The sequence below is a fragment of the Pseudomonas sp. FP2335 genome (assembly GCF_030687535.1).
Lineage (GTDB): Bacteria > Pseudomonadota > Gammaproteobacteria > Pseudomonadales > Pseudomonadaceae > Aquipseudomonas.
This window is the reverse complement of record NZ_CP117437.1, coordinates 5975792-6032643: the sequence shown is the minus strand read 5'-3', so window position 1 is coordinate 6032643 and position 56852 is coordinate 5975792. Positions and strand designations below refer to the sequence as shown.

General features: G+C 62.2%; 51 protein-coding genes (2 of these 51 running past the window's edge). 21 read left to right on the top strand and 30 right to left on the bottom strand.

Going from position 1 to position 56852, the window contains the following annotated elements; all coding sequences use genetic code 11:
- The 7 genes from PSH81_RS27275 to PSH81_RS27240 all read right to left on the bottom strand — a co-directional run.
- Positions 1-1510, bottom strand: the 5' portion of a protein-coding gene (locus tag PSH81_RS27275) for an alpha-2-macroglobulin (protein ID WP_305391783.1). It extends 4295 nt beyond the left edge of the window; the window shows 1510 of its 5805 coding nt (coding positions 1-1510); its start codon is at positions 1508-1510; its stop codon lies off the left edge, out of view.
- A gap of 889 nt (positions 1511-2399) precedes the next feature.
- Positions 2400-3332 (bottom strand): phosphatidate cytidylyltransferase, encoded by a 933-nt coding sequence (locus PSH81_RS27265; RefSeq protein WP_192298116.1) that lies wholly within the window; start codon positions 3330-3332, stop codon positions 2400-2402.
- 1 nt (position 3333) lies between these two features.
- The gene (locus PSH81_RS27260) at positions 3334-3954 is read right to left on the bottom strand and encodes a 1-acyl-sn-glycerol-3-phosphate acyltransferase (protein ID WP_226454749.1); all 621 of its coding nucleotides are present in this window, start codon (positions 3952-3954) and stop codon (positions 3334-3336) included.
- Positions 3955-3963: 9 nt separating this feature from the next.
- On the bottom strand, positions 3964-4407 hold the full coding sequence (locus PSH81_RS27255) for a hypothetical protein (RefSeq protein ID WP_226454748.1): 444 nt from the start codon (positions 4405-4407) through the stop codon (positions 3964-3966).
- A complete protein-coding gene (locus PSH81_RS27250) occupies positions 4397-5695 on the bottom strand; it encodes a phosphatase PAP2/dual specificity phosphatase family protein (RefSeq protein WP_305391782.1) in 1299 nt (432 codons plus the stop codon). The genes PSH81_RS27255 and PSH81_RS27250 overlap by 11 nt, the downstream gene beginning before the upstream one ends.
- 2 nt (positions 5696-5697) lie before the next feature.
- Complete coding sequence (locus PSH81_RS27245; RefSeq protein ID WP_192298112.1) at positions 5698-7446, bottom strand: bifunctional alpha/beta hydrolase/class I SAM-dependent methyltransferase; 1749 nt, start codon at positions 7444-7446, stop codon at positions 5698-5700.
- A 10-nt stretch (positions 7447-7456) separates the two neighbouring features.
- Complete coding sequence (locus PSH81_RS27240; RefSeq protein ID WP_192298111.1) at positions 7457-8077, bottom strand: CDP-alcohol phosphatidyltransferase family protein; 621 nt, start codon at positions 8075-8077, stop codon at positions 7457-7459.
- 333 nt (positions 8078-8410) lie between these two features.
- Between PSH81_RS27240 and hflK (PSH81_RS27235) the strand changes: the two genes are divergently transcribed.
- From hflK (PSH81_RS27235) to cfaB, 8 genes are all read left to right on the top strand, one after another.
- Positions 8411-10315, top strand: coding sequence for a protease modulator HflK (gene hflK, locus PSH81_RS27235; RefSeq protein ID WP_305391781.1), 1905 nt, complete (start codon positions 8411-8413; stop codon positions 10313-10315).
- Between the two features lie 9 nt (positions 10316-10324).
- On the top strand, positions 10325-11320 hold the full coding sequence (gene hflC / locus PSH81_RS27230; RefSeq protein WP_305392808.1) for a protease modulator HflC: 996 nt from the start codon (positions 10325-10327) through the stop codon (positions 11318-11320).
- Complete coding sequence (hflK, locus tag PSH81_RS27225; RefSeq protein ID WP_226454744.1) at positions 11317-12351, top strand: protease modulator HflK; 1035 nt, start codon at positions 11317-11319, stop codon at positions 12349-12351. The genes hflC and hflK (PSH81_RS27225) overlap by 4 nt, the downstream gene beginning before the upstream one ends.
- Positions 12348-14234 (top strand): cation-translocating P-type ATPase, encoded by a 1887-nt coding sequence (locus PSH81_RS27220; protein WP_305391780.1) that lies wholly within the window; start codon positions 12348-12350, stop codon positions 14232-14234. The genes hflK (PSH81_RS27225) and PSH81_RS27220 overlap by 4 nt, the downstream gene beginning before the upstream one ends.
- A gap of 108 nt (positions 14235-14342) precedes the next feature.
- Positions 14343-14594: a hypothetical protein gene (locus PSH81_RS27215; protein ID WP_071490868.1), complete on the top strand. Its 252-nt coding sequence runs from the start codon at positions 14343-14345 to the stop codon at positions 14592-14594.
- A gap of 60 nt (positions 14595-14654) precedes the next feature.
- A complete protein-coding gene (locus PSH81_RS27210; RefSeq protein ID WP_226454741.1) occupies positions 14655-15500 on the top strand; it encodes a DUF692 domain-containing protein in 846 nt (281 codons plus the stop codon).
- Positions 15491-16279: a DNA-binding domain-containing protein gene (locus tag PSH81_RS27205; protein WP_226454740.1), complete on the top strand. Its 789-nt coding sequence runs from the start codon at positions 15491-15493 to the stop codon at positions 16277-16279. Before PSH81_RS27210 ends, PSH81_RS27205 begins: the two co-directional genes overlap by 10 nt.
- A gap of 86 nt (positions 16280-16365) precedes the next feature.
- Complete coding sequence (gene cfaB / locus PSH81_RS27200; RefSeq protein WP_192298104.1) at positions 16366-17553, top strand: C17 cyclopropane fatty acid synthase CfaB; 1188 nt, start codon at positions 16366-16368, stop codon at positions 17551-17553.
- Here the strand turns inward: cfaB and PSH81_RS27195 are convergent.
- Together PSH81_RS27195 and cls are read right to left on the bottom strand one after the other, a co-directional pair.
- Positions 17541-17969 carry a hypothetical protein gene (locus PSH81_RS27195; protein WP_226454739.1) on the bottom strand — a complete coding sequence of 143 codons (429 nt, stop codon included), beginning with the start codon at positions 17967-17969 and terminating at the stop codon, positions 17541-17543. The genes cfaB and PSH81_RS27195 overlap by 13 nt on opposite strands.
- A gap of 109 nt (positions 17970-18078) precedes the next feature.
- Positions 18079-19518: a cardiolipin synthase gene (gene cls / locus PSH81_RS27190; protein WP_305391779.1), complete on the bottom strand. Its 1440-nt coding sequence runs from the start codon at positions 19516-19518 to the stop codon at positions 18079-18081.
- A 130-nt stretch (positions 19519-19648) separates the two neighbouring features.
- On the opposite strand from cls, the gene PSH81_RS27185 reads away from it, so the two are divergent.
- Positions 19649-20170, top strand: coding sequence for a DUF3617 domain-containing protein (locus PSH81_RS27185; RefSeq protein WP_192298101.1), 522 nt, complete (start codon positions 19649-19651; stop codon positions 20168-20170).
- Here PSH81_RS27185 and PSH81_RS27180 read toward each other — a convergent pair.
- From PSH81_RS27180 to folE2, 7 genes are read right to left on the bottom strand one after another with little or no spacing between them, the layout of a single operon-like run.
- On the bottom strand, positions 20167-21504 hold the full coding sequence (locus tag PSH81_RS27180; RefSeq protein WP_305391778.1) for a dihydroorotase: 1338 nt from the start codon (positions 21502-21504) through the stop codon (positions 20167-20169). The genes PSH81_RS27185 and PSH81_RS27180 overlap by 4 nt on opposite strands.
- A 3-nt stretch (positions 21505-21507) precedes the next feature.
- Positions 21508-22068 carry a DapH/DapD/GlmU-related protein gene (locus PSH81_RS27175; RefSeq protein ID WP_192298099.1) on the bottom strand — a complete coding sequence of 187 codons (561 nt, stop codon included), beginning with the start codon at positions 22066-22068 and terminating at the stop codon, positions 21508-21510.
- Complete coding sequence (gene hisI / locus PSH81_RS27170) at positions 22065-22478, bottom strand: phosphoribosyl-AMP cyclohydrolase (protein ID WP_305391777.1); 414 nt, start codon at positions 22476-22478, stop codon at positions 22065-22067. Before hisI ends, PSH81_RS27175 begins: the two co-directional genes overlap by 4 nt.
- A complete protein-coding gene (locus PSH81_RS27165) occupies positions 22475-23353 on the bottom strand; it encodes a metal ABC transporter substrate-binding protein (protein ID WP_226454735.1) in 879 nt (292 codons plus the stop codon). Before PSH81_RS27165 ends, hisI begins: the two co-directional genes overlap by 4 nt.
- 11 nt (positions 23354-23364) lie before the next feature.
- The gene (locus PSH81_RS27160; RefSeq protein WP_192298096.1) at positions 23365-24231 is read right to left on the bottom strand and encodes a metal ABC transporter permease; all 867 of its coding nucleotides are present in this window, start codon (positions 24229-24231) and stop codon (positions 23365-23367) included.
- Positions 24231-24899, bottom strand: coding sequence for a metal ABC transporter ATP-binding protein (locus PSH81_RS27155; RefSeq protein WP_305391776.1), 669 nt, complete (start codon positions 24897-24899; stop codon positions 24231-24233). The genes PSH81_RS27160 and PSH81_RS27155 overlap by 1 nt, the downstream gene beginning before the upstream one ends.
- Positions 24896-25786, bottom strand: coding sequence for a GTP cyclohydrolase FolE2 (gene folE2, locus PSH81_RS27150; protein WP_305391775.1), 891 nt, complete (start codon positions 25784-25786; stop codon positions 24896-24898). Before folE2 ends, PSH81_RS27155 begins: the two co-directional genes overlap by 4 nt.
- A gap of 129 nt (positions 25787-25915) precedes the next feature.
- Here folE2 and PSH81_RS27145 point away from each other — a divergent pair, with 129 nt between their 5' ends.
- Positions 25916-27118, top strand: coding sequence for an N-acetylmuramoyl-L-alanine amidase (locus PSH81_RS27145; RefSeq protein ID WP_192298093.1), 1203 nt, complete (start codon positions 25916-25918; stop codon positions 27116-27118).
- On the opposite strand, the gene PSH81_RS27140 is transcribed toward PSH81_RS27145, so the two are convergent.
- Positions 27115-27483, bottom strand: coding sequence for a glutamine synthetase (locus PSH81_RS27140; protein WP_192298092.1), 369 nt, complete (start codon positions 27481-27483; stop codon positions 27115-27117). The two genes, PSH81_RS27145 and PSH81_RS27140, sit on opposite strands and share 4 nt — an antisense overlap.
- Before the next feature lie 125 nt (positions 27484-27608).
- On the opposite strand from PSH81_RS27140, the gene dksA reads away from it, so the two are divergent.
- From dksA to PSH81_RS27120, 4 genes are read left to right on the top strand one after another with little or no spacing between them, the layout of a single operon-like run.
- Positions 27609-28013, top strand: coding sequence for an RNA polymerase-binding protein DksA (gene dksA / locus PSH81_RS27135; protein ID WP_226454732.1), 405 nt, complete (start codon positions 27609-27611; stop codon positions 28011-28013).
- Between the two features lie 27 nt (positions 28014-28040).
- Entirely contained in the window at positions 28041-29246 is a 1206-nt protein-coding gene (zigA, locus tag PSH81_RS27130) for a zinc metallochaperone GTPase ZigA (RefSeq protein WP_192298090.1), read from the top strand.
- Entirely contained in the window at positions 29246-29890 is a 645-nt protein-coding gene (locus tag PSH81_RS27125; protein WP_226454731.1) for a DUF1826 domain-containing protein, read from the top strand. The genes zigA and PSH81_RS27125 overlap by 1 nt, the downstream gene beginning before the upstream one ends.
- Before the next feature lie 44 nt (positions 29891-29934).
- Positions 29935-30897, top strand: coding sequence for a GTP-binding protein (locus PSH81_RS27120; RefSeq protein ID WP_305391774.1), 963 nt, complete (start codon positions 29935-29937; stop codon positions 30895-30897).
- Here the strand turns inward: PSH81_RS27120 and PSH81_RS27115 are convergent.
- Entirely contained in the window at positions 30891-31286 is a 396-nt protein-coding gene (locus PSH81_RS27115; protein WP_226454729.1) for a DUF3301 domain-containing protein, read from the bottom strand. The two genes, PSH81_RS27120 and PSH81_RS27115, sit on opposite strands and share 7 nt — an antisense overlap.
- Positions 31287-31403: 117 nt before the next feature.
- Between PSH81_RS27115 and pdxY the strand changes: the two genes are divergently transcribed.
- Positions 31404-32276: a pyridoxal kinase PdxY gene (gene pdxY / locus PSH81_RS27110; RefSeq protein ID WP_305391773.1), complete on the top strand. Its 873-nt coding sequence runs from the start codon at positions 31404-31406 to the stop codon at positions 32274-32276.
- 140 nt (positions 32277-32416) lie between these two features.
- On the opposite strand, the gene PSH81_RS27105 is transcribed toward pdxY, so the two are convergent.
- Positions 32417-32893 (bottom strand): acyl-CoA thioesterase, encoded by a 477-nt coding sequence (locus PSH81_RS27105; RefSeq protein ID WP_017739034.1) that lies wholly within the window; start codon positions 32891-32893, stop codon positions 32417-32419.
- A gap of 291 nt (positions 32894-33184) precedes the next feature.
- Between PSH81_RS27105 and PSH81_RS27100 the strand changes: the two genes are divergently transcribed.
- Positions 33185-34948 carry a cation:proton antiporter gene (locus PSH81_RS27100; protein WP_305391772.1) on the top strand — a complete coding sequence of 588 codons (1764 nt, stop codon included), beginning with the start codon at positions 33185-33187 and terminating at the stop codon, positions 34946-34948.
- A 70-nt stretch (positions 34949-35018) separates the two neighbouring features.
- Here PSH81_RS27100 and PSH81_RS27095 read toward each other — a convergent pair whose 3' ends face one another.
- From PSH81_RS27095 to uvrD, 8 genes are all read right to left on the bottom strand, one after another.
- The gene (locus PSH81_RS27095; protein ID WP_017739032.1) at positions 35019-35426 is read right to left on the bottom strand and encodes an SMI1/KNR4 family protein; all 408 of its coding nucleotides are present in this window, start codon (positions 35424-35426) and stop codon (positions 35019-35021) included.
- Positions 35427-35545: 119 nt separating this feature from the next.
- Positions 35546-37045, bottom strand: coding sequence for a porin family protein (locus PSH81_RS27090; protein WP_305391770.1), 1500 nt, complete (start codon positions 37043-37045; stop codon positions 35546-35548).
- 92 nt (positions 37046-37137) lie between these two features.
- On the bottom strand, positions 37138-37899 hold the full coding sequence (locus tag PSH81_RS27085; protein WP_192298083.1) for a Slam-dependent surface lipoprotein: 762 nt from the start codon (positions 37897-37899) through the stop codon (positions 37138-37140).
- Between the two features lie 88 nt (positions 37900-37987).
- Positions 37988-41101, bottom strand: a complete 3114-nt coding sequence (locus PSH81_RS27080; protein ID WP_305391769.1) for a TonB-dependent receptor domain-containing protein — start codon at positions 41099-41101, stop codon at positions 37988-37990.
- 144 nt (positions 41102-41245) lie between these two features.
- On the bottom strand, positions 41246-42220 hold the full coding sequence (locus PSH81_RS27075; RefSeq protein WP_305391768.1) for a FecR domain-containing protein: 975 nt from the start codon (positions 42218-42220) through the stop codon (positions 41246-41248).
- A 43-nt stretch (positions 42221-42263) separates the two neighbouring features.
- Positions 42264-42761: an RNA polymerase sigma factor gene (locus PSH81_RS27070; protein ID WP_192298081.1), complete on the bottom strand. Its 498-nt coding sequence runs from the start codon at positions 42759-42761 to the stop codon at positions 42264-42266.
- A 174-nt stretch (positions 42762-42935) separates the two neighbouring features.
- Positions 42936-43808, bottom strand: coding sequence for a Tim44 domain-containing protein (locus tag PSH81_RS27065; protein WP_192298080.1), 873 nt, complete (start codon positions 43806-43808; stop codon positions 42936-42938).
- A gap of 190 nt (positions 43809-43998) precedes the next feature.
- On the bottom strand, positions 43999-46182 hold the full coding sequence (gene uvrD / locus PSH81_RS27060; RefSeq protein ID WP_192298079.1) for a DNA helicase II: 2184 nt from the start codon (positions 46180-46182) through the stop codon (positions 43999-44001).
- A 245-nt stretch (positions 46183-46427) separates the two neighbouring features.
- Between uvrD and PSH81_RS27055 the strand changes: the two genes are divergently transcribed.
- The 3 genes from PSH81_RS27055 to PSH81_RS27045 all read left to right on the top strand — a co-directional run bounded on the left by PSH81_RS27055 (position 46428) and on the right by PSH81_RS27045 (position 50763).
- Positions 46428-49301, top strand: coding sequence for an EAL domain-containing protein (locus PSH81_RS27055; protein WP_305391767.1), 2874 nt, complete (start codon positions 46428-46430; stop codon positions 49299-49301).
- Positions 49302-49463: 162 nt separating this feature from the next.
- Positions 49464-50330 carry a transcriptional regulator HexR gene (gene hexR / locus PSH81_RS27050; protein WP_017739023.1) on the top strand — a complete coding sequence of 289 codons (867 nt, stop codon included), beginning with the start codon at positions 49464-49466 and terminating at the stop codon, positions 50328-50330.
- A 235-nt stretch (positions 50331-50565) separates the two neighbouring features.
- Entirely contained in the window at positions 50566-50763 is a 198-nt protein-coding gene (locus tag PSH81_RS27045; RefSeq protein ID WP_192298077.1) for a PA3496 family putative envelope integrity protein, read from the top strand.
- On the opposite strand, the gene PSH81_RS27040 is transcribed toward PSH81_RS27045, so the two are convergent.
- On the bottom strand, positions 50693-51667 hold the full coding sequence (locus PSH81_RS27040; protein WP_226454722.1) for a LysR family transcriptional regulator: 975 nt from the start codon (positions 51665-51667) through the stop codon (positions 50693-50695). The genes PSH81_RS27045 and PSH81_RS27040 overlap by 71 nt on opposite strands.
- Positions 51668-51863: 196 nt before the next feature.
- On the opposite strand from PSH81_RS27040, the gene PSH81_RS27035 reads away from it, so the two are divergent.
- Together PSH81_RS27035 and oadA are read left to right on the top strand one after the other, a co-directional pair.
- The gene (locus PSH81_RS27035; RefSeq protein ID WP_010565910.1) at positions 51864-53279 is read left to right on the top strand and encodes an acetyl-CoA carboxylase biotin carboxylase subunit; all 1416 of its coding nucleotides are present in this window, start codon (positions 51864-51866) and stop codon (positions 53277-53279) included.
- Between the two features lie 11 nt (positions 53280-53290).
- On the top strand, positions 53291-55099 hold the full coding sequence (oadA, locus tag PSH81_RS27030) for a sodium-extruding oxaloacetate decarboxylase subunit alpha (RefSeq protein ID WP_192298075.1): 1809 nt from the start codon (positions 53291-53293) through the stop codon (positions 55097-55099).
- A 71-nt stretch (positions 55100-55170) separates the two neighbouring features.
- On the opposite strand, the gene PSH81_RS27025 is transcribed toward oadA, so the two are convergent.
- Positions 55171-56454: an autotransporter domain-containing protein gene (locus tag PSH81_RS27025; protein ID WP_305391766.1), complete on the bottom strand. Its 1284-nt coding sequence runs from the start codon at positions 56452-56454 to the stop codon at positions 55171-55173.
- Between the two features lie 231 nt (positions 56455-56685).
- A protein-coding gene (locus PSH81_RS27020; RefSeq protein WP_305391765.1) for an amino acid ABC transporter permease crosses the window boundary here: on the bottom strand, positions 56686-56852 show its 3' end. It continues 664 nt past the right edge of the window; only the last 167 of its 831 coding nucleotides appear in the window; its start codon lies off the right edge, out of view — the gene reads right to left on this strand; its stop codon occupies positions 56686-56688.

Here is a 56852-nt window from a genome sequence, read left to right as displayed (position 1 = left end):
GACGTTCCACCATGCGGTCGAAGTACTCGTTGCCGAAATTCGGCCGGGCAAAGCTACCGCTGCTCTGGTCCACCAGATGCTGCAATTGGTTGGGCAGCAGGCGGGCAATTTCCACATGGGCGCCGGGCACGCCACGGGCCATGAAGCCCAGGCGTTTTTCGCCGTTGAGGCTGAGCAGGGCGCCGTCAGACAGGAACTGCAACGTGCGCGGGTACGCCGGCATGCTGATCAGCGACGCCGTAGGATTCTTCGCCAGATAACCGCCGATGGCTTCCAGGTTGGCGGGCACGCGCACATAGATAGCCCGGCCGGCCGGGGCCTTGAACTTGAAGGCATGCAGGGTGTTCAACGGTTCGACGCTGGGCACGTGGGTCAGGTTGACCTTGATGCTGCGGACGAGCAGGGCATCGTCGATGTCGTTGCTGTTGTAGGGGCGCGTATCGTCCTCGGCTTTTTCCGGCAGCAGCCAGGCCTGCACTTTACCGGCGATGGTGTCATCGGCTACGGCGCTGGAGCTGCTGAACATCAGCACCGGCTCGGGTTCGCCGCGCTGGTTGTCGACAAAGCTGACTTCGGCGCCAGTGAATGTCAGGCGATAACGCCCGGGCACAGTGACTTGCGCCACCAGCGGCGCGGTGCTGGCGTTGCCGCCGTCGCGGGCCTTGAGGCCTTCGTCGAGCTTGGCGCTGACCGGGGTACTTTCCAGCGGTGTAGCCAGGGCGGCGGAGCGCACGTAGGCGTTGAGTTTTTTCTCGTCGAACGTCACTTCCGGCCGATTGGGCAACTGGGCGTCGCGGTAGGCCAGGCCTTTGCCAAGGGTCACTGTCACGCGTTTGCGTAGGCTGTCTTCATCCACTGGGTGGGAAAAGTGGAAGGTCGCTACTAGCTGTTTCAGCGTTGGATTGGACGGGTCCTGGTACAGCTCGTTTTGCGCCAGGGTGGCGCGGAACGGTTGGGTGGAGAACTGGGCACTGTATTGGTCGAGCAGTACGCCGTCGGCCAGCAGGTTTTTCTTCGCCAGGTCCAGGGTGTAACCGGCGTCGATCGGCCAGTCTTTCTCCGGCACGAACAGCAAGGTGCGGTCATCGGACCAGCGCCACGTACCCGCCACGCTCGGCTTGAGGGTGATGCCTTCGCTCACCGGCTTGCCAATCGCCGCCAGTGGGGCCACGGACTCGGCGAAACGCACCTGCAAGTTATCCACAACCGGCGTTGGCTGGGTGTAATCGGTGAGGTTGGGCTTGTGCAGCGAATACCCCACGGTGTGGGGCTTGGGCAGGTGGGAATACCACTGCCAGCCGTAGAACCCGGCGGCGCCCAGCAGCACCAGGCCCAGCACGCCGGCCCCGGCCTGGCGCGGATAAGCGCGGGCCTTCTGACCGAGCGCCAGCACGCCATCACCGATGGCGCGCAGCCAGAGCGGCGGGCTCCATTGGCCGAACAAGGCACCCACCACAGTCGTTAATGCACCGTACAAACGGCGACAGATCGTTTTGAACGAGTCGAGCATGGTGAGCATCCCTGGCTAAGTGCGGCGTATCTTACAGTGTCTTTGATACAAAAGATGACACCGATACGCCGCACTATTTGTGGCGAGGGAATGTTACGAAGGGGTCATACATTCCAGCGAGCGATCCACCATGACTTTGGCCATTTTCGCCAGATAGCTGGCGGCTTTGGGTGAGTCACCTAATGCTTCAGCGCACTGGAGCAGGTCTGAGGCGTAAGCCAGGGCGTCTTCGAAGCTGAGTTCGGGATGGGTGATGAAAAAGGGATGGGGTGGGTCGGGCCTTACTTTGCTCGTTGCGTTAACTCCAATGTAGAAAATTGGAGCTGACAGCCATCGCTGCTAAACAATGGGTGGCAGCTGTACGCAGGTTAGCAGGCCGGAACATTGGGAATCCGACGCACCCGAAGGTGCCCTGCGCACAGCCACCATAAAGCGTTGGCAGAAAAAAACGCCATGCTTGAGATGGCGCTTGTGCGCCCAATGTTGAACATTCGAGCTGCTAAACCCGGTCACTGAATGGGCAGTGACGAACGCAGACTAGCTACCGAAAAGGCAGGGCACAAGCGGATGGGATTCTCTCGGAAATGTCCTGCGAAAGAAAGGGACGCGAGTGGTAGGAGTGCTTGTTTCAGACTTTGCCGCAGAACAAATGCACGCAGGTTTGCTGACGGGGTTTGGCACGATTTGTAAGCCTATAGGCTTACAAATTACCGACCCTTGTAAGCCTGTAGGCATACAAGTTTTTAGGTGTCACCGCAAAGCCTATGTGGGAGCGGGCTTGCTCGCGAAGGCGGTGTGTCAGCCAACCTATCAAGTGGCTGACACACCGTCTTCGCGAGCAAGCCCGCTCCCACATTTTTGATTTTTGGATGGCTGGAGAATGGTGGACTCAGGTCCACCAGAACCGCACCAGGTGAAAGAAAATCGGCGCGGCAAAACACACCGAGTCCAAGCGATCCAGCATCCCGCCATGCCCCTCGATCATATGCCCCCAGTCCTTCACACCCCGGTCGCGCTTGATCGCCGACATCACGATGCCGCCGGCAAACCCCAGCAGGTTGATCAACAGCGCGATCAGGAACGACTGCCATGGGTTGAACGGCGTGGTCCACCACAGGGCTGCGCCGATCAGGGATGACAGCAAGATCCCGCCGACAAAGCCTTCCACGGTTTTGGAGGGCGACAGGTTGGGCGCGATCTTGTGTTTGCCGAACAACTTCCCACACACGTACTGGAGCACGTCCGACAGTTGCACCACGATCACCAGGTAGGCGATCAGCAGCAGGTTACGGCCCTCGTAGCCGGGAATGTCGAGGGTCAGCAGGGCCGGCACGAACGACACGCAGAACACGGCGATCATCAGGCCCCATTGCACCTTCGACGCCCGTTCCAAAAAGTGTGTGCTGTCGCCGCCGAGGGAGGCGAGGATCGGCAGCAGCAGGAACACGTACACCGGGATGAAGATCGAGAACAGCCCGTACCAGTCCGAGTAGATCAGCAGGTATTGCAGCGGCAGCGCCAGGTAGAACGCGGCCACCAGCGCCGGGTAGTCGCTGCGGCGGGTGGGGGTGAGGGTGAGGAATTCGCGCAGGGCGTAGAACGACACCGCGTAGAACAGCAGGATCACCGCCCCGGTGCCGAGCCAGAAGGCGATGCCGATGACCACCACCATCACCCACCAGGCGTTGATGCGTGCGTTGAGGTTGTCGATCACCGCGTTGGGCGTGCCTCGGGTGCGCAGCTTGAGGATCAGGCCGATCAGCGAGGCGAGCACCAGGATCGCGCCGATGCCGCCGAACAGCATTATGGTCTGGCTATGCATATCAGGAATGCTCCGGGGCTAGGGCGAGCAGGGCGTCACGGGTGCGGGCGAGGAACGCGGTCTTGTCTTCGCCTTCTTCCAAATGCAACGGCGTGCCGAAGCTGGTGGTGCACAGCAGGGGCAGCGGCAATACGCGACCCTTGGGCATGACCCGGTTGAGGTTGGCTATCCACACAGGTACCAGTTCGGCCTGTGGGTAACTTTTTGCCAAGTGATACAAGCCGCTTTTGAACGGCAGCAGGCCGTCTTCCAGATTGCGCGTGCCTTCGGGAAACAGGATCAGCGAGTCGCCGCCTTCCAATGCGGCCAACATGGGCTGCAACGGGTTATCCACAGGGTCCTTGCGCTCGCGGTCGATTAGCACGCCGTTGAACACACGGTTGATGATGTAGCGGCGCAAGGCGCTTTTGCTCCAGTAATCGCTACCGGCCACCGGGCGCGTGAATTTGCGCAGGTTTTGCGGCAATGAGGCCCACAGCAGCACGAAGTCGCCGTGGCTGCTGTGGTTGGCGAAGTAGATGCGTTGCACCGGCACAGGTGCGCAGCCCAGCCACAGGCTGCGGGCGCCGGTAACGGTGCGGGCCATGGAGGTAATCAGCGTGGCGACCACGGGTTCGAACATGGGAATTCCTTATCCGGCGAAAGGCAGCCAGGGGCTGGCGAGGATCGCGCCCAGGGTCAGCAGTGTTTGTGCACCCAGCAACCAGGCTTGTTTGCGCAGCAGTTTGAGAGCGCCGCGACGGCGTTCGGTCCAGGGCCGGCCGGCGCGTTTGGGCGCTTGCAGGCCAAGGGTTTGCAGGGCCAGGTCGAGGTCGGCGGTGCGTTCGGTGTCGCGGGCGAGCAGGGCGAACAGGTCGGCATCGAAGGCCACGCGCAGCGCCCAGTACTTTTGCAGCAGCCCAAGGATAATCATCCACAGGCTGAGCAGCAGGCAGATCGGCGTAATGCTGGCCATCAGCAGTTGGGCCAGGCCGAACAACACGCCGAGCAGGGTCAGGCCTGTGGATAACTGATCCAGCGAACGGCCGCGGCGCAGCAGGCTGGCGACGACCTGGAGTTCCATATCAGCGGGCATGGGGCAAACCCTCCAAAGCTTCACGGTGAGCGGGGTGCAGGACCACATCGGCCCGCGCTGTACGAATAATAGTCAGCGCATCCTCCACCGTCGTGGCCCGCCCGCTGTGCAGCAGCCACGCGGCAACCGCCGTTGCGCTGCGCGAATAGCCCAGGGCGCAACACACCAGCAGCGGGCCACTGGCGCGCAGGCGTTCGATGGCCTCGGCGGCGAGCAGGCATTCGGCGGGCGTCGGGGCGATCAGGTCCAGCACGGGGATGGCCTGATAGGCACGGCCCTGTGGATTAATCGGCAATTCGGCGCAGAGATCGACGATGGCCTTGAAGGGCTCCTGCTCGCGGGTCGTGGGAATGCGCCCGAGCCAGACGTTATCCACAATCCGGTCCGGTTGTGGATGTTTGCGTGTCCACAGGCGCGAGTTGATCCACGCCGCCGCCAGGTAAGGCGCATACAGCCAGCGCGCGGCCGGTGTCAGTCGACCATCGGCGCGCTTCTGGAAGCCTGCGGCGCCCAGCACGAGGTAGTTCGCCTTGATCAAGGCCAGGGACACCGCCGGCCACAGTAGCCACAGCCAGCCGCCGCCCAGGGCCAACGCAAGCACCGCCAGCAGCAACGCGCCCAGGCCGTAACGCACGCCCAGCCGCCAGCGCTTGGGGTCCCGCGTCAGCCGCGCATTCAGCAGCGGGCTCGGAGGTTCCACCGGCCATAGCCACACGCAGATCCAGCCGGCGAGGGCGCCTGTGGGTAAGTCGATAAAGTGATGTTGATAAGTGGTCAGCACCGAAATACCGATCAACGCGAACCAGCCGTGTACCAGCCAGCGCCAGACACCCTGGGTGTGGCGCTGGTACATGACCCACAGGATCACCAGCAGCGCGATGTGCAGCGACGGCGCCTGGTTGAACGGTTTGTCGAACCCGGCCAGCACGGCAAACAGCCAGCCGAACACGCCATCCAGTTCGGGTCGCTCGAAGGTGAAACGCAGCGGCCAAATCAGGAAGCAACTCACGGCAATCACCTGCGCACTCAACAGCCGCAACGCATGTTGCTTCAGTTCATGCCGGCTGTTGGGCAGCAACAGGGAGAACCCGTAAAGCAGGTCGATGGACCAGTAGGGCACGATGGTCCACGCCAGGAAGGGCATGTGGGTTTCCCAGTCGAACACCAGCGTGCCGACGTCGCTGCGCTGGCTGGTGACCCAGGTGGCGAAGCCGTAGGTGCTGAAGAACAGCGGCGCCAATAGCAGCAGCCAGAGGACGGCGGGCTTGAGCAGACCGGGTTCGCGCATGTTCAGATCTTCTGTGCCACGGACACGGTGAAAATGCCCCATTCGTCCACCCGCTGGGTGATCTTGCGAAAGCCCGCCGCCTCGACCAGTTGATCCATCTCCGCCTGGCTGCGCCGGCGCATTACCCAGGCCTGGCCCTGGCGGTGGCTGGTCAGCGCACGGGCGATCAGCTCCAGTTGCGGGTGCCATGGCTGGCCGGTGTAGACCAGATAACCGCCGGGCTCTACCGCTTCAGCCAGCCCGGCCAGCGAGCCGCCGACCATGGCGTTGTCGGCAAACAATTCGTACAGCCCGGACACCACCGCCAGCGTCGGCTTGGGCGCCAGCGCGGCCAGATCCGTACGGTCAAATGCATCGCCTTTGACGAATTGGGCAATGTCGCCCAGGCCCTTCTCGCGAATCAGCGCGCCACCGTCACGCACATTGATGTCGCTGTAGTCGCGCAGCAGGATCGACTCCGGCAGCGGCGAAACGCCCTGCAAGGCTTCCAGAATGTAGCGACCGTGGCCGGCGGCGATGTCGACGATGCGTACTTCGCGATCATCGGCACGCAACTTGGCCATGGCCAGGCGCAGCAGTTCCTCGACGTTCAGCTTGCGCTGGCGGATGCCGCGCCAGCCGATGGAGTTGAGGTAGTTGGTGTCGATCATCCGCCCCAGCCCGCCCTTGCCGGTGGGCTTGTTGCGGTACACGTAGTCCAGGGTGCTGCCGGAGTCGAAACCGGTGTCGAAGCCCAGCTTGACCCCGTCCGACAGGTTCTTGCCCAGGCCCATGCTGGCGCGGGTCAGGCGCCAGTACAGGTCGCGCAGGGAGTTGCGCGGTAACGGCGCGGCGAGGGCTTCGGATTCGGCGCAGGTGGCGCCGATCTTGTCGGCGTCGAGCAGCGAGGCGCGGTCCAGCGGGTGTTCGAAGTTCTGCAGGATAAAGCGCTTGGCGCTGCTCACGGCGGTGGCGCGGTCGCGCTCGCCGAGGGTGTCGTGGAAGAAACCGGGGAGGATGTGCAGCTCTTTTTTCAGGCTGCCGAGGCGGTCGAAAAATTGCTGCTGGGGTTTGCGGTGCACCACGAAGTCCGAGCCGGACACCAGTAATTGGGTCGGCACCTGGATCGCCTGGGCATCGGCCACAACCCGGTCGGCCGCTTCGTACAGGCCGAGCAGCACATTGACCGAGATCGCCTTGGTGATCAGCGGGTCGCTGTCGTAAGACGCCACGCGCTCGGGGTCATGGCTGAGGAACTTGGCCTTGACGTAGCTGTTGACGAAAAAGTTGCCGCGAAACTTGCGCATCAGCGCCAGGCCCGGCCGGGCGAACGGCACGTAGAGCTTGACCTTGAACGCCGGCGAGGCGAGCACCAGCGCGCGGATCTTTGGCGCGTAGTCATGCACCCAGGTGGCCGCGATCACCGCGCCGACGCTTTGGGCGATGACGGCGAAGTTCTCTTCCTCGATGCCATAGGTGGCGCCGATGTGGTCGCAGAAGGTTTGCACGTCGCGGGCGCTGGTGGCGAAGCTGGGGCTGTCGCCGCGTTCGCCGGGAGACTGGCCGTGGCCACGGGCATCCCAGGCGAAGAAGTCGAAGTGTGGCAGGTCCAGTTCATCGACCAGATGGGCGATGCGCCCCGAATGCTCATGGCCGCGATGGAACAACACGATGGCCTTGCGTGGCCCGTCGCCCGCGGTGGCCGGCCAGTGCCGGTAGAACAGCTCGACGCCATCGTGGGTACTGAAGGTGTGTGCTTGTTGTTCGCGCATCGCAAAATCCTTATGCAGAAGGGGAGTCTTGTTGTTCTTTGAGGCCCTGGCGCACCCGGTTGACCAGGGTGTAGGCAAGCAGGGCGGCGACCAGCCACATCACCCCATCCACCCAGCTGGCGCCGAGCCAACCCAGCGCTACACCAGTGGCCAGCACGCCGAGCACAAACGCCCGATCGCTCTTGCCCATCGGCCCGTCGTAGCGCCGCGATGCGCCCACCATCGGCCCGAGCACCCCGGCGTATTCGCTGAACACCGCCAGCAACGCCACCAGCAGCACCGGCGCCAGGCTCACGCCGGGGATCAATGCAAACGGCAGGATCAGCGCGCTGTCGGCAATCACGTCGCACAACTCATTGAGGTAGGCGCCCAGGCGCGACTGCTGGCCGAATTCCCGGGCGAGCATGCCGTCGATGGCGTTGAGGGCCATGCGCAGGATCATCCACAGCGGGATCAGCGCAAACAGCCACAGGTGTTGGGCGAAGCTGGCGATCAGCAGGCCGACCAGCAGGGAAACCACGCCGGCCAGCACGGTGATCTGGTTGGCGGTGGTGCCGTTGTCGTAGAGGCGCTGCACGAGGGGGCGCAGCAGGTTTTGAAAACGCGGTTTGAGCTGATAGATCGAAATCATGGGAGGTGACGCTTCCTTGTCCGTGGACCCGCGAAAAACTGGCTTGGAGTGTGCCGCTTAATCCTGGCCTGCACCAGTGATGGCGCGTGTTTATGGGGGTTTAGTCACGCTCCCGAGCACAACGAGGTATAGAAGTGGAAACGTTCAATGTGGGAGCTGGCTTGTCTGCGATTGAATTACCTCGGTTTTGCTGGAAGACCTTGTTGTCAGCATCGCAGGCAAGCCAGCTCCCACAGGGAATCGGTGGTTGGGTTTGAAAGCGACATTCCCCGGACAAAAATTTCACGCCCCGTGTTATATCGTAACCAATTGTGTGCAAGCGGACGTAAGTGGATGCAAGTGGATCTAGAGGCTGACGGCGCTTCGGTGGAAGGCCTGCCGCGTTTTCAGCAGGGGCTGTTCCATGCCCGTCGATTGCGCCAGGCCGGGATCAGCCTGACGGCTGTGGCACTGTGCGGGTGGGTAATGGCGCTGTTCGTCGCGCTGTTCGCGCCGCTGTCGATCTGGCCGGTGGTGTTGATCAACTGTGCGTCGGCGTTGCTGTTGCTGGTGGCCGGTTTGCAGTCGGCGTGGTGGGTGGCCGATTGGCGCGCCCAGGCGCTGGAAGAACCTGCGGCGCAAGTGCCGGTTGAGGACACCAGCCGCTACGCCCGCTTCACCGAGCGCTTCGCCCAGCAGATCGGTACGCCGGTGGTGTGGCTCGGCGGTTGGTCGCTGCTGGCGCTGGTCAGTGTCGTCGAGTTCTGGAACCTGGCCCTGCCCGCTGCAGCAGTCGGTCAATCCGCCAGCATCGGTGCCGCGTTGGCACTGGCCCTGGCGTTTGGCCTGCTGGTGTTCGAACGCCGCCTCGCCCAGGAAACCGCCGTGCAATGGCCGGAAGCCTCGCAGCTGGCGCAGTTGAGCCGGGTGGCGATTATCTGCCTGGTGCTCAGTGCCATTTGCCTGCTGTTCGCCAGCGCCGAAGCGGTCTGGCCATTGCGGCTCGCGGTGCTGGTCGGCGTGCTGCCCGCGTTGGTCGCCATCGAGTTTCTGCTCAGGGCTGCCCTTTCGCTGTTCAGCCCGCGCCAACCGCGTCTCGAACCGCGCCTGATGGCGCAAAGCTTTATCGCCGGGCTGCTGCGCTGGCCACCGCAACCCTTGCTCGCCTTGCAGCACGAATTGCACAACCGCTTTGGCATCGACTTGCGCCAGATCTGGGCGTTTACCTACATCCGCCGCGCATTTCTGCCGGTGTTGCTGGTGGTGCTGGCGGTAGGCTGGGCGCTTACTGGTGTGCACGAAGTGCCCCTGCAAGGTCGCGGGATTTATGAGCGCTTCGGCAAGCCGGTGGAGGTGTTCGGCCCTGGCCTGCATGCCGGTCTGCCCTGGCCGCTGGGCCGCGTGATCACTGTGGAAAACGGCGTGGTGCATGAACTCGCCACCAGCGTCAGTGAGGCCGCCGCCCCGGAGCTGGCCGCCGCTGAAGGCCCGGCGCCGCTGATCGCCAACCGCCTGTGGGACGCCAGCCACGTGAATGACAAATCCCAGGTCATCGCCAGCAGCAGCGGCGACAAGCAGGGCTTCCAGATCGTCAACATGGACGTGCGTTTCGTCTACCGCATCGGCCTCAACGACCACGCCGCGCTGGCCGCCACCTACAACAGCGCGGATGTGCCGACCCTGATCCGCAGCACCGCCAGCCGCATCCTGGTCCACGACTTTGCCTCGCGCACCCTTGACGAATTGCTCGGCGAGCAACGCACCAGCCTCGCCGACGAGATCGGCCGCGCCGTGCAGGCCGATCTGCATCACCTCGACAGCGGCGTGGAAATCCTCGCCACGGTGGTGGAAGCGATCCACCCACCGGCCGGCGCCGCTAATGCCTATCACGGCGTGCAAGCTGCGCAGATCGGCGCACAGGCGCTGATCTCCCGTGAACGCGGCGCCGCCAGCGAACAAACCAACCTGGCCCTGCTGCAAGCCAGCAGCGCCCGTGACCAGGCCACGGCCACCGCGCGCGAAGTGAATGCCGGTGCCCAAGCGGCCGACCTGCGTTTCGCCGCCGAACAAAAGGCCTACGCCAGCGCGGGCAAAGCCTTTGTGCTGGAACAGTACCTCGGCCAACTGAGCCAGGGCCTGGCCCACGCCAAGCTGTTGATTCTGGATCATCGCCTGGGCGCCGACAGTGCGCCGACGATCGATCTGCGTTCTTTTTCCTTGCCGGCCGATCCGTCGCTGCCGCGCAAAGCCGTTCAATAAGGAGTCGGTCTGTTGAGCGCTCATTCTCACGATCACGGTCATCATCATGGCCATCACCACCACCACCATCATCATGGCGACGAACCCGCCGCCGGCCCGTTCCCGTGGCGACGCATGGCCTGGGCGGTGCTGCTGGTGCTGTTTGCGGTCGCGGCCGCGAGCCTGGTGCAAGTGCGCTCCGGCGAAGCCACGGTGATTACCCGTTTCGGCAACCCGGCGCGGGTGCTGCTGGAGCCGGGCCTGGGCTGGCGCTGGCCGGCGCCGTTCGAAGCGGCGATCCCGGTGGACCTGCGCCTGCGCACCACCTCCAGCGGCTTGCAGGACGTGGGCACCCGCGATGGCCTGCGCATCATCGTGCAGGCGTACGTGGCGTGGCAGGTGCAGGGCGATGCCGACAACGTGCAGCGCTTTATGCGCGCCGTGCAGAACCAGCCGGATGAAGCGGCGCGGCAGATTCGTACCTTTGTCGGTTCGGCGCTGGAAACCACCGCAGCCAGCTTTGACCTGTCGAGCTTGATCAACACCGATGCCAGCCAAGTGCGCATTGCTGATTTTGAAGCGCAGTTGCGCCAGCAGATTGATCAACAATTGCTCACTACCTACGGCGTGCGCGTGGCCCAAGTCGGTATCGAACTGCTGACCTTGCCGTCGGTGACGCTCACCGCCACCGTCGACCGCATGCGCGCCGAGCGTGAAACCATCGCCACCGAGCGCACGGCCGTGGGCAAGCGTGAAGCGGCGCAGATCCGCTCCGCCGCCGAGCGTGACGCGCGCATCGTGCAGGCCGATGCCACGGTCAAAGCCGCCGACATCGAGGCGCAATCGCGGGTCGAAGCCGCGCAGATCTACGGCCGTGCCTACGCCGGTAATCCGCAGCTTTACAACCTGCTGCGCTCGCTGGACACCTTGGGCACCGTGGTTTCGCCAGGCACCAGGATCATCCTGCGCACCGACGCGGCGCCGTTCCGCGCCCTGGTGGACGGGCCGAAGGACGTCCAGCCATGACCGAGCGTGACAGCCCGGACAGCCCATGGGTCCAGGCCGGGCGCCTGACGTTCCTGGCGCTGTACGCGGTGACCGTATTGGCCGCGTTGGCCTGGGCGTTTTCCAATGTGCGCCAGATCGACCCGCAGAACCGTGCCGTGGTGTTGCACTTCGGCGCCCTCGACCGTATCCAGAATGCCGGGCTGTTGCTGGCCTGGCCGCAGCCGTTCGAGCAAGTGGTGCTGTTGCCCGCGGCCGACCGCGTGATCGAGCGCCGGGTCGAGAACCTGTTGCGCTCCGAGGCGGCGACCCAGGCTGACCGCGTGGCCAGTTTCGCCACGCCATTGAGTGATGCGCTGGCCGGCTCCGGTTACCTGCTGACCGGCGATGCCGGGGTGGTGCAGCTGGATGTGCGGGTGTTCTACAAAGTCACCGAGCCCTATGCCTTTGTGCTCCAGGGCGGGCATGTGCTGCCAGCGCTGGATCGACTGGTGACGCGCAGCGCCGTGGCCCTTACGGCGGCGCGGGACCTGGACACGATCCTGGTGGCGCGCCCCGAGCTGATCGGCTCCGACAACGGCGCCGCCGAACGTCGCGAACGGCTGCGTGGCGATCTGGTGCAAGGCATCAATAAACGCCTGGCGGAGTTGACCTCCAGTGGTTTGGGCCTGGGTATCGAAGTCACCCGGGTGGATGTGCAATCGAGCCTGCCGGGCCCGGCGGTGAATGCTTTCAACGCAGTGTTGACCGCCAGCCAGCAGGCCGACAAAGCCGTGGCCAACGCCCGCACCGACGCAGAAAAACTCACCCAGGCCGCCAACCAGCAGGCCGACCGGCTGGTGCAAGTCGCCCACGCCCAGGCCAGCGAACGCTTGGCCAATGCCCGGGCGCAAACCGCCACCGTCGCCAGCCTGGCCCAGGTCAAAGACCCGGGCTTGCTGCTGCGCCTGTACCGCGAACGCCTGCCGAAGATTCTCGGCCAGGCCGGTTCCGTGACCACAGTCGATCCGAAAGACGACTCCCGCTTGATCATTCAGGGAGCCGAACAATGAGCGCACCCATGCTGACCTCCGCCGAGCAGCGCAGTGCTGCGCGGCAATTGACCCTGGCCATGCTGGCCCTCGGTTTGCTGGTGCTGGGCCTGGTGTGGCGCTGGCTGGCGCCGGATCAAAGCGGGGTCAGCCAGTTGCTGCTGGGGGTTGCCTCGCTGTTGGTGGCCGTGCCGGTGATGCGTTCGGCGTGGTACAGCCTGCGCTTTCCGAGCCTGCATGGGATCACCGACCAACTGATCGCCCTGGCCATGCTTGGGGCCTGGGCCACTGGAGATCTGCTGACGGCCGCACTGTTGCCGATCATCATGATCTTCGGCCACGTGCTCGAAGAGCGCAGCGTGATCGGCTCCCAGGAGGCGATCCATGCCCTGGGCAAACTGACCCGCAGCCATGCGCGGCTGGTGCAGGCCGATGGCAGCATCGTCGAGGTGGATAACGGCACGCTGCACACCGGCGATATTGTCGAAGTGCGCGCCGGCGACCGTGTGCCCGCCGATGGCGTGGTGCTGTCGGGCCAGGCGAGCCTGGACACCGCACCGATTACCGGCGAGTCGGTGCCGCTGGAAGCGAGTGCCGGCGTGCAGGTGTTTGGCGGCGCGATCAACCTCGACGGCTTGCTGCGCCTGGAAGTGACGCGCACCGGGCATGAATCCACGTTGGGCAAAGTCATCGCGCTGATGCAGAACGCCGAGCGCTCCAAACCGCCGATCACGCGGCTGCTGGAGCGCTATGCCGGCAGCTATATGGTGTTGGTGCTGCTGCTGGCGGCGGTCACCTGGTTTGTCACCAACGACGCGCAGGCGATGCTGGCGGTGCTGGTGGCGGCGTGCCCGTGTGCGTTGGTGCTGTCGGCGCCGGCCACGGCGATTGCCGGGATCGCGGTCGCGGCGCGGCATGGGATTTTGATTCGCAGCTCGGCGTTTCTGGAGGAGCTGGCGGACCTGACCTCGTTGGTGGTCGACAAGACCGGCACCCTGACCTATGGCACCCTGCGCCTGCAATCCATCGAGACCACTGCGCCGGATCGGCAACGGTTGCTGAACCTGGCCGCCAGCCTCGGCTCGGCCAGCAGCCACCCGGTCAGCCGCGCGTTGGCGGGGTTGGCGACGCAGGAACAATTGCCGGGGCTGACCGATATTCGTGAACGCCAGGGCCTGGGCGTAGTGGCGCAGACCGCTCAGGGCGAAGCGGCGCTGGGGCGGCCGGAGCTGTTCGAGCAGTTGGGCATCGTCACCACACCGGTGCCGACTCACGACGGCCCGATTGCCGGGTTGGCGCTGGACGGCCAGTTCCTCGCCTGGCTGCTGCTGGCCGACCGCGTCAAACCGGAAGCGCGCCAGGCGCTGCAAGAGTTGCGCGACCTCGGCCTGGGCCGCCAACTGCTGCTGACCGGCGACCGTCAGAGCGTGGCCGACAGCCTGGCGCTGGACGTGGGCATCAGCGACGTCCAAGCCCAGGCGCTGCCGGAAGACAAGCTCAACCGCGTGCTGGGCGAGATCGGTAGCGGCTTTCGCCCGATGGTGGTGGGCGACGGCATCAACGATTCCCTGGCGCTCAAGGCCGGTGTGGTCGGCGTGGCCATGGGCGCAGGCGGCGCCGACATCGCGCTGGCCTCGGCGGACGTGGTGCTGATCGGCAGCGACCTGCGGCGCCTGGGCACCTGTGTGCGCTTGAGTCGCCAGTGCCGGCAGACGTTGCAGGTCAACGTGATCATCGGCCTGGGCTGGACGCTGGCGATCGTGGTGTTCGCCGCGTTTGGCTGGTTGGGCGCTGCCGGGGCGATGATCGCTGCGGTGTTGCATAACCTCAGCACCTTGCTGGTACTGGGCAACGCCGGGCGTTTGCTGCGCTTCCAGGAGCCGTTGTTGACGCTCGAAGAATAAATTTCGAGCTTGTTGTAACGCCAGCCGGGCACCTCTCTCTAGTGGTGTGTCGAGACCGCACACTCCGTGCGGTCCGACACCCCTACTGATCTTTTGAGGACTACAACAATGAACATCAAGAACGCCGTTTCCGGTGCTGCCCTGGCTATCGCTGCCGCCACTATGTTTGCCGGTGTCGCCACCCAGGCTCAAGCCGCCGACGCGACTGTTCACTGCTACGGCGTGACTTCCTGCAAAGGTATGAACGACTGCAAGACCGCAGAAAACGCCTGCAAGGGCCAGGCCGTCTGCAAGGGCCACGGCTTCAAGGCCATGACCAAGGCCGCGTGCGATGCGGCGGGCGGTAAAGTCGGCGAGTAAACGAGTGCACCCGCAGCGGTTGCCGTCCACCGCTGCGGACACTTTGCCCAGGAGTGTCTTATGTCCACTTCCCTTGCGAGCCTCGGTTACGGCCTGGGTCTGCGCAACCAGTACTACCAACAGATCCTTGAACAGTCGCCGGCCGTGGATTGGTTCGAAGTGATCTCCGAGAATTATCTGGTGCAAGGCGGCAAGGCCTTGTACTACCTGGACGCGATCGCCGAGCGTTATCCGTTGGTGATGCACGGCGTGTCCCTGTCCATCGGCGGGCCCCACGCCCTCGATCTCGATTACCTGAAACAGATCAAGCAGCTGGCCGAGCGTATCCAGCCGGCGTGGGTGTCCGATCACCTGTGCTGGAGCCGCGGCAGCGCGCACCAGTTGCATGACCTGTTGCCGCTGCCTTACACCGAAGAGAGTCTCTACCACGTCGCCGCCCGCGTGCGCCAAGTGCAGGATGTGTTGCAGCGTCCGCTGGTGCTGGAAAATGTCTCCAGCTATGTGCGCGCCCAGGCGGATGAGTTGACCGAGTGGGAATTCCTCAATGCCCTGGCCCACATGTCGGGCTGCCAGTTGTTGCTGGACGTGAACAATGTGTATGTCAGCTCGCGTAACCATGGCTTCGACGCGTGGACGTTTATTCGCAACCTGCCGCCGCAGAGTATCCGGCAATTGCACCTGGCCGGGCATATGGACTACGGCGACTATGTGGTCGATACCCATGACCACCCGGTGTGCGATCCGGTATGGGCGCTGTATCAGCAGACCCTGGAGCACTTGGGGCCGGTTTCGACGCTGTTGGAGCGCGACGACCATTTCCCGCCGTTCGAAGAACTGCTCACCGAGCTGGGCAAGGCCCGTGAACTAGGGGCCAGCGCCCTGGCCAGGAGGCCGCTATGCGCCTGACCGAATGGCAATTGGCCTTTGAGCAGCACCTGCTTGCCGACACTTCAGTCGCCGACACCGGCTTCGCCGCCACGTTGCTGGGCGGGCCGAGCCTGGACGTAGACACGGGCCTGGCGATTTACCACAACGCCTATCGTGCGCGGTTGCACGAAGTGTTGCGTCATGACTTCGGCGCAGTCTGGTATTGGCTGGGGGATGAGGAGTTTGCGTTGCTCGCCGAGGCCTACGTGCGGCGCTATCCATCGGCCCATTACAGCCTGCGTTGGTTTGGCGAGCGTTTTGCCGCGTTTATCGTCGAGCACTTGGTGGCCGAACAGAGTGCGCCACTGGCCGAGCTGGCGCGTTTGGAATGGGCGTTCACCCTGGCGTTCGATGCGCCCCAGGGCGAACCGCTGAGCCTGAATACGATGGCGCTGCTGTCACCTGAGGATTGGCCGGATTTGCGCGTCAGCCTGGCGCCTTCGGTGCAACAGCTGATTTGCCACTTCAATAGCGTGGCGATCTGGCGTGCGAGCAAGGATCAAGCGGATTTCCCTGGCAGCCAAGCCTTGGACACGGCGCGCATCTGCCTGGTGTGGCGCCACCAGAATGTGTGCCGCTACCGCAGCCTGGAACCGGCCGAAGCGTGCGCCTTGGCGGGGATGGTGAGCACCGGCTGGAGCTTTTCCGAGCTGTGCGGCGAGTTGGCTGCCACCTATTCGGAGGGCGCTCCGCTACAGGCTGTTACATGGTTGAAACAGTGGGTCGAGGAGGGCTTGCTCGAGCGCCAGGCGCCATAGTGACGGGCTATCAGATCGATAGCCTCCTACTTGTCTTGGGATGGTCTACCCTCTTTTCAGACGTCTGAAACAAGGGGGGACTACTCATGCTCGCGCAACTTCCACCGGCCTTACAGAATCTTCAGCTGCCGCTGCGTCTTCGACTCTGGGATGGCCATGAATTCAACTTGGGCCCCGAGCCCAGTGTGACCATCGTGGTGAAGGACCCCACGGTCGTGCCGAAACTGACCCATCCGACGCTCGACCTACTGGGCGAAGCTTTCATCGAGGGCAAACTGGAGCTGGAAGGCTCCATCAGCGAAGTGATCCGGGTATGCGATGAGTTGAGCTCTGCCCTGGTCGACGATGACGAGGGCACCCGCCCGGTGCGCTCGATCCACGATAAGGCTACAGACGCGGCGGCGATTTCCTACCATTACGACCTGTCCAACGCGTTCTACCAGCTGTGGCTGGACCAGGACATGGCGTACTCCTGCGGTTATTTCGAAACCGGCAGCGAATCCATCGATCAGGCCCAGCAAGACAAATTCCGCCACCTGTGCCGCAAGTTGCGCTTGCAGCCGGGCGAGTACTTGCTCGACGTCGGCTGTGGCTGGGGCGGGCTTGCGCGGTTTGCGGCGCGGGAGTTCGGGGTCAAGGTATTTGGCATCACCCTGAGCAAAGAGCAACTGGAACTGGCCCGCGAGCGGGTGAGCGCCGAAGGCCTGGCGGACCAGGTCGACCTGCAACTGCTCGATTACCGCGACCTGCCCCAGGACGGGCGTTTCGACAAAGTGGTAAGCGTGGGCATGTTTGAACACGTCGGCCACGCCAACCTGGCGCAGTACTGCCAGACCCTGTTTGGCGCGGTGCGCGAAGGCGGCCTGGTGATGAACCACGGCATCACCGCCAAGCACACCGACGGCCGCCCGGTGGGGCGCGGCGCCGGCGAGTTTATCGAGCGGTATGTGTTCCCCAATGGCGAGTTGCCGCATTTGGCGATGATGACCGCCGAGCTTAGTGAGGCCGGGCTGGAAGTGGTCGATGTCGAAAGCCTGCGCTTGCACTACGCACGCACGCTGGACCATTGGAGCGAGCGCCTGGAGGACAACCTGGAGGCCGCGGCGAAGATGGTGCCTGAGCAGGCGTTGCGGATCTGGCGGTTGTACCTGGCCGGGTGCGCCTATGCGTTTGCCCGGGGCTGGATAAATCTGCATCAAATCCTTGCACTCAAGCCCCATGCAGATGGCAGCCATGAACTGCCTTGGACGCGTGACGATATTTATCGAGGGTGAGGGATGTTTTCCCAGGTCAATGTTGTCGGGTCTTCCACGGTGTTTTTGTAACGGTGGAAGACGCCGTGCTGTTTGGCTGGGTTTTGATCGTTTTGTATATACAGCTGCTGGGTAAATACGTTGGTTGCCTGGCTAAAGGTTAAATCATGGCGAGCCAGGTATGCGCCCCAGTCGGTGGATGGCAGTGAGATAAAAGATATTCCCCAGCGTGGATCGTTCATATCGCCGACGATCACGAAGACGCCCCAATGGCGTTCGCCGGGTGAGAGGATAAGGTAGATGCCATTGTCGTAGAGATAGACCGCTGCCCGGTCGAAGGGCTTGTCTGGGTACAGCACTTTGTAGTGCAAATACAGGATGTCGGTTGGCTTGCCGATCTCCACGACGATCGAGGGGGCGCTTTGGGTGGCTTTCATGAAGGGCTCCAATTGTCATAAGTGACAGGTTGAAGCCTAGAGCAGGGGCGGCTGGAGAAGACGCCGTTTGTCGTATCGAGACATTTTCCAGGCCAATTGCCGCTGTCACTTACAAAATGGGTGAAATCAGCCGCGCCACCCGCATGCCCAATTGTTGCAGGCGCCGAGTCTCGCGGCTTTCTTCCTGGCTGACCTCGTGAGCCAGGGCAAAGTCGTCCAGCAGCATCCGTTCCACTTCATGGGCGAAGGCTTCATCCACCGTCAGCAACATCACTTCAAAATTCAGCCGGAATGAACGGTTGTCCATATTCGCACTGCCGATGGCGCTGATTTCGCTGTCCACCAGCACCACCTTCTGATGCAGAAAACCCGGCGTGTAGCGGAACACACGCACGCCGGCGCGTACCGCTTCGATCGCATACAGGCTGGAGGCCGCGTAGACGATGCGGTGGTCGGGGCGCGACGGCAGCAGCAGGCGCACGTCGACGCCGCGCAATACCGCCAGGCGCAGGGCGGCGAACACCGCTTCGTCGGGGATGAAGTACGGGCTGGTGATCCACACGCGTTCGGTGGCGGCGTGGATAGCCTCGACGAAGAACAGCGAGCAGGTTTCATACGGGTCGGCCGGGCCGCTGGCGAGCAGTTGGCAAAGCACGCCGTCTTCCGGGTAGGTGTCCGGCAGGATCAATGGCGGCAGTTCCCGTGCGGCCCAGAACCAGTCTTCGGCAAACGACTCCTGCATGCACGCCACCACCGGGCCTGTGACCTGCACGTGGGTATCGCGCCAGGGTGCCAGCGGCGGCTTTTGGCCGAGGTATTCATCGCCGACGTTATGCCCGCCGACAAACCCGGTGACGCCGTCCACCACCACGATCTTGCGATGGTTGCGGAAGTTGACCTGGAAGCGATTGAGCCAGCCGCTGCGGGTGGCGAAGGCCTTGACCTGTACCCCGGCGTCACGCAGGGATTGCACATAACGGTGGGGCAGGGCGTGGCTGCCGATGCGGTCGTACAGCACGTAAATGGCTACGCCCTGAGCGGACTTTTCCTTCAATAGAGCGTGCAACTGCCTGCCAAGCTCGTCGTCATGAATGATAAAGAACTGGAACAGCACCGCCGTTTTTGCCTGGCGGATGGCGTCGAAAATCGCGCTGAAGGTGGCGTCGCCATTGATCAACAAGCGCACGTCGTTGTTGGCCAGGCACGGCATGCGTCCCAGTTTGGGCATGGCGCGCAGCGAGGCGTAGGCGCTGGAGTTGCGCGCGGCGAGGGCTTCCTCGACCCACGGGCGCCAGTTCAGCTCGGTGATGGCGGTGTGCATTTCCTGGTTGGCCTGGCGGCGTGCCTGGATGTAGGCGTCGAAGGTGCTGCGGCCAAAGATCAGGTAGGGGATCAGCGTGAGATAAGGCATGAACATCAGCGACAAGGCCCAGGCGATCGAGCCTTGCGCGGTCCTGACGGTCAGCACCGCGTGGAGCGCGGCGAGGGTCCCGAGAAAGTGCAGCGTGGCGATGACGTAGGCGAGCAGGTGTGGGCCAAAGAAATCCATGGACGACGTTACTCCAGACAATCCAATGCCTAACAGACCATGTCTGGTGACGAATGTCGCTATTTTCTTTGCCGTGCAACACTGACCGCTTTGCGGCGTCTAACGCCCACAATTACCCAGGAGTTACCCGATGAATGCACGTCTGCTCTGCTTAGCCATGGTTGTTGGTTTGTCGCTGCCGGTGGCAGCACAGGCGCAGATGCTGGCGCCAGGCTTGTGGGAATTGACCACCAGCAATATGAAAGTCGATAACCAGGAGCTGCCGGACTTGTCGCTGATCCTCGGTCAGCTCAAGCAACAGATGACCCCCGAACAGCGCGCCATGCTGGAAAAGCAGGGCATCACCATGGCCGGCAAAGGCGTGCAGGTGTGCCTGACTCCGGCGCAGGTCGCCTCGGATTCGATCCCCCTGACCGACCCGCAATCGGGCTGCAAGCAGCAAGTGACCGACAAGACCGGCAACCAGTGGAAGTTCCGCTTCAGTTGCCCGAAAGCCCAGGGCACCGGCGTGGCGACCTTCCAGAGCCAGAAGGAATTCACCACCACCGTCAACGGCACCTTCAATGCCACCGGCATCCAGCAGAAGGGCAGCCTGGACAGCCACGCACAGTGGCTGGGCAACGATTGCGGTACGGTCAAACCCCGCGCTTAACGCAAAAAGTGCAGGGGCAAGCCCTGGCAGCTGTCGACCACCTGGCCGTTGTGCCACGCCAGGTGGCCCGAGACCAGGGTGGTGCTGACGCTATGGCGAAAGCTGCGCCCGGCGAAGGGCGTCCAGCCGCAGCGGCCAAGGATCGCTTGGCTGCTCACCGGCTTGCCGGCAGGCTCGGGCTGGATCAACACCAGGTCGGCCCAATAACCTTCACGCAGGTAGCCGCGATCGGGGATGGCAAACAGGTCGGCCACGCGATGACTGGTCTTCGCCACCAGGGTGGTCAGGGGCAGATGCCCATCGGCCACCAACTCCAATAACGCCGGCAGTGCATGCTGCACCAGGGGCAAACCCGACGGCGCCTCACGATACCCCAACTGTTTTTGCGCCCAGGTATGCGGCGCATGGTCAGTGCCGATCACATCCAGACGTTCACTCAACAAGGCCAGGCGCAGCGCGTCGCGGTCGGCGCGGGTCTTGATCGCCGGGTTGCATTTGATCTGGTGGCCGAGGCGGTGATAGTCGCGGTCGTCGAACAGCAAGTGGTGGATGCAGACTTCAGCGCTAATGCGCTTTTCCGCCAGCGGTTTGTCTTCGAACAACGCCAGCTCACGGGCGCTGGTCAGGTGCAGGACATGCAGGCGGGTGCCGTGGCGCTTGGCCAATTCCACCGCAAAGGACGACGAGCGATAGCAGGCATGCGCATCGCGGATCAGCGCGTGGGCGACGGCGGGGATGTGCTCGCCAAAGCGCTCGCGCAGGCGCTGTTCGTTGGCCAGGATGCTTGGCGTGTGTTCGCAGTGGGCCAGCAGGATGGTCGGTACTTCGGCAAACAGGCGCTCGAGGATGCGCGGATCGTCCACCAGCATATTGCCGGTGGAGGCGCCCATGAACACTTTGACGCCGGCCACTTCACGCGGGTCGAGGGCGGCGACGGTGTCGAGGTTGTCGTTGCTTACGCCGAAGTGAAAGGCGTAATTGGCCACCGAGTGCAGCGCGGCGCGGCGTTTTTTATCGGCCAGGGCCTCGAGGGTGAGGGTGGCCGGGCTGGTGTTGGGCATGTCCATGAAGCTGGTGATACCGCCGGCCACCGCCGCGCGGGATTCACTGTAGAAGCTGCCTTTGTCCGGCGCGCCGGGTTCGCGAAAGTGCACCTGGTCATCGATCATGCCCGGCAGCAGCCACTGGCCCTGGGCATCGATGGCCACGGGCGCGTTGCAGCCTTCGATGCTGCCGGCGATTTTCTCGATGCGGCCATTGGCGATCAGCACATCGGCGTCGAATTGCTGGCCTTCATTCACCAGGCGGGCGTTGCGGATCAGCAGGCGGCTCATGGCTCAGAACTCGTTTTGCAGGGCTTTGTAGCCGCGCACCAGGTCGACGTTGGTGCGCGCGACGTCTTCGGAAAATTCCGAGGCGCTGACGCTCACTGGCGGAAACTGCGACAGGTCGGTGTTGGGCCCGATGCGGGTGGTGGAGGGTACGTAGAACGTGTCGGGCAAGTCGCGACCGTCGACCACCGAGTTGTGGCGCACCACGCAGCCATCGCCCACGGCGCAGTTGAACAGCACGCTGTTGAAGCCGATGAACACGCGGTCGCCAACGGTGCAGGGGCCGTGGACGATGGAGCGGTGGGCGATGGAGGTGAACTCGCCGATGGTCACGGCGGCGCCGGACTTGGAGTGGATCACCACGCCGTCCTGGATGTTGGAGTTGGCGCCGATGGTGATCGGGTCCATGGCGCCGCTGGCGTCGACCTCGTCGGCGCGGATCACGGCGTAGGGGCCGACGAAGACGTTCTCACCGATTATCACCTTGCCGCAGATGATGGCGGTCTTGTCGACGTAGGCCGATTCGGCAATCACTGGCAGATCGCCGGAAGGGTTTTTGCGGATCATGCTGAGGGCTCCGTGATGATGTGGATGAGGTCGCCGTCGATAGCGTTGTAGAAGCAGGTGGGTCGGCCGGTGTGACAGGCCGGGCCGTGCTGGTCGACGATCAGCAGCACGGCATCGCCGTCGCAGTCCAGGCGCGCTTGCACCAACTGTTGCCTGTGGCCGGAAGATTCGCCTTTGCGCCACAGCCGCTGGCGCGAGCGCGACCAGTAGCAGACCTGGCCGGTGGCGAGGGTTTCGTCGAGGGCCTGGCGGTTCATCCAGGCCAGCATCAGCACTTCGCCGCTGCCGTATTGCTGGGCGATGGCCGCGATCAGGCCGTCGCTGTTCCACGCCAGCGCGTCGAGCACCTGATCGAGTGGAAAGCGGCTGCCGAGGGCAGCCCCTTCCAGGTCGAGCATGTGCAGGCTCATGGCTTGCTCAGGGCGGCGCACAGGGTGTCGAGGTTGTATTCGAACAGCCCGGTGAAGGTGCTGGCCGGGCCTTCGGCGGCGAGGGCGTCGGAGTACAGCGTGCCGCCGATCTGCGCGCCGCTTTCGTCAGCGATCTGCTTGAGCAGGCGCGAGTCCTTGATGTTTTCCATGAACACGGCCTTGACCTTGTCTTTGCGGATCTGGGTGATCAGCGCGGCAACTTCGGCGGCGGATGGCTCACGTTCGGTGGACAGGCCTTGGGGCGCGAGGAACTGAATCCCGTAGGCCTGGCCCAGGTAGCCGAAGGCGTCATGGGAGGTGACGATGCGGCGGTTGCCGGCTGGCAGCGCGCCGAACTTGGCCTTGGCTTCGGCGAGCAGGCGGTAGATTTCTTTCAGGTAGGTTTGGCTGTTGCGCTGGTAGTCGGCTTTGTTGGCCGGGTCGGCGGCGATCAGGGCCTTGGTGATGTTGTTCACATAGATTTCAGCGTTGGCCAGGTTGTGCCAGGCGTGCGGGTCGGGGATGGTTTCGCCGTCCTCGTCCATGGTGTGGGAAATCACGCCTTTGCTGGCGGTCACTACGGTGGCTTTGGTTTCGGTGCTGGTCACCAGGCGGTCCAGCCACGGCTCGAAGCCCAGGCCGTTCTTGATGATGATCTTGGCCTTGAGCAGCGCCTTGGCGTCGTCCGGTGACGGCTCGTAGGTGTGGGCATCGGCGTCCGGGCCGACCATGTTACTGATCTGGATGTGCTCGCCACCGATCTGGTGGGTGATGTCATCGAGAATACTGAAGCTGGTGACCACCTGGAGTTTGTCGGCCGCCTGGGCCATCGACAGCGGCAGCAGAAGGCTGAACAGTACGAGTAAAGCGCGCATCGGGAAACACCTCATTGGGATGACAGCAAGGGCGGGCGGCGCAGCAGGCCGTGCACCGGACCGAAGACCACGGACAGCAGATACCCGGCGCCAGCCACCAGCACGATGGCCGGGCCGCTGGGCAACGAGTAGTAGAACGACAGCAACAAGCCAAGCCACACCGACAGGCATCCCAGCACCGCCGATACCGCGATCAACACCGGCAGGCGCCGGCTCCAGAAACGTGAAGCAATGGCCGGCAACATCATCAGGCCCACCACCATCAAGGCGCCGATGGCCTGGAAACCGATGACCAGGTTCAGCACCACCAGCGTCAGGAACAGCCCGTGGGCGAGTGGGCCGAGGCGGCTGACGGTTTGCAGGAACAGCGGGTCGAGGGTGTCCAGCAGTAGCGGTTTGTAGATCGCCGCCATGGCGATCAGGCTGAAGCCTGTGACCCAGAGCATGCCGGTGAGGGTGGTCTGATCCACCGCCAGGGCGGAGCCGAACAGCAGGTGCAGCAGGTCCAGGCGTTTGCCGGCCAGACCGAGGATGAGCACACCGGCGGCCAGGGAGATGGGGTAGATGGCGGCGAGGCTGGCGTCTTCGCGCAGGCCGGTGCGGCGGGTGATCCACGCGGACAGGCCAGCCATGCTCAGCCCGGCGCCGAGGCCGCCGATCGTCAACGCGGGTAGGCTGAGGCCGGCGAACCAGAAACCAAGGGCCGCGCCGGGCAGGATGCCGTGGGCCACGGCGTCACCGATCAGGCTCATGCGCCGCAGGATCAGGAACACACCGAGCGGCGCGGTGCTGCAGGCGAGCACGAGCCCGCCGAGCAGTGCGCGGCGCATGAATACGAAGTCGACGAAGGGCATCCACAGGTGGGCGGCGAGGTGCATCAGGCCACCTGCATATGTGGTTGGGGGCGGATCAGGGTTTTGCTGTCGCCGAACACGCAGCCGCTGCTTTTGATTTGCACCACTTGCTGGGTGTGTTGGCGCACGGAGGCCAGGTCGTGACAGACCACGATCAGCGTGCGGCCCGCAGCGTGCCAGGCGTGGATGTGTTTCCAGCATAGTGCCTGGCCGTCTTCGTCGAGGGCGGCGTGGGGTTCGTCGAGCAGCAGGATGGGCGCTTCGGCGAGGCTCATGCGGGCAAGCAGGGCGCGCTGCAATTCGCCGCCGGACAACGCCATCAACGGGCGCTGTTGCAGGCCGCTGAGGCACCAGTCTTCCAGGACCGCCTCAAGGCGTTGGCTGCGTTGTTGCGGGGTGAGCTGCGAGCCCCAGAAGCCGGCGGCGACCAGCTCTTGCAGGCTGATGGGGAACTGGCGGTCGAGGTGTTGTTGCTGCGGCAGGAACGACAGGCCACCGCGCCGTGGAACCTCCACGCTGACTTTGCCCGCCAGCGGTTTTTGCAGGCCGGCGATGACTTTGAGCAGGCTGCTTTTGCCGGTGCCGTTGGCGCCGATGATCCCGGTGAGGCTGCCTTTTTCCAGGGTGAGGTCCAGGGCGGGAGTCAGCGGCTGGCCCGGGGCGCCCCAACGTAATGCGGTGCAGGTAATCATGCAGGGTGTCTCGTCCAGCGGCTTTCAGCCACGGCATCGTGCGCGTGCAGGCTTTCGGCGTGGATCACTTTCAGGTGGAAGGCTTTGACGGCATCCGAGCGTTTCAAGGCGAGGTTCAGGCGGCGTGCGGCGTCTTCGCAGAACATCAGGTTCTGCCCGTTGGCCAGGGCGAAGGCTTGTTCGTCGGCACGTTTTACGGCGGTTTGCACGGCGGTGCCGAGGGCGGCTTCGGCGCTGTCGATCAGGTCGGTGAAGGGCAGTTGATCGCCTTGCAGATGGATGTGCAGTTGCGCGCTGCTGCGCTGGCTGTGGGGTGTGGCGACGATGCCGTTGGCGCTGCCGAGCCAGGTCAGTAGGTCTTCGTGCTTGAGCGGGGCGTTGCCGAAATCCTCAAGAAATTGCTGCTGAATCAACTGCCTGGCGAGGGCGGCGGAGCAGGGGCAGGTTGAGGAGTAGGTAACGTCAATTTTTAGTTCCACGTGGAACATCTGGTTTTCCAGGCGCGCTTCGATGCTCACCGGGTAGCCTTTCCAGCCCGTCAGCGGGCTGACCAATGCCGGGCGTTTGAGCAGCAAATCGCTGTGGATGCGCAGGTAGGCGTTCTTAGATAAACCTTCATGTGTGTCGAGGAAACGCTGCAGTACATTACGCAGAAGTGCCGGCGTGAGGGGCTGCTGCTCAAGCATCTCCAGCGCCAGGTACAGGCGTGACATATGAATGCCACGGGCCTCGCCATCGTCCAGGCTGACGCCGGCATCCGCGCTGGCGGTGAGGCGTTGGCCGTCGACGAGGATCGGCAGGGCGATGCCGCACATGCCGACCCAGTCGAGTGGCAAGGCTTGGCGTGAAGCCTGCGCGGCAATATCCGGCAGAGTCAGCGCATTCATGGGCAGGTCCATCGTTGGAAGTAAAAAGACATGTTATATTATAACTATTGAGTCGACGATGATTTTTCTGCTCCGGTCTTTTTTCAGTCATGTCGAGTAGGGACGCTCCTTTTATCTGCGGTATTTTTCATGCACAGACGTCAGCTCCTTAACCTGCTGCTGGTCAGCCCGCTGTTCACCTTGCCGTTTACGGCCCACGCCACGCAGATCAGCAATGCACGCCTATGGCGCTCGGAAGACAAGCTGCGGCTGGTGTTCGACCTCAGCGGTCCGGTGCAGTACAAGACCTTTTCCCTGACCTCGCCGGAACGCTTGATCATCGACCTCAGTGGCGCGGGGCTGAGCGGAGATTTCTCGCAGTTGGCCTTGAAGAACAGCGGCATCACTTCGATCCGCTCGGGGCATTTCGGCAAGGCCGATACCCGTATCGTGCTGGACTTGGCGGCGCCGATGCGGCTCAACAGCTTTCTATTGCCGCCGCAGGACGGCCAGGGCCATCGCCTGGTACTGGACCTGACCAGCGCCACCCAGGCACCTCGTCAAATCGCCGCCGAACCGGCACGGTCCGTAGATAAGGCACACCCCAAGCGCGACATCATCGTGGTGGTCGACCCCGGCCACGGCGGCAAAGACCCCGGCGCCATCGGCTCCAAAGGCCAGCGTGAAAAAGACGTGGTGCTGTCCATCGCCCAACTGCTGGCCAAACGTTTGAAGCGCGAGAAAGGCTTCGACGTAAAGCTGGTACGCAACGACGACTTCTTCGTGCCGCTGCGCAAACGTGTGGACATCGCCCGTCAGCACAAGGCCGACATGTTCATTTCGGTGCATGCGGATGCGGCGCCACGGCTGACGGCCTCGGGCGCCTCGGTGTATGCGTTGTCTGAAGGCGGCGCGACGTCTGCCACCGCACGTTTCATGGCCCAGCGCGAAAACGGTGCCGACCTGTTGGGGGCTACCACCCTGCTCAATCTCAAGGACAAGGACCCGATGCTGGCCGGGGTGATTCTGGATATGTCGATGAACGCCACCATCGCCTCCAGCCTGCAACTGGGCAGCTCGATCCTGGGCAGCCTGGAAGGCATCACCACCCTGCATCAGAAGCGCGTGGAGCAGGCCGGTTTTGCGGTGCTCAAATCACCGGATGTACCGTCGATCCTGGTGGAGACCGGGTTTATCTCCAATGCCAGGGACGCCGAGCGGCTGGTCACGGCGCGTCATCAACAGGCGGTTGCAGACGGCTTGTTCGACGGCCTGAAAAAGTATTTCGAGAAGAACCCGCCGATGAACAGCTACATGGCCTGGGCCCAGGAACAGAAGAGTGGCCAGGTCTAACAGCCCGTTATCCGGCTACAGGTGAATTTGGCGCTGCTCCCACCGGAACTGGAGAACCTGTTTATGGTGGTCCAGCCCACGCGCCGCGTGTAGCCGACCCACGCCTCACCGTCCGAAGCCAGCCCGGTAAAAAACGTCAGTTGCCCATAACGGCTGTTGGTCTGTGCCCACCGACGTTTGCCGATCACCTCGAAGCCGCGCAGATAGGTGGTGCTGCCGACCGTCGCCACGCTATAGGCGTTGCCCTGGGGGTCTACACAGGCCAGCAGATTGGCGCTGCGCGAGCATTTCGCCAGCAGGCTCGGCGCTTGGGCGCAGGCAGGTCCTGCCGCTGCCAACAACAGGGCGCATACCAGATATTTCATAAGGCTTCTCAGGGGCGCAGAGGCTCAAGCATTGCGCCCTTCGTCATGTCGAGCAAGGGGGATTGGCTTATTTGTATTGTTATACTATAACATTAAGCCACAGCCTGACCCGTGAACCGCTCCCCATGACTGAACAAGACCTGCTGGCCCAACCGCCCGCCGACTACATGAACGAAGCCCAGCAAGGCTTCTTCCGCGAGCTGTTGCTGGCTCAGCGCAATGAGCTGCAAGCGCGCATCGACGCCGAGTTCCAGCTGCTGCGCGAGCAGGAACCCAACAGCGACCCGGCGGACGTCGGCAGCGCCGAAGAACAGCGCCAATGGCAACTGCGCCTGCTGGAGCGGGAAAAGAAGCTGTTGGACAAGATCGACGAGGCCTTCGAACGGCTGGCCCGCGGTGAATACGGCTGGTGCCGTGAAACCGGCGAGCCTATCGGCCTACAGCGCTTGTTGCTACGTCCTACCGCCACCCTGTGTATCGAAGCCAAAGAACGTGAAGAGCTGCGCGAACGCCATAAACGGGCGATTTGACCGGCCAACCCTGATGAGGAATACCTGATGTCCAATCGTCTCCCCGTGACTGTGTTGTCCGGCTTTCTCGGCGCCGGTAAAAGCACGCTGCTCAACTATGTCCTGCGCAATCGCGAAAACCTGCGGGTGGCGGTGATCGTCAACGACATGAGTGAAATCAACATCGACGGCAGCGAAGTTCAGCGCGACGTCACCCTCAACCGTTCCGAAGAGAAACTGGTCGAGATGAGCAACGGCTGCATCTGCTGCACCTTGCGCGAAGACTTGCTGCTGGAAGTCGGAAAACTCGCCAAGGAAGGTCGCTTCGATTACCTGCTGATCGAATCCACCGGCATCTCCGAACCGCTGCCCGTGGCCGAAACCTTCACCTTTCGCGATGAAAACGAACAAAGCCTGGCCGACATCGCACGCCTGGACACCATGGTCACCGTGGTCGACGGCATGAACTTCCTGCTCGATTACCAGGCCGCCGAAAGCCTCGCCTCGCGCGGTGAAACCCTCGGTGAAGAGGATGAACGCTCGATCACCGACCTGCTGATCGAGCAGATCGAGTTCGCCGATGTGATCCTCATCAGCAAGATCGACCTGATCAGCAGTCGCGAACGCGAAGAGCTGATGGCGATCCTTGAACGCCTCAACGCCCAGGCCGAGATCATCCCGATGGTCATGGGTGAAGTGCCGTTGCACAAGATCCTCAACACTGGCCGTTTCGACTTTGAACGCGCCGCCCAGGCTCCGGGTTGGTTGCAGGAACTGCGTGGTGAACATGTGCCGGAAACCGAAGAGTACGGCATCGCTTCCACCGCCTACCGTGCGCGCCGGCCGTTCCATCCGCAGCGTTTTTTCGACTTCATCGACCGCCCTTGGGTGAACGGCAAACTGCTGCGCTCCAAGGGGTTTTTCTGGCTGGCCAGCAAGCACCAGGACGCCGGCAGTTGGTCCCAGGCGGGTGGCTTGATGCGCCATGGGTTTGCCGGGCGCTGGTGGCGCTTCGTGCCAAAAAGCCAGTGGCCCCAGGACGAAGAAAGCGTCGCGGCGATCATGGGTAACTGGCAGCCGAGCACCGGCGACTGCCGCCAGGAACTGGTGTTCATCGGCCAGAACATCGACTTCGCACACATGCGCGCCGAGCTGGACGCGTGCTTGCTCACTGACGAAGAAATGGCCCTGGGAGTCGAAGGTTGGCGCTTGCTGGCCGACCCTTTTGGCCCTTGGTTTGAGCAGGCAGCCTGATGCTGGCCCCGGTAATTGCCCTGCGCCCCGTTATTCGCCAGAGCGCTGGTGAAACCCCGCTGGTGCTCGCTGAAATCCTTGAAGATGGCGTCAACCTGGCGCTGTGGCAGCGGCAGTTGCCGCTGCACATCGCCGAATTCGGCGCCTTGCTGGTGGCGCTCAACGAGCCCTTGGCGGATTCCATGGTCATCGAGCTCAACAGCGAAGATGCCACGGCGAACTTGCACGGTTTGGCGGCCAGTTGTCGCGATCTTGAAGGCTACGAAGGTTTTATCGCCGACGTGTCATGGCTGGTCAGCGCGTTTGCCTGCCTGCTGGGCGCCAAGCGCATTGGCGTGCGCCTGCGCTTGTTGGACAAGGCCATGTGCCCGCGTTTTCACGTCGATCACGTGCCGGTGCGGCTGATCACCACCTACGCTGGCATCGGCAGCCAGTGGTTGCGCGAAGGCGTGATGGATCGCCGCAAACTGAGCCAGGCGGACGCCGAGCCCAGCGAGCGCATCGAGCAGATCCACTGCGGCGAAGTCGCCCTGCTCAAGGGCACCAAATGGCACGGTAACGAAGGCTACGGTTTGATCCACCGTTCGCCGGCATTAAAAGCCGATGAGCGGCGCTTGATCCTGACACTGGATTGGCTCGCATAACCGCGTAGGATCAAACCCTCTACACGGCCTGAACGATGCCCTCCATGTTGCAGAACATTCCCACCCACGTGATTGCCGGCCCTTTGGGAGCCGGCAAGACCAGCCTGATCAAGCACCTGCTCACCCAGCGCCCGGCGGACGAGCGCTGGGCCGTGCTGATCAATGAGTTCGGGCAGATCGGCCTGGACGCTGCGCTGTTGACCCTGGATGACGATGGCATTGCCCTGGGCGAAGTGGCCGGCGGCTGCTTGTGTTGTGTGAATGGTGCGCCGTTCCAGGTAGGCCTGGGCCGCTTGCTGCGTAAGGCCAAGCCGGACCGGTTGTTTATCGAGCCGTCGGGCCTGGGCCATCCCGCGCAGTTGCTCAAGCAGCTACAGGAGGCGCCGTGGCAAAACGTGCTGGCGGTGCAACCCTGCGTACTGGTGCTGGATGCCCAAGCCCTGGCCGCGGGCAAACCTTTGCCGCAAGCCCAGCAGCAAGCGCTGGCCGGTGCCGGGCTGTTGGTCTTGAACAAGGATGAAGGGCTGGACGCTGCACAGCGTGAGGCCATCGAACGGCAATTGCCCGACTGTGCACGCTACTGGACCCGCCAGGCGCAGTTGCCGCTGGCGCAGTTGCCGGGGCTGACTATCAAGGCTGGCGCGGCTGTGGATAACTTCACTGTGCCCAAGGGGCTCGCGCAAATGCCGGCGATCTGGAGCGACCCGACGCTGCCCATCTGCCTCAGCCAGGCTCAAGAAGGCGGCTGGAGTATCGGCTGGCGCTGGCATCCGGGTCAGATATTCAGTGCCGAGCGCCTTGATCAATGGCTGTCATCCCTGAGCTGGCGTCGTGCCAAGCTGGTTATCCACAGCGCCGAAGGCTGGGTCAGCGCCAACGCTGTGGATAACAGCCCAGTCGCCTGGCAGCCCAGCGAATGGCGCCGCGATTCACGTATCGAATTGATCTTCAGCGCGCCACAGGACGTGGCGACGCTACAGGCCGCGCTGGCCGCCTGCCGTCAGTGACGGTTCTTGCTCGCGTGGTCCTGGCGCCATTGGCTGAGCTCGATCACTTCGGCGCTGGGCAGCGGCGTCTTGATCTCGAACGGGTAGGGGGCTAGTTCGATCTGCGCACTGTGGGCGCCGAATTGGGTGATGGTCCCCGGATGGCGGGTTTCGCCGGTCACGGTGAATTCGAAATTGTAGATGCGCGCCAAGCGTCGCCTCCCCTTGGCATCCTTCACAAACCCGATACGCTTGAGCGCCACGGCGCCATCGAGCAGTTCGATGTCGAGCTTGGCGCAATGCTGCTTGACCCGCTCCAACGCGCGCTCGCGCAGGCCGTGGTTGTGCCACACCCAGGCGGCAGCGGTCGCCAGCAGCATCAACACGAAGATATTTCCCAGGGTCAGCATGCGAAAAACTCCAACAAAGTGAGAGCAGCTTAACTGTGTCGCCGGTCTGTCGTACAGGCTGCGTTTAGTCGCATACTGCGCGGCCAGAATTTCATCGGTTTTACGGAAATCCCCTGCATGAAACGCACACCTCATCTGCTTGCGATCCAGTCTCATGTGGTTTTTGGCCATGCCGGAAACAGCGCCGCCGTGTTCCCCATGCAGCGGGTCGGGGTAAACGTCTGGCCGTTGAACACGGTGCAGTTCTCCAACCACACTCAGTATGGCCAGTGGGCCGGCGAAGTGTTGGCGCCGCAGCAAATTCCGGCGCTGGTGGAAGGCATCGCCGCGATTGGCGAACTGGGCAACTGCGATGCGGTGCTGTCTGGCTATCTGGGCAGTGCGGATCAGGGCCGGGCGATTCTGAACGGCGTGGCGCGCATCAAGGCCATCAACCCCAAGGCCCTTTACCTGTGCGACCCGGTGATGGGTCACCCGGAGAAAGGTTGCATCGTGCCCCAGGAAGTCAGCGATTTCCTGCTCGACGAAGCGGCTGCCATGGCCGACTTCCTGTGCCCCAACCAACTGGAGCTGGACAGTTTTGCCGGGCGCAAGCCGCAATCGCTGTTCGACTGCCTGGCAATGGCCAAGGCGTTGCTGGCACGCGGGCCAAAGGCTGTGCTGGTGAAACATTTGGATTACCCGGGCAAGTTGCCGGACGGTTTCGAGATGTTGTTGGTGACGACTGATGGCAGCTGGCACCTGCGTCGGCCATTGCTGGCGTTTCCGCGTCAGCCGGTGGGGGTGGGGGATCTGACTTCCGGGTTGTTCCTGGCTCGGGTGCTGTTGGGTGACAGCCTGGTGGCGGCCTTCGAGTTCACCGCAGCGGCGGTGCATGAAGTGCTGCTGGAAACCCAGGCGTGTGCCAGTTACGAGTTGGAACTGGTGCGGGCTCAGGATCGCATCGCCCATCCGCGTGTGCGCTTCGAAGCCACGCCGATCGGCCTGTAACACCGCACAGCAAAAATGTGGGAGCGGGCTTGCTCGCGAAAGCGGTGTGTCAGTCAAAGATGTTCCAACTGAACCACCGTATTCGCGAGCAAGCCCGCTCCCACATTTGACCCGGTTTACACCCTGGGATTGTCAGCGCCTCAGCCTTTGATTTCCTGATAACGCTTTTCCAGCTCCTGGCGAATCTGCCGACGTTGCTGGGCCTGCACGAAACGGCGCTTGTCTTCGCTGTTGTGCGGTTGCAGCGGCGGCACGGCGGCCGGTTTGCGCTGGTCGTCCACAGCCACCATGGTGAAAAAGCAGCTGTTGGTGTGGCGCACTGAGCGCTCGCGGATGTTTTCGGTCACCACCTTGATACCCACCTCCATCGAGGTGTTGCCGGTGTAGTTGACCGAGGCGAGGAAGGTCACCAGCTCACCGACATGGATCGGCTCGCGAAAAATCACTTGGTCTACGGACAATGTCACTACGTAGCGACCGGCATAACGGCTCGCGCAGGCGTAGGCCACTTCGTCGAGGTACTTGAGCAGGGTGCCACCGTGGACATTGCCAGAGAAGTTGGCCATATCAGGGGTCATCAGCACCGTCATCGACAGCTGGGCGTTTCCGGGTTCCATAGCACACTCACGGGTTGTAGGCATCTGTTGGGGGGCACCTCTGCGGGTGCTGGAATCTTTACTGCGCCATCCATAACGGGACGCCGGCGGGCGGCTTGCCGTCACGCGCTGGCCGATCTGTTTCCATATATTGCACCGGCTTTCTGCCGGAAGTCGCGGTGTTAACCTGCAAAAGCCCGTCCCAGGGCATTTCTTACGATTTCGGCAGACTTTTCCTTCCGCGCTTTGCGACATTTCAGCGGCGCGAGCGGAAGTGGGAAAAGCACCAGTACCCTCAAGGAGCCCCTCGCCATGCACGCCATCAGCTTTATCCAGGACCTGGCCGTGATCATGCTGGTGGCAGGGGTGGTCACCATCCTGTTTCATCGCTTCAAGCAGCCGGTGGTGCTGGGCTACATCGTCGCCGGCTTCATCATCGGCCCGCATACCCCGCCGTTTGGCCTGATCCACGACGAAGACACGATCAAGACCCTCGCCGAGCTGGGGGTGATCTTCCTGATGTTCTGCCTGGGCCTGGAGTTCAGCCTGCGCAAGCTGTTCAAGGTCGGGGCCACCGCGTTTATCGCGGCGTTCCTGGAGATCATCCTGATGATCTGGATCGGCTACGAGATCGGCCGCTGGTTCGACTGGAATACCATGGACTCGCTATTCCTCGGCGCGATCCTGGCAATCTCTTCCACCACCATCATCGTCAAGGCGCTCAACGACCTGAAGATGAAGAACCAACGCTTTGCCCAGTTGATTTTCGGCGTGCTGATCGTCGAAGACATCCTTGGCATCGGCATCATTGCCTTGCTGTCGAGCATCGCCGTCAGTGGCACGGTCAGCTCCGGCGAGGTGTTCTCCACCGTTGGCAAGCTGTCGCTGTTCATGATCGTCGCGCTGGTCATTGGCATCCTGCTGGTACCGCGCCTGCTGGCCTACGTGGCCAAGTTCGAAAGCAACGAGATGTTGCTGATCACCGTATTGGGCCTGTGTTTCGGTTTCTGTCTGCTGGTGGTCAAGCTGGAATACAGCATGGTGCTGGGCGCGTTCCTGATTGGCGCGATCATGGCCGAATCGAAGCAGTTGCTCGACATCGAGCGCCTGATCGAGCCGGTTCGCGACATGTTCAGTGCGATCTTCTTTGTCGCCATCGGCCTGATGATCGACCCGCATATCCTCCTGCAATACGCCTGGCCGATTGCGGTGATCACGGTGGCGGTGGTGCTGGGCAAGATGTTGTCCTGCGGCCTGGGGGCATTTATCGCCGGCAATGATGGCCGAACCTCGTTGCGAGTAGGTATGGGGTTGTCACAGATTGGTGAGTTTTCCTTCATTATCGCGGCGTTGGGGATGACGCTGCAGGTGACCAGCGACTTCCTCTACCCGGTGGCGGTGGCGGTTTCGGCGATCACAACCTTGCTCACGCCTTACCTGATCCGGGGGGCCGACCCACTGTCATTGAAGATCGCGGCGGTGATGCCCAAGCGCATGAGCCGGGTGTTCGGCCTGTACGGCGAGTGGCTGCGCAGCATTCAGCCCCAGGGTGAAGGCGCGATGCTGGCGTCGATGATCCGCAAGATCATCCTGCAAGTGGGGGTGAACCTGGCGCTGGTGGTGGCGATCTTCTTCGCCGGCAGCTTTTTTGCAGTGCGCATTGGCGGTTATCTGCAAAGCTGGATCAGTGATCCAAGCTGGCAGAAGGCGTTGATCTGGGGCGGGGCGTTGCTGTTATCGCTGCCGTTTTTGATTGCGGCTTATCGCAAGCTCAAGGCGCTGTCGATGCTGTTGGCGGAGATGAGCGTGAAGCCGGAGATGGCCGGGCGGCATACCCAGCGCGTGCGGCGGGTGATTGCGGAGTTGATCCCGATCCTGTCGCTGCTGGTGATCTTCCTGCTATTGGCAGCCTTATCGGCCAGTATTCTGCCAACCAACAAGTTGCTGGTGTTGATCGCCGTAGTCACGGCGGCGGTGGCGGCCGTGCTCTGGCGTTGGTTCATCCGCGTGCATACGCGGATGCAGGTCGCCTTGCTGGAGACGCTGGATAACCATAAGGATACGGCGGAGCACTAGTGGCTAATGTCGGGGGGGCTGCGAAGCAGCCCAGCGGGAGCAAGCTCCCTCGCCACGCGCGCGCTCTGGATCAGCTTTCCAGCCAGACGTCCCGCGCCCAGTGCCAGACCGATTCCCAGGTTTCTTCGGTGACCAGTTCTTCTTCGCCGGACCACAGCACCACGGTGCCGTCTTCCTCGACGCAGTAGTAGTCGTCGCCGTCCTGGCAGATCGGGATCATGCTGCGATCGACACCGGCGTCCCAGGCGTTGGCGGCCACGTCCGGCAGGTAGGTGTGGGACTGCGGGTCGGTGACGGTCACCGGCTCCAGGCTGCCGTACACCACGTCGCTGACGGTCAGCAGGAATTCACGGAAGACAAACGGGATGTCGATGAACAGTTGTTCTTCGATTTCCACCAGTTGGTCTTCGTCAGGCAGTTCCAGAGGAACCGGGACCGGTTCGTTGGCTTCACGCAATTGTTCGATGATTTCTTCCACGGCCGGGATCCTCTTGCTGATGGCGCGGTTTATAGGGGCGTTTTATACAGTAGCTCGCTATAAGTGCAACCGTGAAATAGATATTCCGGCACAAGCACAATCCCTGTGACAGCGGCGGATTAGAACTGTTTCTCCAGCTTTAGGCTAATGCTGTTTTTGTCGTAGGAATAAATCCAGTCGATGTTGCTCTGCACCTTGTTGTACTTGACGGTGAGGCTGGGAACCACGTCGTACACCGCCAGTCTTGGCGCACGTAGGATGAAGGTGTAGCCCTGCTCATTCTCTTCCCGTGTGTCATCGACGATTGCGCTGTAGGCATCGTATTGACGCTTACGGTACGAGGCAAACAGCACGGCACTCACGCCTATATCGAAGTCCTTGGCGATGCCCAGGCGCACACCTTTTTGCAGGTACGCCGCGACGCGGTCCCGGGCGTCGCGTTCGGTGATGTCGACGCCGCCGAACAGCGTCCATTGCTGGGGCAAGACTTGCCACAGGGTGGCGTAGACCGAGCTGATACCGCCGTCGAGGTTACTGTTGATCGAGTGTTTGTACGTCATGTCCTTGTACTCGCCTTCGAGTTTGAACATACGTGTGGCCGAGAGCGTGTGAATCCACTCGCCGCGCAGGCCCCAGGCGCTGTACATGGCGTTGTCGCCGATCGTGTTGAACTCGTAGGACGGTCCGAATGCGTACTGGTTGCGCGCATCGTGGTAGCTGTAGCCGGCGTTGTTGATCACGGTGGCTTCGTTGTACTTGCTCTCTTTTTCGTACGCTTGGCCGTACAGCAGCGAACGCACGAACAGCCCGTGATGGCCGCTGATGGAGATGCGTTTGTTGAGCGTGGCCTCATAGTCCTGGCCGTGGGCCGACACCGCCTTGGGCAGGGATTGCTTGACCACGTAGGTCTCTTCAGCGGTCTCATAGCGGTAGGTCACGCTGCCTTCGGAGGACTGGTTGAGGTTGTCGCTCCAGGTCGGACCGATGGCGAATGAGCCTTGCCAGTCTTCGCGATGGTCCAGGGCCTGGATAAAACTGTCGACGGTCTTGCCCAGGCCCATGGCTTGGGCGTCCGACGGGCTGAGGCTGCTGCTGATCTGTTCGAACACGGCTTTGGAGTCGCGATCCTTGCGGTTCTCGAACTGTACCCGTGCCAACTCCAGGCGACCGGGCAGGAAGTCGGGCTGGATGGCCAGCAGGTCCTGGTAATAGCGTTCGGCGGTTTCCAGGTCGCCATCGGCGCGGGCCAGGCCGCCGTTGGCGTAGGCGGTGAGCATCGGGTCGTGGCCGGGCAGGGCGGTGTAGCGCTTGAGATAGTCGCGGGCTTGCGGCCATTGCTGGCGCTCGACGCTCAGGTACACCGCGCGGCCCAGCTCGTCGAGGTTGTTGCCGACGCTGTAGACCTGGCCGTCGATAGTCAGCGACGGCGCGGCACCGTCACTCGGCAGTTCATCCTTGAGCAACTCGCGCTCTTGCTTGTTGGCGCGGTACTCGATGCTCTGGTTCAGGCGCAGGTTGGTGTCCTGGTCGGCGGCGAACACCGTTGGGGCCGTAAACAGCAGCAGGGAAAGGGGCAAAACATGCAACGTGAGGGATCGCTTGCAGTAGGGCTGGGGCATTACCGGGCTCTCGAGATCGCTTCAAAACGCCAAAAGCAAGTGCCTGGAGACCAGGCACTTGCTTCGTGGTGCTACGTCAGTGCAAGCCGCAGTTACTTGGCTACGCCGCCGAAAGCGGTGTCGTAGTTGCGGTTGGTGAACTTGGCGATACCGGCCAGCGACGCGGTGGAGCCTGCACCGAAGAAGCTGCCTTGGGTGGTGCCGGCTGCCAGCACTGCGCTGGTGGTCGGGTTCTGGGCAATGGCGCTGCCGCTGAAACCGGCGGTGGCGGTGTTGATGTTGGCCGAAATCCCGACTTTCAGCGCGGCGTTGGTCAGCGAACCGGTGAGCGTGGGCGATGCGGTGCCGAAGGTGGCGGTCAGGTCGCCGGACAGCAGGTTAGCCCCGGAGTAGTTGTTGATGCCCTGCACCGCGTAGGTCACGCTGGTGGTGGGCAGCACACGGCCGGTGGTGTCGCCGGAGTAGTACACGACGCGAGTCGGATCGTTGTGGGTGCCGTTCTGCGACCACTCGCCGTAGTACACCTGCTGGCTGGCAACTTGCTTGAAGTCGAAATTGCCCAGTGCAGAGTGGGAGGCTGGCATCATTGCCGGGGTAATGGTGGTGACGCCGTTGGTGTCGGTGGGGACCATGCCTTTCAGGCCGGCAAACGTCACTTTGGCGCCGTTGTAAAAGGCTTTTACGCCCACGGCAGGTTGGCCCGCTGCACCCGGGTGATTGGTAGTGCCCGTGCCGCTGGAGCCATCTACAACGATGGTGCCGTCATAACTTTGACCGGAAGAAGTATCTGCTTGAGCAACGCCAGCCAAACCAAGAAAAGCCACTGCCAGTACGGTGTAGTTAAAAGTTTTCATTTCATGTTCCATTGAGTGAATTTAATTAAGTCAACACGTAGAGCATTTGCCAATTTCTTCTTTAGCCTCCCATGGTGCACCTCATAAGTTAGAACGTAGTGGTAAAGCCGAGTTTTAATGTGCGCCCCGGCGCGGGCATGGCCGAGCGTGTCAGCGGGTCGACGTAATAGAGATTGCTCAAGTTGGTGCCGGTGAGTTCGATCGAGGCGTCGTCGGTTAACTTGTAATTGATATAGGCGTCATACGTGACAATCTTGTCCCACGACATCGGTGTATTGATGTAGTAACTGACCATGGGGCTGTTGGGGTAGTTTTTATTAAACTTGTTTTCGTGTTGGCGGTAATAAATGGCGCGCCCGCCAACTTCCAGCTTACGGTTGAAAAATCGACCGCCCAGCCCGAGGTTGGCCGACCATTCGGGTTGCGACATGCTCGCCAGGTAACCACCGACAAAGCCATCATCTACGCAGTTTGGGGTACTGCCGTCGGGTGTAATAGTGATGGCCGACCTCTCATCGCACACCCGGTTCTTCAACACATGGGCGACGCTCAGGTCAGTGAAGAACCGCCCACTGTCATAACGCCCCTGAAACTCAAGGCCGGATGTGGTCTGTTTTTCAACGTTGCTGAACACCAGTTCCGGGCTGCGTTCAATCACGTTTTTGGTGGTGTTGTGGTAATAGGTCAGTTTGACGTCGGCGCGTTCACTGCCGCCCCACCCGGCCAGGTTATGGATATACGCGGCCTCATAGTTATAGGCGTGTTCGGGTTCAAGCCCCCATGGGTTGAGAGAGGAGGAAAAGCCCAAGGTACTTTCAAACATGCTCGGGTAGCGAATGGCCTCGCTGTAGCGGATGTAAACCCGACCGTTCTCGGAGGTATAGAACGTACCGGAAAGTGTCGGCGCCCAGGCGCTGTCTTTCTGATGTTTGGCCGTCACGTCTTTTTGGTAGCCAATGCCGGTATCGGACACGCCGCAAGACACTACATTCTGGCCCGCATTGGCCGCCAGAATGCACGGGTCGTTATAACGGGCAAGGCGACCTTTATCATCCGCATTCCACACAGCCCGAAGTTGGGTGTCTTCAACCCGCGGCGTTTCTGCCTGCAACTGCTTTACATCAATGATGCGGAATTCCGGCGGAATGCCAAACAGATCAAATGCGGCGTTGAGGTCGGCAACTTTCTTATCAACGGCGGCATTCCATTCAGCATCCGTCAATGTTTTGCGAGTGGTGTAATCCACGCGATAGGCCGTATTGACCCACTGCGTGGTTGCACCGCTTTTGTCTTGGGTTTCTTTCAAGTAGTCATCAAACGCCCAATACGATGAATAGCGCGCGCCTGCGGTGAACTTGGCAAAACTCACCGGTCGCCACTCGAAATTGAAGTTGTATTCCTTTTCTTCACGGCGTCCCGCGCGCGGGTTCATGCGCAAGGTGTCGAAGATCGCCGCGTCGTAATAGTTGTCTTTGGAACCCAACTTCTCATGTTGGTAGCTCGCGCCCAGGGTCAGGTCCAGGCTGTCGATCAACTTGAGTTTGTTGCTGACGGTCACCCCGGCCCGGTCATGTTGGGCATTGGCGACGGCGGTATTCCTGAACACCGGGTCGGCGGCGCTGGTGGCGTTGGGCACGCCGCCACTTGAGTAGGTGTCGCTTTGGGTATTGGTGGCCCAGAGGTTCGAATAGAAATCCACCCACGGGTTGCCCTCGGGCTTGAGGTTGTATTCCAGGTTGTAGGCTTTGCTCTGCACATGGCTCAGGGGCCACTGCGGCACGCCGCTGGATTCGGCATCGAACTGGTCGCCGGGGCGGAAGAACGAAATGCGTGACGGCAGGATTTCGCCGTACAGCGAATCGGTGTCGCGGTAGCCGAACTCCAGGGATTGGTCGTCGTCGATCTTGAGCTTGGCCTTGGCCAGCCAGGACTCCATCTTGCTGGAGGTGTTGGGCACTTCATCGCCCGGCTTGTAGATGTTGGCCAGATTGGGGATGTAGTCGAACTGGCCGTTGACCTGTTCGCCAGTGGCGTAGAACCCGCTTTTGTTCTTGCCCGCGTAGTGGTTGCCCTTTTCGCGGTAGGCGTAGGCGGCGAGCAGTTCGAATTTTTCCTGGCGGGTGCCGAGGGCCAGGCGATAGGCCGAGTCGCCGCCGGTGATCAGGTTGTTGTCGCGGCTGGTGCGTGGGTGCTTGTACAACGACGGGTCGTAGTAGGAAGAGATCGGGATGTACTGATAGTCGGCGGGCGGGCTTTGGCCGGTCATCAAGTGCGGCAGCTTGGGCGACACCGAGTTGTTACTGCCTTCCACCTTCAGCTCGCCGCCGAATGCCTGGCCTTCCTTGAGGATGTCATCCACGTTCAGGGTGTTGGCGACTACCGCGCCACCCACGCCGCTGTAGACGTTGCGCTCCAGGTTCGGGCCCTTGAGCACCTTGATGCTGCCGATCAGGTTGGGGTCGATGTAATTGCGGTTGTTGGCGCCCATGTAGCCGCGATACACCGTCAGCGCCTGCTCGGTGCCATCGATGGTCAGCGGCACGCGGCCGGGGCCCTGGATGCCACGCACGTTCGGGTCCAGCGCGCCGCTGTTGCGGCCGTCACCGCTGTAGACGTTGAGCATGCCCTTGAACATATCGGCGGGGGCGGCGCCTTTGTAGCGTTCGATCTGTTCCTTGCCGGAATACACCGAGGACACGTCCTGATCGTAGATGTCGTTGTAGCCTTTTTCGTCGCGGGACTCCTTGCCATCCAGGCCGTGCACGTAGATCGGGTGCAGGTCGCCTTGCTGGATGCCGCTCATGCCCGGCGCGGGTTGCACCTGGATGATCGGCCGCTCGGGGTGGTTGCCCAGGCTGTAGGTCAGCGCCTGGTTGGCGAGCAGTTGTTGCAGTGCGGCTTCCAGGGATAGCCGGCCCTTGACCGGGTTGCCGTAGGTGCCGGTGAGGTCATTGCTGCCCAGGTACACCTCGACGCCGGCTTGGCGCGCCAGCAGGACCAGGCCTTCGTCCAGTGACAGGGCGGGGACGTCGAAGTCGTGATACGTACTTTGGGGTTGCACCTGGGCCGCGCTGCTGGCCGGGCGAGTTTGCAGCGGATGGATGTCGGCGGCGTCGGCGGCCAGCGCGAACACGGCGAGCTGAATCCCCAGGCTCAGCCGAGTGCGATGGGTTGCCTTGCGCTTCTTGTGGTTCTGTTGCATCTGCAAAACCGGCCTCACTAAAGCAAATAAGAGTTATTCACATGTAGTAGAAACGCAGCAGCAGTCAAAACGCGATAGATCGATATGGTCTATGTATCGCGTTTTATATATGAATGATGTCAAAAGGCCCGCAGACGCGGCCTTTCAGTAGATCAGCGTGAGCCCGGGCAGGTCGAGAATGCGCCCGTGGGCTTGCTGTGCGAGACGTTTGACGGCGTCGTCGAGGTTGTCCAGGCGCATCACCGCACTGATTCGCACGGCGCGCAATGTGTCGCCTTTGACTACGATCAGCCCCGGCCGATAGCGGTTGATGCGCGCCACGGCATCGCCCAACGCTTCGCGCTGGAACACCAGGCGACCTTCCTGCCAGCTGGCCAGTTCATCCGGGTGCGTGGTGAGCGGCACCAACCCGGCTTTCGGGCTGAAGCGCAGGCTGTTGCCTTGCTCCAGCAGCGCGGACCCGGCCACGTCATCGCGCTGGGCAGGGGTGAGATTGACCTCGACCTTATGCTGCAACACCCCAACCCAGCCTTCACGCTCCTGGCCGATACCGACCAGATAGCGCGTGCCGCGTGCGGTGATGTCGGCGCCGGGGGCGCGCACGGTAAACGGGCGGCGTTCCTGATCATTGATTGGCGATGGGGTGAACACCGCTTCGCCCTGGCTCAGGTTCACCAGGCGGGTCTGATCGTCATAGGCGATGTTCAGGATGCTGTGGCTGCCCAGTTCAACCTGGCTGCCATCCGCCAGGGTGATGTGGCGAACCTCGCCGAAACCGGTGTGATAGTCGCTGCTCAGCGCTTGCAGCCAGAAGGGCGGTGCAAGCAGCATCCAGCACCCCAGCGCGAGGGCGCCGACAGCGCTGGTGGCTGTCCAGCGTGTCCAGAGGCTGCGTGGCGGGCGCTGCGGTTTGACATAGCCTGGGCGGCGTTTGAGCGCGGCGGTGGCGCGCCAGGCGCGATCCGCCCGACCGGCAGCGGCGGCATGCCTGGGGTCGGCTTCCTGCCAACGCTGAAAAGCTTCTAGCTCACGCGCCGACAGCTGGCCTTGTCGATGACGCATCACCCAATCGGCAGCTTTGCGCTCCAACGGGTCGGTCGTTTGTGGGGAAGCATTCACGGTTCTGACTGTTTACCTTATCGCTTTGCAAGAGACCCAAGGCTTAGCCCTCCTGGTCTGGGTCAAGCGCCTTACCAATCCTGGCCAGCGCCATCGCCATGTGTTTTTGTACAGAGCTTGTGGAAATCCGTAAATAGCGGGCGGTCTCTTTGTGCGTCATGCCCTCGACCCGGCACAGCAGGAAGATGTCACGGGTACGTTCTGGCATGCGCTCCAGCAGGCTTTCCAGTTGTTCCAGGGCAAGGGCGTCGAGGGCCTGTTCTTCGGGGCCGCTGGCCTCATCCACCAACGTATCGAAATAGGCGGCGGCATCGTTGTCGAAGCGCTTTTCACCGTAGCGGCGATGGTGGTCGATCATGAGGTTGTGCGCGACGCGAAACAGGTAGGACGGCGCACACAGGATGCGTTCCACGTTCTCCAGCTGGGCGATGCGCAGGAAGGTGTCCTGCACCAGGTCCGAGGCCAGGCTGGGTGTGCATTTTTTGCGCAACAGGTAGCGATGCAGCGCGGATGCGTGTTGATTGAAGAGTTTTTCCAGCACGGCGGCACGTTCCTATGCTCGGGCAGAACCGGGAGAGGGCACGAGTATAGTGAGAATGTTTCTCATTAATCCAGTAAAAACCGCAACGCATTTCCGCCCGGCAAAAAAAGACCCCGGCGGTGTATTTGCATACACCGTCGGGGTCGTTTACTGCGCGCTCAAGGCGCCAGGTGATCAGCCGTTCTGGCGGATACCGGCGACCAGCCAAGGCTGGTTTTCACCTTGTGGGCGTTCCATGTTCCAGCTTTCGCTGAACACTTCGCCCTGGTCAAAGCGCGAGTTTTTCGACACGCCGCTGAATGTCAGGGTGGCGATGGTCTTGTCGGCGCGGTCATCCACACCGTCCAGTTGCACGCGCAGGTCGTCGATGTAGGTCGACTGGAACGCATCGCCCAGCTCAGCGCGTTCGCGCTTGAGGAACTCCAGCAATTGCGGGGTCACGAACTCGGCGATCTTGTCCATTTCGTTGGCGTCCCAGTGCTGTTGCAGGGACTGGAAGTGACTGCGGGCTGCTTCGACGAAACGCTCTTCGTTGAACCACGCCGGTGCGTTGATCACCGGACGGGCAGCAGCGGCTGGCGAACCGCCGCCGAAGATCGAGCCCATGGCTGGCTTTTGCTCGAACACTTCACGCTGCATCGGCGCACCGGCTGGAGCCATGTGCTCCTGCTGCTTGCGGCGACGGGCGGCGATAAAGCGGAAGATCACAAAGGCGATGACCGCCAGGATCAGAATGTCGAAGATCTGCATGCCCTGGAAGCCGCCGCCCATGAACATGGAAGCGAGCAGGCCACCGGCCGCGATGCCGGCCAGAGGGCCCAGCCAGCGCGAAGCACCGCCAGCCTTGGCAGCGGCGCCAGCGGCACCGGCTGCGCCTGCGGTCGCGGCTGCACCGCCCATGCCACCGGCGGATGGAGCCATTTGGCTGGTCTGGTGAGTCGGTGCTGCGCCCGAACTTTTGCCGCCACCGAAGCGCTTGGCGTTGGCGTCGAGGCTCATCGTCAGGCCGATGCACAACGCCATGGCGATGCTAAGAAAACGTTTCATAAAGGGAATTCCCATTTGTGGATTGCACGCGCGCCATGTTGCACAGGTGTCGTGACAGTGGCTAGCGACATAATGTTTCGGGCTTTTGCGTAGGACGGATTCGGAAGTGTCCGTAGGACTTATTACAGATATTGGCCCGCGCTCGTGAATTACAAGGGCGGGCCAATAACCTTCATCCTAGGAAGATGTGTCAGATTGCTTCGAGCTTCGCGTAGCCCATCATCAGCCACTTGCTGCCTTCGGCGAAGTTAACCTGCACCCGTGCCTGCGCACCGGCGCCTTCGAAGTTGAGGATCACGCCTTCGCCAAAGATCGCATGCTTGACCTGCTGGCCCAGGCTGAACGCGGTTTCCGGGATCGCGGAACCGGCGAACAAGCTGCTTGCGCTCTGCTGCTGGCCGCCACCGAACGGGCGGCTGACGCTGTTGGACAGGCGCACTTCCTGGATCAGCCCCTTCGGCACTTCGCGTACGAAGCGTGACACCTTGTTGTAGGTCTCGCTGCCGTACAGGCGTCGTGTCTCGGCGTAGGTCATCACCAGGTTCTGCATCGCCCGGGTAATGCCCACGTAGGCCAGGCGGCGCTCTTCCTCAAGGCGGCCGGGTTCTTCCAGGCTCATCTTGTGGGGGAACAGGCCTTCTTCCATGCCCACCAGGAACACATATGGGAATTCCAGGCCCTTGGCGCTGTGCAAGGTCATCAGTTGGATGCTGTCCTCATGCTCGTCGGCCTGAGCATCCCCGGCTTCAAGCGAAGCATGGCCAAGGAAGGCGGCGAGCGGCGTGAGGTCTTCTTCATTCTCGGTGTTTTCGAACGCACGGGCGGCGCTGACCAGTTCCTCAAGGTTTTCTACCCGAGCCTGGCCTTTCTCGCCTTTTTCCGCTTCGTGATAGGCGATCAGCCCGGACTGTTCGATCACTGTCTGCGTCATTAAATGCAGCGGCATTTCGGCACATTTGGCGGCGAGGTTCTCGATCAGCTCGACAAACACCCCCAGCGCCCCGGCTGCGCGCCCGGTCAGGCCTTTATTGGCGATGAGCAAGCGCATGGCTTCCCACATCGACACATCGGCGTGGCGCGCGTGGTCGCGGATCGCTTCGACGGTTTTCTCGCCGATGCCACGCGCCGGGATATTGATCACCCGCTCCAGCGCCGCATCGTTGCCACGCCCTTCCAGCAAGCGCAGGTAGGCCATGGCGTTCTTGATTTCGGCGCGCTCGAAGAAGCGCTGGCCGCCATAGATGCGGTACGGGATGCGTTCGCGCAGCAAGGCTTCTTCCAGCACCCGCGATTGGGCGTTGGAGCGGTAAAGGATGGCGATGTCGCTGCGGGCGAGGCCGGTTTTCAGCGCGCTCTCGATGGTTTCCACCACATAGCGTGCTTCATCGTGCTCGTTGAACGCGGCGTACAGGTTGATCGCCTCGCCTTCGCCGCCGTCGGTCCACAGCTCTTTGCCCAGGCGCCCGGTGTTGTTGGCGATCAAGGCGTTGGCGGCCTTGAGGATACCGGCGGTGGAGCGGTAGTTCTGCTCCAGGCGGATGGTGACGGCGTCCGGGAAATCTTCGGAATACTGGTAGATGTTCTCGATTTTCGCGCCACGCCAGCCGTAGATCGACTGGTCGTCGTCGCCCACCACCATCAGGCTGTCGCCGCCCTTGGCCAGCAGGCGCAACCAGGCGTATTGCACGGCGTTGGTGTCCTGGAACTCGTCCACCAGGATGTGCCGGAAGCGCTTCTGGTAATGGGCCAGCAAGCCCGGGTTGTCGCGCCACAGGTCGAGGGCGCGCAGCAGCAGCTCGGAGAAGTCGATCACCCCGGCGCGCGCGCAGGCCGCTTCGTATGCTTCATAGATGCTGCGCATGGTGGCCAGGAACATGTCGCCGCTGGCCTGGATGTGCTGCGGGCGCAGGCCTTCGTCTTTCTGGCCGTTGATGAACCACTGTGCCTGGCGCGCCGGCCAGCGTTGTTCGTCGAGGCCCAGCTCGCGGATCACCCGCTTGACCAGACGTTGCTGGTCATCGCTGTCCAGGATCTGGAAGGTCTGGGCCAGACCCGCTTCCTGCCAGTGCGCCCGCAACAGGCGGTGTGCCAGGCCGTGGAAGGTGCCGACCCACATGCCGGCCGGGCTGATGCCCATCAACTGCTCGATGCGATGGCGCATCTCGGCAGCGGCCTTGTTGGTGAAGGTCACCGACAGGATCGAATGGGGCGACGCGTTTTCGACCTGGATCAACCAGGCGATACGGTGCACCAGCACTCGGGTTTTACCGGAGCCGGCACCGGCCAGGACCAACTGACGGCCAACGGGGGCCGCTACGGCCTGGCGTTGGGCATCGTTGAGGGAGTTCAGCAAAAGGGAGAGATCATCGCGCATCGGCGCATTCTATGGCCCTCGGCGGAGTGGGGCAAACCCCAATGCCGGATGGTCGATAATTCTGCCGGGGCGGATGACCGGTCGGTCATAGGGTCCAGGCCCCGCCACGCTTCGCTTGAGGGGTCTGCCCCCGTGGTTTGCAGGTAAATCCTGGGGGATTTTATGACGTGGAGCAGTTTGGCGCAGACCTTTGCTTGTGTATGCTCCGTCGACGTTTCGGGCTCACCATTATAAGAACACTGCCTATGACCCTCAGTACCGACCTGCTCAGCCCCTCGGTGGCGCCGGCGCAGGTTATCCGCAAGCAGTACGCCACCGAGATGGCGGTCGAACGCACGCGCCTGCTGTATCAGGGCTCGTTGCTGCCCACCTTGTTGATGCTGATCAATGGCCTGGTCTGCGCCTGGTTGCTGTGGAACCCCAAGCAATACCTGCTGGACAGCATCTGGCTGGTCTGGCTGCTGGCACTGGTCGCGATGCGGGTGATCCAGGTGGCGGCGTTTGATTCGGCGATGCCCAGCCGCCAGGCGCAGCCGGTGTGGCGGCGCATGTTCATGCTCGGCTCGGCGGTCAGCGGCCTGACCCTGGCCATCGCCGCCATCGCCCTGGTGCCAGCGGACAGCTTCATGCAGCAGGCGTGGGTATTCGGCCTGATCGGCGCCGCAACGCTGTCGGCCAGCGTGGCCTACGCCGTGAGCCTGCCGGCGTTCTTGTCGTTTGCCGTGCCGTGCCTGTTGCCGGCGATTGTCTATCTGTTCTGGAACGGCGCCCCGCAGCAGCAAGGCTGGGGCGTGCTCGGCCTGATCCTGCTGGCCTCCTTGAGCGTGGTGGCGTGGCAAGTCAACCGCCTGATCCAGCGCGGGCTGCTGCGGCGCTTCCAGAACCAGGCGCTGATCGAACATCTGCAGCAGGCGCAGCAGCGCAGCGAGCAGTTGAATCAAGACCTGGTGCGCGAAGTCGAACAGCGTCGCCAGATCGAACAGGAACTGCGCAATGCCCAGACCGGCCTGCAAGACCGGGTGGCGCAACGCAGCCAGGAGCTCGACGCCGCCAGCCTCGCCCTGAATAAAAGCGAAGCGCGCCTGGCCATGGCGTTGCAAGCCAGCGAACTGGGCCTGTGGGACTGGAATCTGCAAACCGACGAAGTCCACCACACTCAACTCAAGGAACTGTTCGGCCTGGAGCCCGAGTACGTCACGGCGATGCTCAGCCACCTCAAGCCGCGCCTGCACCCCGATGACTTGCCGTTGCTCAAGCGCGCGCTGGTCGAGCACCTCAAGGGCCGCAGCGAGGACTATCAAGTCGAGTACCGCGTGCGTCACGGTGCCGGCCACTGGGTCTGGATCGAAGACCGTGGCCGCGCTGTCGAGCGTGCGCCCAGTGGCCGGGTCACGCGAATGCTCGGTACACGCCGCGACATCAGTGCCGGCAAGGTCCTGGAAGAACAGCAGCGGCTCGCGTCGACGGTATTCGAGGCGGCCAGCGAAGGCATCGTGATTCTGGACCCGGACTACAAGTTGATCGCGGTCAACCAGGCGTTCAGCCGCGTCACCGGGTTTGAGATCGACGACATGCTCGGGCGCAACGTCGTCGAGCTGCCCAGTAGCCGCGATGCGCGCCGGCACTTCCCGGTGATCCGCCAGGCGTTGCTCAGCCACGGCACCTGGCAGGGCGAGCTGGTGGAAACGCGCAAGAACGGCGAGCTGTACCCGCAGTGGCTGCAATTGAATGTGGTGCGCGATGTTCGGGGAAAAGTCAGCCATATCGTGGGCTTTTTCGCCGATCTATCCGCGCGCCGCGAGTCCGAAGAGCGCATGCGCTACCTCACCCACTATGACGAGCTGACCGGCCTGGCCAACCGCTCGCTGTTCCGCGAACGCCTGCGCGAAGCTCACTCACGGGTGCGCCTGGGCGGGCGTAGCCTGGCGTTGCTGCACATCAACCTGGACCGTTTCAAGCTGCTCAATGACAGCCTCGGCCATGAAGTCGCCGACCAGTTGCTGCAAAAAATGTCACGGCGCCTGATCAACGCCTTGCCCGAGGCGGACACCATTGCGCGCTTGTCCGGCGATGAATTCGCCGTGCTGTTCGACGCATACGGCAGCCTGTCGAGCCTGGCACGCGTGGCCACCCGGCTGCTGGCCAAGCTGCGGGTGCCGGTGACGGTGGACGGGCATGAGTTGGTGGTCAGCGCCTCGATGGGCGTCAGCCTGCTGCCGGATAATGCGCGTGAAATTTCCGCGTTGGTCAGCCAATCGAACATGGCCATGCAGCATGCCAAACACCTGGGCGGCAATAACTTCCAGTTCTACACCGACAGCCTGCAAGCCAGCACGCTGGAGCGTTTGCAGCTGGAAAACCAGCTGCGCAAGGCCATCGACGAGCGCCAGCTCACGGTGTTCTACCAACCCAAGCTGTGCCTGGCCACTGGAAAGCTGAATGCCGCCGAGGCGCTGGTGCGGTGGGAGCATCCGCAGTGGGGCATGGTGCCGCCGGGCGAGTTTATCGGCCTGGCCGAAGAGACCGGCCTGATCGCACCGTTGGGCGAGTTCGTGCTGCGCCAGGCCTGCTGGCAGGCGTGTGAGTGGCAACGCCAGGGGCTGGTGCCGATTCGCGTGTCGGTGAACCTGTCGGTGCATCAGTTGCGCCAGGGCAAGCTGGTCAGCCTGGTGCGCCAGGTCCTCGAAGAAACCGGGCTGGACCCGCAATACCTTGAGCTGGAGTTGACGGAAAGCCAGCTGCTCGACAGCGTCGAACACATCATCTCGACCTTCCAGCAGTTGCGCGACCTGGGCGTGAAGCTGGCCATCGACGATTTCGGCACAGGTTATTCCTCCCTCAGCTACCTCAAGCGCATCCCGGTGGATTACGTAAAGATCGACCAAACCTTCATCCGTGGCCTCGGCCAGGGCCGCGAAGATGCGGCGATCACCCGCGCAATCATTGCCATGGCCCATGGCCTGGCGCTGAAAGTGGTGGCCGAAGGCGTGGAAGATCAGCAGCAGTTGGACTTCCTGCGGCTGGAGCGTTGTGACGAAGTGCAGGGCTACCTGATCAGCCGGCCGATGCAGGCACAAGGGCTGGCAGATTTGTTACGGAAAAATGCAGGTTTTCCCTGATCGCACCAAGGCCGCCCTGCGGGCTACAAAGCGCCTGCCCTTTGAATCAGAGGGCAGCAGGGCGATTTAGTGATGCATCAGACGGGCAAAACGACAATTCTTGTAGTATAACTACAAGCTTGCTACATCCCTGGCACCTGCCAATAACAAGAGTCCTGCCCTTTGAACCTGTTGCAACATATCGCCCAGTCGCGCCACCTGTTACGCAAATCGGAACTCAAGGTTGCCGACCACGTGCTGCTTGATCCTGCGGCCGTGATGCACAGTTCCATGGCCGACCTCGCCCACAGCGTGGGCATCAGCGAGCCGACCATCGTGCGCTTCTGCCGCGCCATCGGTTGCTCGGGTTTCCAGGACTTGAAACTCAAGCTGGCCCAGAGCCTGGCCGCCGGTGCGAGCTTCGGGCAGTTTGCGATCCACGAAGACGATTCCGTCGCCGACTACAGCCTGAAAATCTTCGACACCACGCTGCACACCCTTATGGAAGTGCGCGAGAAACTCGACCCGATCGAGCTGCAAAAAGCCGTGACGGCCATGTCCCAGGCCCAGCGTGTCGAGTTCTATGGTTTCGGCGCTTCGGGCGCGGTGGCGGCTGACGCTCAGCACAAATTCTTCCGACTGCTGCTGACGGCGGCGGCCTACAGCGATCCGCACATGCAGGCGATGTCGGCGGTGACGTTGAAGCCCACCGACGTGGCGATCTGCATTTCCCAGTCCGGCCGTTCCAAAGACCTGCTGATCACCGCCAACCTGGTGCGTGAAAGCGGCGCGACCCTGATCACCCTGTGCCCGAGCCAGACGCCATTGGCGGAGCTGTCCACGGTCAACCTGGCGATCGATGTGCACGAAGACACCGAGATCTATACGCCGCTGACCTCGCGGATTGCCCACCTGGTGGTGATCGACGTGCTGGCGATGGGCGTGGCCATGGCGCGCGGGCCGAGCCTGGTCAACCACCTCAAGAGCGTGAAGCGCAGCTTGCGCAGCCTGCGGTTGTCGCCCAAGTCCGTCAAAGCCCTCGACGACTGATAGGTCGGACGCGGAGCCATGTGGGGTTGGGCTTGTGTGGGAACGGGCTTGCTCGCGAAGGCGGCGTGTCAGTCAAAGATGTTTTAACTGATCCTCCGCCTTCGCGAGCAAGCCCGCTCCCACATTTTGATCTCCTGTATTTCCAGCAGATTCATCGTCCTGTCATCCCACCGCCGCCAAACCGTAACCGCCAGAGCCCATCCTGAACTCCCGTACTCGCATTGGGAGACTCGAAATGGCCCGTCCCTACGAAGACAGCAACAGCGCCGTAAAAACCCGCCGTCAGCAGGAAGACCAACGCCGCATGGCGTTCCGTCGTGCAATCGAAGACCGTTGTGAAGAACGCCAATTGCTCAAAAGCATCAGTGACTACCCGGAACTCCATTGGCAGGTACCCGTAGCTGCCCAGCGAAACGCTCAGCCAGCGCGCTGATCTGCACCCGTTCGCTGCGGATAAAGCCCAGGAACGCGTGGGCCACGGGTGACAGGCGCTTGGCCTTGGCCTGCACCAGGCACCAGCTGCGGTACAGCGGCAGTTCTTCCACCGGCAGCTCCTTGAGCCCGCCGGTGGCCAGTTCCAGGTTGACCGCGTGGCGCGTCAGCAAGGCCACGCCCAAACCTGCGCTCACACATTCGCGCTGGGCCTCGGCGGACGACACTTCCACCGTCTGGGTGAAGTGCACGCGCTTCTCCTTGAAGTACTCCTCGCAAGCCATCCGCGTGCCGGAACCCTGCTCGCGTACCAGCAGCGTGTACGGCTCCAGATCCTGCAGGCGCAGCGGACCTTGCAGGCTCAAGGGATGGTCGAGGCGCGCCACGGCGACAATCGGGTTGTTGAGGAACGGCAGGAATTCCAGGCCCATGTCCTGGGGCACCATGGACATGATCACCAGATCGTCCCGGTTATCCGACAGCCTGCGGATCACCTGGGCGCGGTTGACCACCGTGAGGTGCAGTTGCACTTCGGGATGCTGGCGCTTGAACGCGGCAAACAGGTGCGGCACGAAGTATTTGGCGCTGGACTCAATCGCCAGCTTCAACTGGCCTTGCAGCGAACCCTGCATGTCCGAGAGCTGCATATCGAGGTTTTCCAGGCGCCCGAAAATATCCCGGCTGGCGCGCTGCAAGGCTTCGGCGGCCTCGGTCATGTAGAGTTTTTTGCCGACGTAGTCAAACAACGGCTGGCCGATCAGCTCTTCCAACTGACGAATTTGCAGGCTGACGGCCGGTTGCGTGAGGGACATTTCCTCGGCAGCGCGGCTATAGGAGCGCAAATCGCACACCTCATTGAAGATCTGCAATTGACGCAATGTCATACGCATCAATGACTTACGCATTTTTATAGTCCTTTCGCGGGAGGCCGTTCGGCCAACTATAAGTCTTTACTTATGCACGACCCAATAATTATTGATTTTTGTTAATCCCTCCACGGGCTTAGTGTGTGTCTCGCGACTGTCATGAAACATTTGGTCACGCGTCGACCCGGGTCTAGCGGGTCGAAGAACGCAGCAATCGGCTCAAGGGAATTTCCAAGTGATAAAAAAGATCCTGATCGCCAACCGTGGTGAAATTGCCGTACGAATCGTGCGTGCCTGCGCCGAGATGGGCATTCGCTCGGTCGCGGTCTACTCCGACGCCGACCGCCACGCGTTGCACGTCAAACGTGCTGATGAAGCCCACAGCATCGGTGCCGAGCCCCTGGCCGGTTACCTGAACCCGCGCAAGCTGGTGAACCTGGCTGTGGAAACCGGTTGTGACGCGCTGCACCCCGGCTACGGCTTCCTGTCGGAAAACGCCGAACTGGCGGACATCTGCGCCGAACGTGGAATCAAGTTCATCGGCCCGGCCGCTGAAGTGATCCGCCGCATGGGCGACAAGACTGAAGCGCGCCGCAGCATGATCAAGGCCGGTGTGCCGGTCACTCCCGGCACCGAAGGCAACGTCGCCGACATCGCTGAGGCACTCACCGAAGGTGACCGCATTGGTTACCCAGTGATGCTCAAGGCCACCTCCGGTGGTGGCGGTCGCGGTATCCGTCGCTGCAACAGCCGCGAAGAACTCGAACAAGCCTTCCCCCGCGTGATTTCCGAAGCCACCAAGGCGTTCGGTTCGGCGGAAGTGTTCCTGGAAAAATGCATCGTCAATCCCAAGCACATCGAGGCGCAGATCCTGGGTGACAGCTTTGGCAACGTGGTGCATTTGTTCGAGCGCGATTGCTCGATCCAGCGTCGTAACCAGAAGCTCATCGAAATCGCCCCCAGCCCTCAGCTGACTCCGGAACAGCGTGCCTACATCGGCGACCTGTCGGTGCGTGCCGCCAAGGCCGTGGGCTACGAGAACGCTGGCACCGTGGAGTTCCTGCTCGCCGAGGGCGAGGTGTACTTCATGGAGATGAACACCCGGGTGCAGGTGGAACACACCATCACCGAAGAAATCACCGGGATCGACATCGTCCGTGAGCAGATCCGCATCGCCTCGGGCCTGCCGCTGTCGGTGAAACAGGAAGACATCCAGCACCGTGGTTTCGCGTTGCAGTTCCGGATCAACGCCGAAGACCCGAAAAACAACTTCCTGCCCAGTTTTGGCAAGATCACCCGTTACTACGCCCCCGGCGGCCCCGGCGTGCGCACCGACACGGCGATCTACACCGGCTACACCATCCCGCCGTTCTACGACTCCATGTGCCTGAAACTGGTGGTGTGGGCGTTGACCTGGGAAGAAGCCATGGACCGCGGCCTGCGTGCCCTGGATGACATGCGCCTGCAAGGCGTGAAGACCACCGCCGCCTACTACCAGGAAATCCTGCGCAATCCGGAATTCCGCAGCGGCCAGTTCAACACCAGTTTCGTTGAAAGCCACCCTGAGCTGACCAACTACTCGATCAAGCGCAAACCCGAAGAGCTGGCCCTGGCCATCGCCGCCGCCATCGCCGCCCACGCAGGCCTGTGAGGAATAGAACAATGACTAAGAAAATATTCGTAACCGACACCATCCTGCGCGACGCCCATCAATCGTTGCTGGCCACCCGCATGCGCACCGACGACATGCTGCCGATCTGCGACAAGCTCGACAAAGTCGGCTACTGGTCCCTGGAAGTCTGGGGCGGCGCGACCTTCGATGCATGCGTGCGCTTCCTTAAGGAAGACCCGTGGGAGCGCCTGCGCAAACTGCGCGCCGCACTGCCCAACACGCGCCTGCAAATGCTGCTGCGTGGCCAGAACCTGCTGGGCTACCGTCACTACAGCGACGACGTGGTCAAAGCCTTCGTCGCCAAGGCCGCCGTGAATGGCATCGACGTGTTCCGCATCTTCGACGCGATGAACGACGTGCGTAACCTGCGCGTTGCCATCGAGGCCGTGAAAGCCGCCGGCAAACACGCCCAGGGCACCATCGCCTACACCACCAGCCCGGTGCACACCGTCGAGGCATTCGTGGCCCAGGCCAAGCAGTTGGAAGCCATGGGTTGCGACTCCATCGCGATCAAGGACATGGCTGGCCTGCTGACCCCGTACGCCACCGGCGAACTGGTCAAGGCGCTGAAAGCCGAGCAGACCCTGCCGATCTTTATCCACTCCCATGACACTGCGGGTCTGGCCGCGATGTGCCAACTCAAGGCCATCGAAAACGGTGCCGATCACATCGACACCGCCATCTCCAGCTTCGCCTGGGGCACCAGTCACCCGGGCACCGAGTCGATGGTCGCCGCCCTCAAAGGCAGCGAATTCGACACCGGCCTCGACCTGGAACTGCTGCAAGAGATCGGCCTGTACTTCTACGCTGTGCGTAAGAAGTATCACCAGTTCGAAAGCGAATTCACCGCCGTCGACACGCGTGTGCAGGTCAACCAAGTGCCGGGCGGGATGATTTCCAACCTCGCCAACCAGTTGAAAGAGCAGGGCGCCCTCAATCGCATGGGCGAAGTGCTGGCCGAAATCCCGCGCGTGCGTGAAGACCTCGGCTTCCCGCCGCTGGTCACGCCGACCTCGCAGATCGTCGGCACCCAGGCGTTCTTCAACGTGCTGGCCGGCGAGCGCTACAAGACCATCACCAACGAAGTGAAGCTGTACCTGCAAGGCGGCTATGGCAAGGCGCCGGGCACCGTGAACGAACAACTGCGGCGCCAGGCCATCGGCAGCGAAGAAGTGATCGACGTACGCCCGGCCGACCTGCTCAAGCCGGAAATGACCAAGCTGCGCGGCGAAATCGGTGCGTTGGCCAAGTCTGAAGAAGACGTCCTGACCTACGCCATGTTCCCGGACATTGGCCGCAAGTTCCTCGAAGAACGCGACGCCGGTACCCTGGTTCCAGAAGTGTTGCTGCCAATCCCTGAAGCCGGCGGCGTGGCGCGTGCCGGTGGCGAAGGGGTGCCGACCGAGTTCGTCATCGACGTCCACGGTGAGAGCTACCGCGTGGACATCACCGGTGTCGGCGTGAAGGCCGAAGGCAAGCGGCACTTCTACCTGTCCATCGACGGCATGCCGGAAGAAGTGGTGTTCGAACCGCTCAACGAGTTTGTCGGCGGCGGCAGCAGCAAGCGCAAGCAAGCCACCGAGCCTGGCCATGTCAGCACCGCGATGCCGGGCAATATCGTCGACGTACTGGTCAAGGCCGGCGACGTGGTCAAGGCCGGCCAGGCCGTGCTGATCACCGAAGCGATGAAGATGGAAACCGAAGTGCAGGCAGCGATTGCCGGCAAGGTGACTGCCGTTCACGTGGCCAAGGGCGACCGGGTCAACCCTGGCGAAATCCTGATTGAAATCGAAGGCTGATCCAGCCTTCGACACGACCGCTTAATCCTCGGGGGGGCAGGTGCCCCCCTTTTTTTTCGCCTGAAATTTGCTTAGAAACGCATGCGCCACTGGCCCATCAAACCCTGGTTGCTGCTATGGGTGCCGTTTTCGCCGACGTAGGCCAGGCCGACGGTGTGGTTTTCCGACAGTGCCAGGTCCAGCCCGGCTTGCAGGCTGAGGCTGTTGCGATCCAGAGAGGAGCCCTGAATGGTGAAAGCTTCAATGCCGCTCTGGCGAAAGGATTGGCGCACCTGGCTATCAACGTCACCGTAGAGGTGTTTCCAGCCCGCACTCAGGTGGGGTGTGAGGCTCATCTGGTTATCGAACCGAATCTGCTTGGCCAGGCGTAGGCCAAAGGTGCTGCTCAGGTTTTGCTGGGTTTGTGCCTCGACATGCAACGCCGCCGGCCCGCCTTGCTCCCTGAAACTGTCACGGCTGTAGCGCTGGTAGCCAAGCCCGGCAAATGGCTCGATGCTCAAGCTGCCAGTGCCCAGTTGGTAGCCCACTTCACCAAACACATTTTGGCTGCTGGCGTCGTACTTGCCTTTGAGCGTTTCCTTGTAACTGAGGATCTCAATGCCGCGACGGTTCTGCCCGGCATGGCTGCTGTAGATCGCCCCCAGGCGCAACGCCAATGGGCCGTCCTGACGCACGGCGTAGCCGCCCAGGTGCCAGCTGTCCAGGTCGGCAGTAAAGCGTTGGGCGTCGAAGCGACTGCTGGACTTGGCCCCCAGCACCCCGACTCGCCAAGCATGATCGACTGCCCAGTCTGCGCCCATGAGCACACCCTGGTTGGCCGTGTTCAGGCCGGCGGTGCCGCGCTGGCTGTCGAGGCCGCCTTCACTGCCGAGGTTCTTGACCCAGAAGTGACCGTCGGTGTCGGTGGGCAGTTCGCGCAAGGCCGAGAGCACGCGGCTGCCGAGCTGCTGGGTGGTGCTCTGTGTTGCAGCCGCCAGGTTGGCATTCTGGCTACCGGCCAACTGTTCGAGGGCCGCGCCAAAGCCATTCGGTTGCTGCGCAAGTTCGGCGTTGAGTGTTTGCAAGGCCTTGAGTTGCTCGGAGGTCAGTTGGCCGGATTCCAGCAGGCGAACCACTGCGGGCTCTAGCACTTTCGCGACCTGCAAGCCGTTGTACGTGGTGGCTTGCCGGGTGAAATAGCCGTCGATGGGCGCGGCTTCGATTGTCGGTTCATACGCCCATTCGTCATCCAGTGCGTCGTAAGGGTGAACCCAATAGGGCATGTATTCGATGTCGCCCCGTGCTTGCGCATGGGGAAGGCTGGCGGCAACCGCAAGGCTGATGAAAAATGCGATTCTGCGGGGGGTTATGGGCATGAGTTCCCGACCTCTTGTGGATGAGGCCGGGAATTTAGCGAGATGGCGGGGGGATAACTGTCAGGGCAAGGGCTGCCGGTTTGCGGGAGTTGTCTCTATTGGCACGCGTTCAAGTAGGGTCTGCATTTTATTGCGTACAAAATCGCACAGCCGTCATTTACCTGCATTTTATTGCAGTTGCCCGGTGTGCAAATGGGCGTGGTCAAACTGCGCCGTCACTACAGCTGAGCATCAGCTACGGCGCACATACCCCTTGCCGTAATGCCGTTCCATCCGTGCCTGGATCAGTTCCAGGCCCAGCGACAGCACCCAGTAGATAATCGCAGCGGTGGTCAGCATCTCGATATAGCGATAACTCGACCGTCCATAGGACTGCGCCAGGAACATCACTTCCCACA

What these genes read in the sequence shown, in the direction of transcription:
- PSH81_RS27105 (WP_017739034.1), bottom strand. Translation starts at nt 32,893, where the DNA reads ATGGAACCCGGAAACGCCCAGCTGTCGATGACGGTGCTGATGACCCCT.
- zigA (WP_192298090.1), top strand. Translation starts at nt 28,041, where the DNA reads ATGTCCAATCGTCTCCCCGTGACTGTGTTGTCCGGCTTTCTCGGCGCC.
- PSH81_RS27040 (WP_226454722.1), bottom strand. Translation starts at nt 51,667, where the DNA reads ATGCGTAAGTCATTGATGCGTATGACATTGCGTCAATTGCAGATCTTC.
- pdxY (WP_305391773.1), top strand. Translation starts at nt 31,404, where the DNA reads ATGAAACGCACACCTCATCTGCTTGCGATCCAGTCTCATGTGGTTTTT.
- cls (WP_305391779.1), bottom strand. Translation starts at nt 19,518, where the DNA reads ATGGATTTCTTTGGCCCACACCTGCTCGCCTACGTCATCGCCACGCTG.
- PSH81_RS27125 (WP_226454731.1), top strand. Translation starts at nt 29,246, where the DNA reads ATGCTGGCCCCGGTAATTGCCCTGCGCCCCGTTATTCGCCAGAGCGCT.
- PSH81_RS27120 (WP_305391774.1), top strand. Translation starts at nt 29,935, where the DNA reads ATGTTGCAGAACATTCCCACCCACGTGATTGCCGGCCCTTTGGGAGCC.
- PSH81_RS27100 (WP_305391772.1), top strand. Translation starts at nt 33,185, where the DNA reads ATGCACGCCATCAGCTTTATCCAGGACCTGGCCGTGATCATGCTGGTG.
- dksA (WP_226454732.1), top strand. Translation starts at nt 27,609, where the DNA reads ATGACTGAACAAGACCTGCTGGCCCAACCGCCCGCCGACTACATGAAC.
- PSH81_RS27250 (WP_305391782.1), bottom strand. Translation starts at nt 5,695, where the DNA reads ATGCGCGAACCCGGTCTGCTCAAGCCCGCCGTCCTCTGGCTGCTGCTA.
- PSH81_RS27255 (WP_226454748.1), bottom strand. Translation starts at nt 4,407, where the DNA reads ATGCCCGCTGATATGGAACTCCAGGTCGTCGCCAGCCTGCTGCGCCGC.
- hflK (WP_226454744.1), top strand. Translation starts at nt 11,317, where the DNA reads ATGACCGAGCGTGACAGCCCGGACAGCCCATGGGTCCAGGCCGGGCGC.
- PSH81_RS27160 (WP_192298096.1), bottom strand. Translation starts at nt 24,231, where the DNA reads ATGCACCTCGCCGCCCACCTGTGGATGCCCTTCGTCGACTTCGTATTC.
- PSH81_RS27165 (WP_226454735.1), bottom strand. Translation starts at nt 23,353, where the DNA reads ATGCGCGCTTTACTCGTACTGTTCAGCCTTCTGCTGCCGCTGTCGATG.
- PSH81_RS27155 (WP_305391776.1), bottom strand. Translation starts at nt 24,899, where the DNA reads ATGATTACCTGCACCGCATTACGTTGGGGCGCCCCGGGCCAGCCGCTG.
- PSH81_RS27115 (WP_226454729.1), bottom strand. Translation starts at nt 31,286, where the DNA reads ATGCTGACCCTGGGAAATATCTTCGTGTTGATGCTGCTGGCGACCGCT.
- PSH81_RS27195 (WP_226454739.1), bottom strand. Translation starts at nt 17,969, where the DNA reads ATGAAAGCCACCCAAAGCGCCCCCTCGATCGTCGTGGAGATCGGCAAG.
- PSH81_RS27265 (WP_192298116.1), bottom strand. Translation starts at nt 3,332, where the DNA reads ATGCATAGCCAGACCATAATGCTGTTCGGCGGCATCGGCGCGATCCTG.
- PSH81_RS27260 (WP_226454749.1), bottom strand. Translation starts at nt 3,954, where the DNA reads ATGTTCGAACCCGTGGTCGCCACGCTGATTACCTCCATGGCCCGCACC.
- oadA (WP_192298075.1), top strand. Translation starts at nt 53,291, where the DNA reads ATGACTAAGAAAATATTCGTAACCGACACCATCCTGCGCGACGCCCAT.
- PSH81_RS27065 (WP_192298080.1), bottom strand. Translation starts at nt 43,808, where the DNA reads ATGAAACGTTTTCTTAGCATCGCCATGGCGTTGTGCATCGGCCTGACG.
- hisI (WP_305391777.1), bottom strand. Translation starts at nt 22,478, where the DNA reads ATGAGCCTGCACATGCTCGACCTGGAAGGGGCTGCCCTCGGCAGCCGC.
- PSH81_RS27180 (WP_305391778.1), bottom strand. Translation starts at nt 21,504, where the DNA reads ATGAGCCGCCTGCTGATCCGCAACGCCCGCCTGGTGAATGAAGGCCAG.
- folE2 (WP_305391775.1), bottom strand. Translation starts at nt 25,786, where the DNA reads ATGAATGCGCTGACTCTGCCGGATATTGCCGCGCAGGCTTCACGCCAA.
- PSH81_RS27025 (WP_305391766.1), bottom strand. Translation starts at nt 56,454, where the DNA reads ATGCCCATAACCCCCCGCAGAATCGCATTTTTCATCAGCCTTGCGGTT.
- PSH81_RS27090 (WP_305391770.1), bottom strand. Translation starts at nt 37,045, where the DNA reads ATGCCCCAGCCCTACTGCAAGCGATCCCTCACGTTGCATGTTTTGCCC.
- PSH81_RS27220 (WP_305391780.1), top strand. Translation starts at nt 12,348, where the DNA reads ATGAGCGCACCCATGCTGACCTCCGCCGAGCAGCGCAGTGCTGCGCGG.
- uvrD (WP_192298079.1), bottom strand. Translation starts at nt 46,182, where the DNA reads ATGCGCGATGATCTCTCCCTTTTGCTGAACTCCCTCAACGATGCCCAA.
- hflK (WP_305391781.1), top strand. Translation starts at nt 8,411, where the DNA reads ATGCAAGTGGATCTAGAGGCTGACGGCGCTTCGGTGGAAGGCCTGCCG.
- PSH81_RS27215 (WP_071490868.1), top strand. Translation starts at nt 14,343, where the DNA reads ATGAACATCAAGAACGCCGTTTCCGGTGCTGCCCTGGCTATCGCTGCC.
- PSH81_RS27045 (WP_192298077.1), top strand. Translation starts at nt 50,566, where the DNA reads ATGGCCCGTCCCTACGAAGACAGCAACAGCGCCGTAAAAACCCGCCGT.
- PSH81_RS27205 (WP_226454740.1), top strand. Translation starts at nt 15,491, where the DNA reads ATGCGCCTGACCGAATGGCAATTGGCCTTTGAGCAGCACCTGCTTGCC.
- PSH81_RS27175 (WP_192298099.1), bottom strand. Translation starts at nt 22,068, where the DNA reads ATGATCCGCAAAAACCCTTCCGGCGATCTGCCAGTGATTGCCGAATCG.
- PSH81_RS27240 (WP_192298111.1), bottom strand. Translation starts at nt 8,077, where the DNA reads ATGATTTCGATCTATCAGCTCAAACCGCGTTTTCAAAACCTGCTGCGC.
- PSH81_RS27185 (WP_192298101.1), top strand. Translation starts at nt 19,649, where the DNA reads ATGAATGCACGTCTGCTCTGCTTAGCCATGGTTGTTGGTTTGTCGCTG.
- PSH81_RS27080 (WP_305391769.1), bottom strand. Translation starts at nt 41,101, where the DNA reads ATGCAACAGAACCACAAGAAGCGCAAGGCAACCCATCGCACTCGGCTG.
- PSH81_RS27210 (WP_226454741.1), top strand. Translation starts at nt 14,655, where the DNA reads ATGTCCACTTCCCTTGCGAGCCTCGGTTACGGCCTGGGTCTGCGCAAC.
- PSH81_RS27145 (WP_192298093.1), top strand. Translation starts at nt 25,916, where the DNA reads ATGCACAGACGTCAGCTCCTTAACCTGCTGCTGGTCAGCCCGCTGTTC.
- PSH81_RS27055 (WP_305391767.1), top strand. Translation starts at nt 46,428, where the DNA reads ATGACCCTCAGTACCGACCTGCTCAGCCCCTCGGTGGCGCCGGCGCAG.
- PSH81_RS27140 (WP_192298092.1), bottom strand. Translation starts at nt 27,483, where the DNA reads ATGAAATATCTGGTATGCGCCCTGTTGTTGGCAGCGGCAGGACCTGCC.
- PSH81_RS27085 (WP_192298083.1), bottom strand. Translation starts at nt 37,899, where the DNA reads ATGAAAACTTTTAACTACACCGTACTGGCAGTGGCTTTTCTTGGTTTG.
- cfaB (WP_192298104.1), top strand. Translation starts at nt 16,366, where the DNA reads ATGCTCGCGCAACTTCCACCGGCCTTACAGAATCTTCAGCTGCCGCTG.
- PSH81_RS27245 (WP_192298112.1), bottom strand. Translation starts at nt 7,446, where the DNA reads ATGCGCGAACAACAAGCACACACCTTCAGTACCCACGATGGCGTCGAG.